This is a genomic window from Myxococcus sp. CA056 (genome assembly GCF_013336715.1).
Lineage (GTDB): Bacteria > Myxococcota > Myxococcia > Myxococcales > Myxococcaceae > Myxococcus > Myxococcus llanfairpwllgwyngyllgogerychwyrndrobwllllantysiliogogogochensis.
This window is the reverse complement of record NZ_JABUMT010000001.1, coordinates 910264-967368: the sequence shown is the minus strand read 5'-3', so window position 1 is coordinate 967368 and position 57105 is coordinate 910264. Positions and strand designations below refer to the sequence as shown.

The window sequence follows — 57105 nt, the reverse complement described above, 5'->3', positions numbered from 1 at the left end:
CCTCGTTCTACGAGCGGGAGTTCTTCCTGCGAGGTGAGTCTCCGGACCGCTCGCTGTACGGCATCCTCGTGCGTGACCGCGCGAGCGGGGACATCATCGGCCTGCTGACGATGGAGCGGAACGTGCGCGGGTTGCAGCTCTCCGCGGCCCTGGGTGTCTTGGAGCCCTCGCGGCGCGGGCTGGGCATCGGCTTCCTGGGCACCGCGGCGCTGGAAATCGTGGGCCGCAACATCGGCGCGGAGGTGGTGCTCTACTACTCCACGCTGAAGACGGCGCGCGCGCAGCGCAACGCGGAGAACCAGGGCTTCAAGCTGGTGGGCCTGGTGCCCGCCTTCGACGTGGATGCCATCGCCCCGGGCAAGGTGAAGCGCGTCTACGAGGCGCTCTATTCGAAGGTCCTCGTGGAGTCGGAGCGCATCCATCTTCCCGAGTGGGAGGCGCTGACGCCCTCCACCCGCGCGCTCTACACGCACCTGTTCGGTCCGCATCCGGCGCAGACCGCCAGCGTCCCCGCTCCGTCGGAGCGCCTGCATGGTTGAGGTGCGGACCTACGAAGGGGACGCGGTGGATGCGTCCCAGTTCGTCAACCGCGTCTGGGGCAAATACTACGGAGCGCAGGGGCCGCTGACGGACTTCCAGCCTCGGATGCTGGACTGGTTTCTCTTCGGCAACAGGCTCGCGACGCGAGAGTACCGTCTGGCCGCGTACTCGGGCGGGAAGCTGGCGGGAGTCCTGTTCGCGGAGCCCATCCGGCTCCGGCTGGGGACTCGTACCGTGGAAGGCACGTACGGGAGTTGGCTCAGTGTGGACCCCGCGTTCCGAGGAACGGGCGTGGGGCAGAAGCTGACGGAGACAATGTCCTCGCGTCAGCGCGAGCGCGGGGCCTTGCTGATGCTGGGCTGTATGGAGGACGGCAGTGTGGCGGAGCGCTTCTGGAGGAAGACTCCTGGCCTGCGGGCCTTCGACACGCTGGGCATGTGGCTTCACGTCTTCGACGCGGCGGCGGTAGCGCGCTGGTCCAAGACGGCGGCCGAGCGCGCGCTCTTCACGCTCGCGCGGCCGTGGCTGCGCGGGAGCGCTCCGTCCGTGGACACAATGGAGGGCATCCGGCCCTATCGTCTGGAGGACCTGCCCGCGTGCATGGCGCTGGTGGAACGGATGATGGAGTCGGTGAGCCTGGGATACGCATACACGCCCGAGCGGCTCGCGCATCAGCTCCAGTACCGGGACGTGCCGCGCACCCTCGTCCTGGAACGCGACGGCGCCGTGCGAGGATTGGTCAACTTCTACACGCTTCAGATGAATGCCCGGGGCCCGCTGACCATCGCCCTGGTGGACCTGCTCGCCTTCCACGAGTCGGTGCCGCGCGCGGAGCAGAAGCGCCTCTTGCGCGTGGCCATGCGGGACATGGTGGAGCAGGGGGCGAGCTGCGTGGTGATGCTCCGGGGGCCGTGTGTGTCCAGTCGGCTGATGCTCGGGGCGGGGTGGCTGCCCTGGGCGGGGGGCACCCGGGTGATTTGCGCGCTGCCATCTCCAGAGGTGGAGTGGCCCACCGCCCCGCGAGTCTTCACACACCTGCGCTGAAGGACTCCGAGCGGGCGGCCCGCTCAGGGTCCGAGTCCCGGGGCGAGGGCGGGCACGCCCCCCTCGGGGCGACAGGTGGGCGACGACAAGGAAGTGGGCGCGGGCGCGCATCGCGCTATGGTCCATGGGTACCGGGACTGTCGCCCCGAGGAGCCATGAACTTCGTCTTCATCTCTCCGCACTTCCCGTCCCACTTCTTCCACTTCGTCACCGCGCTGCGCGAGCGGGGCGTCACGGTGCTGGGCATCGGCGACGCGGCCTATGAGTCCCTGCGCCCCGAGCTGCGCGACTCCCTGCGCGAGTACTACTTCGTCTCCAGCCTGCACGACGAAGACTCCCTCACGCGCGCGGCCGGCTACCTCACGTGGCGCCATGGCCGGCTGGAGCGCATCGATTCGCTCAACGAGTCCTGGCTGGAGGTCGAAGCCCGCCTGCGCGAGGACTTCCATGTCCCGGGCCTCCAGCCGGCGGACATCCACCGCATGCGCTCGAAGTCAGGCATGGCGCAGGTCTTCCATCAGGCGGGCGTGCCCCACCCGGACCTCATCCGCGTGCGCGACGCCGCGCAGGTGAAGGAGTTCGCCAGCCGCGTGGGCTACCCGCTGGTGCTCAAGCCCGACGTGGGCGTGGGCGCGGCCAACACCTTCAAGGTCTCCAGCGACGCGGACGTGGACGCCGCCCTGGCGCACCCGCTGCCCACCACGTACGTGGGGCAGCCCTTCGTGCGCGGCACCATCGTCACGTACGACGGCATCGTCGACCGGCACGGCGTCATCGTCTTCACCCTCAGCCACGAGTATAGCGACGGAGGCATGGAGACGGTGGTGGAGCGGCGGGACATCTCCTTCTGGAGTCACCTGGAGATTCCCCCCGCGCTGGACGTGCTCGGCCGGCAGGTGGTGGCCGCCTTCGGTCTGCGCGAGCGCTGGTTCCACCTGGAGTTCTTCCGGCTGCCGGATGGCCGCTTCGTCGTGCTGGAGGCCAACCTGCGGCCTCCCGGCGGCTTCATCCCCGACATGATGAATTACACGTGCGACATCGACGTGTACCGGCTCTGGGCGCGGGTGATGACGGGGGACCCGGTGGCGGACTTCCGCTACACCCCGCGCTACCACGTGTGTCACAGCGCGCGCCGTCACGGCCGTCGCTACAAACACACGCATGAAGAGGTGGTGAAGCGGCTCGGGTCCGCGTTCATCCTCCACCGCGAGCTGCCGCCCATCTACCACAGCCTGTTGGGCGAGGAGATGTACCTCACGCGCCACACGGACCTGGACGCGATGCGGGACGCGGTGCGCTTCATCCAGGCCACGGCCTAGCGCCGCCGCGTCAGCGCTCCGTCCACGTGAGCAGGTAGGTGGTGTGGCTTTCCTCCACGGACAGCGTCGTCACCTTCGGGGACTCGCCGCCGCCCACGCGAATCATGTGCTCGAACAGCGACTCCGAGTAGCCGGGACAGTCGAGCACGGAGTTCATCCGCATCTCGTACGTGGTGGGGCCTTTCTCCACGAGCTCCACCTCCGTGTAGTTGTCCGTGCCGCGCAGGGTCTGCGGCATCCGCTGCACCAGCCGTTTCGGGCCCAACAGCCGCATGACGCCGTACACGGCGCGCCCGATGAGGGTGCGGCCGTAGCCATCCACGTGCGCGGCGGCCAGGTGGCGGAAGGACTCCTCCAGGGGCATGCCGGGCCAGGTCTCCTCGGCGATGACGCGCAGGCACTGCGCCCACATGAGCACGGGGTAGGCCGGCAGCAGGGGCCGGTCCACGTCGACGCCCACCTGGCGCAGTCTCGTCTTGAGGCGGGGGGAGATGCGGCCCTGGAGGCCGTGTTGGATGAGACCCTCCACGACCTGTACGTAGACCAACCGGTGTTCGAGCGGGACGTGCTTGCCGGACTTCACGCCGTGCGCCTCACGTCAGCAGCCAGCGCATCGCGGTGGGCAGTCTGCGCTGCCAGTCCTTCTCGTGGTGCTCACCCCCGGGCTCCAGCACGAGCGACACCTCATGGTCGGCGTAGCCCAGGCCCTTGAGGTGTTCGTAGAAGGCGCGCGTGGCCTCGCCGTAGTTGAGCGGGAGGCCGTCCGCGTCAATGAACTCCTGGGCGCCCGCGTCCAGGTAGATGCGCGTCCAGCGGCGGGGGTGGGCGCCCCACTCGGAGAAGAGGCGGCCGTCGCTCCACATGACGGTGGGGGACAGCGCGCCGATGCGGCCGAACACCTGCGGGTAGCGGCAGCCCAGGTACAGCGAGATGAGGCCGCCCAGGGAGGAGCCCATGGCTCCGGTCCACTCGGCGCCTTCGCGCGTGCGGTAGTTCAGGTCGACCAGCGGCTTGAGGTGCTCCACCAGGAAGCGGCCGTAGGCTTCGCCGCGCGCCTTCACCTTGCCGCTCGAGTCGTCCCAGGGCGAGTACTCCTGCAGCCGCCCGGTGCCCGAGTCCACCGCGACGATGATCCACGGCTCCAGGTGGCCTTCGCCCACGCCCTGTTCGAGCGCGAGGTTGGCGCACCAGGTGTCGAAGAGGGCGGACTCTGGATGCGCGAAGACGTTCTGCCCGTCGTGCATGTAGAGCACGGGGAAGCGATGCCAGGGCATCGAGTCATAGGCATCCGGCGTGTAGATGCGCACGGTGCGGGAGAAGCCCTCCTGAGGGGAGGGGAAGTCTCGGACGATGTGGACGTGGCCCATGAATGCGAGGCGCAGCATACATGGATGTCCCCCCATTGCTCCGCCCCTGGCCGGCCGGTGGTCATGGACCCCACACCCCACGGGAGGCCGTGGGCTGCTCGCACCTGGAGCAAGGAGGCTGGCCCCGGGGCTGCACGGGACGTCGGGAAACATGAGGCCGTCGGCCTCCCCTGCAATACTGACAAGGCAGCGGGCCGCCCCCTCCGGAGTCCCCCTCGATGGAACTGAACCGACTGCACCTCTCCGCGTTGTTGATGTCGACCGAGGCCGACGTGCGTCGCGCGCGGGCCGCCTTGGATGGGAGTGAAGAGGCGCGCTTGCGTTATGCCGCCGCTCAGGCGCTCGCGGTGGCGGCGAAGTCCGTCACGGAGGAGCTGCTGCTGGCGGCGCCTCCCGATGTCCGGGTGTGACGCCGTTGCGTCTGGCCCGTGGACGGCCGGTCCGAGGCTCGGACGGCGTCGGGGCGAGGCGCTCCTGTAGGGAACGGTGGTCTCAGGCGTGCAGTGCCGGCGCCGCGTGCCTCGGTTCCTCGGGATGTTGTTCCATGGGTTGTTGGGTGGGTGGTTGCTCGGCGCGTCGCCGGTGCTCGCCGCGCCGTACGAGGTGGAGCCCGAAGTCGACGGTGAGCTGGAGCTGCTCGCGCTGCTGGAGGACGGGACGCTCTCGGCGGAGACGTGGTCCGCGCTGGTGGCGCTGCGGCGAGCGGGCGTGGAGCCCGAGCAGGCGACCCGGGCGGCGCTCTATGCGCTGCCCGGGCTGACCTATGCGGAGGTCGATGAGCGATTGAGGGAGCGCGGGGCCTCGATGCCCGAAGTCCTCACGGACGAGGAGCGACGTCGACTCGCGCCCTTCCTGGTGAATCGAGTGCCTGGGGAACTGTCGGGGGACGCGAGGCTGCTGACAGCCTTCGCCCTGTCGGACTCGGTGCTTCCTCCGGTGGCCTTGCAGGTCCGGGCCGGTGGGCTCGCGGGACTTCGCGTGGGCGTGCTCGCGACGTGGGCACGTCGGAGGTTGGGGACACTTCGACGAGACGCGCGCACGCGGAGCCTCGTGGTGGACGCGCCCGGCTCGGCGGTGTTGCTGCCCAAGTTCCACGCGCAATGGACGGGCACGAGTGCTTCCGTGCTGGTGGGCACCTATCGGCTGGGGTTCGGACAGCGCCTCACGCTGGACACGACGGCGCTTCCTTCACCGGAGGGCTTCCTCGCGGACGATGGCGTGCGGCCTCCCGGCGCGCTAGAGCGGGAGTGTCTGTTGTCGAGCGCCGCGTGTGCCGAGGCCGAACGCGAGGCGGACGTCACCCCCGACTTCCGCTGGGACGAGGGCTTTCGTGGCGTGGCGGGCACCGTGCGCGGCGCGGTGGGTCGTGGCCTGGAGCTGTCGCTCACGGGCTTCGGCTCCTACCAGAGCCGTTCACTCCAGCGGTCCGCTGTGTTGGACCGGGCGACATGTGAGTCGTCGCGAATGGGCGCGTCGGGCTGCGAGGCGCCAGAGGTCCTCGTCCCCTTGTCGCGCGCTCGGCTGGAGCCGCTTCGGGCGCGCACGCTGCCTGGTGTCTTCAGCGAGTGGGCCGGTGGTGGCAACGCGACGCTCGCCCTGTCGCCGCGAGCGCAAGTGGGAGTGACGGGCTGGGCCGCGAGGCCCGTGTGGCCGGTGAAGGGCGCCACGCTCGACTTCCAACCGCACGCTCGCTACCCGATGGGTGGCGGCTTCGGCGCGGTGGGGCTCGATGCCTCGTGGGGGCTGGGAGCGGTGGACCTCTTCTTCGAGGGCTCGCGCAGCTTCGACTCCGCGCCGGCCGGTGGTGGGAGCTGGGCGGCCCTTCAGCGCACGGTGCTCTCCGGCACGGGTCAGGAACTGGAACTGGCACTGCGCTACTACGGACGTGGGTTCGCCAATCCCTACAGCGGTGCCACCTCGGGACCGGACCTGCTGGAAGGACAGCGGGTTCGCAACGAGCTGGGTGCACGGCTGCGCTATCTGTATCGCGATGCGGCGACGTGGCGGTTTCGCGCCCAGGTGGATGGTTGGACGCTGCCCGCCGATGGCGCGGTGAAGGGCACGGCGGGATTGACGCAGGTGAGAGCCTCCGCACGCGTGGACTGGCTGGCGTGGACGTGGCTGCGACCGTCCCTGCAATTGGAGGCGCGTGAGGCGGGGCTGGGGCAGGCCCTCGCATGCTCCGACACGGAAGACAGCGCGGAGTTGGAGGATGTGCCCGCCTGTTCCCGAGGGAGCCGGTGGGGCGTCACCGCGCGAGTCCGTTCGGAGTTCTCGGAGTCCGTCAGCGTCGCGGCGCAGTCCGGTTACACACGCGTGGTCGAGCCGGGGACCTCGCAGGCCCGAAACGATGGCCGTGCCCTCGTCGAGCTGAAGCTGCGTCCCCTGGAGTCCTTGCGAGTGGGGGCCCGAATCCAGTGGAAGGATGAGGACCTCTCCGAGCGCACCCGGCTTCGACAGGAGGTCCGCGCGACGGTGGACCTGGGGTGGACGCTCCTGTCCTCGACGACGGTGCGTGGCCGGTATGTCTGGGTGGTGGATTTGAAGGACGTGCGAGCGGCGAGGACGCCGCCGGACGCGCCGAGACACCTGTTCCAACTGGAAGTGGAGACGCGCTTCTGACGCGTGTCCTGGAGACGCAGTGAGCCGAGAAGGGAAGGCATCGATATGAGGGGTTGGGGATGGAGGCTGGGGTGGATGTGCTTGTTGGGCGTGGGCGCGTGTGGCGCGCCGTTGGAAGAAGGGACGGAGGCCGCCTGCTCGGGCGTGTTGCCGGGGGACCTCGTCATCACCGAGTACCTGAATGACCCCGAGGGGACCGATACGGGGCGGGAGTACGTGGAGCTCCACAATCCCCTCAAGGTGTCCGTGAGCCTGGAGTCGATGACGCTGTACGCGGCTCGCTCGGACGGCTCGCAGGAGAAGGGGTTCTTCTTCGGGGGCCCGCTGGCGGTGGCGCCCGGTGACTACCTGGTGCTGGGAGATGTCCGCGAGGGACCCGTGCCCGCGCACGTGGACCAGTCCTATGGCGAAGAGCTGGGCGCGCTGGGTAACACGTCGGGGAGGCTGGGTGTTCGATGTGGCGAGCGGGTGATTGACGAGGTTTCGCTCTCGGCGCCGGCGAAGAGCGGCGTGGCCCGTGGCTATGACGGACGGCTCGTGCCGGACTCCGCCGGCAATGACGACCCGGCGCGCTGGTGTGATGGCGCGGGCTCGGACGTGGCAGGGGTGTCCCAGGGAAGCCCCGGCACCGCGAATCCTCCCTGTGCGCCAGCGGAAGGCGCATCCGAGGAGAACGGGAGCACGGAGACCTGCCTCTCCCTGGGCTCTCAGGTTCCTCGCGAGGTGAAGCGTCCTCGCGCGGGTGAGCTGGTCATCACGGAGCTGATGGTGAATCCACTCGGGGACGACACGGTGGGCGAGTGGGTGGAGGTCCTGGCCACGGCTCCCGTGGACCTCAATGGCTTGACGTTGGGCACCGACACCACGAGCACGAAGGTGCAGGGCGCGAACTGTCTGTCACTTCCCTCTGGAGGGTACGCGGTGCTGGCCCGACGCTCCGAGGCCGTACTCAACGGAGGACTGCCCGCGCCCGTGGCCACGTTCGGTGTGGACCTGCGCAACACGGGAGGTGTCGTGCAGGTGCGTGCCGGGGAGGTGCTCGTCGATGCCGTCGCATATGGCGCGGCGGAAGACGGTGTCGCGATTCAGGTGTCCGCGGGGATGACGAATGCGTCCAGCAATGACTCAGCGGACGTGTGGTGTCGTGCCTCGGAGGCGTATGGCTCGCGCGGCAACCTGGGCACCCCGGGGCGCGCGAACCGGGCCTGCGTGTCGGGCGGGGGCGGGGTGGATTCCGGTGCACCGGATGGTGGCGCTCCCGATGGAGGGCGCGACCCGAGTGGTGGCTTCGACGCGGGCTCCACGGATGGAGGAACCCGTGACGCGGGACAGGACGGGGGTCTCCGAGACGCCGGTGTTCCGGACGCGGGGAGCCCCGCGCGCACGTGTATCGACCGGGTGACGGGCACCCCGCGCCCGGTCCGGTTACCGGAGGTGGGCTCGCTCGTGCTCACGGAGTTCATGGCGGACCCGAGCGCGGTGGCGGACAGCGCGGGGGAGTGGGTGGAGGTCCTCGCGCTGCGCGAGGTGGACCTCAATGGCGTCACGCTGATGAATGAGGGAGGCATGAGTGTGGTGCTCGACGCGACGCTCTGTCTGTCGTTGAAGGCCGGGGCCCGAGGGGTGCTCGCGCGCGGCGCGGACACTGCGCTCAATGGTGGACTTCCCTCGGTGCTCGCCACGTTCTCCTTCAACCTGTCCAATGCCTCGGGCAGCCACTCGCTCCGACTGTCACTGGGGAGCCGGGTGCTGGATGTCATCACCTGGACGAGCGCCGCGACGCCGGGGGTGTCGCTGCAGGTCAGCCCGGCGAACAGCGACCCTCAGCGCAATGACGCGCCGGGGAGCTTCTGTCTCGCGCCCTCGTCGGCGCGCTATGGCCTGGGAGACCGGGGAACGCCGGGCCTGGAGAACCGCGCATGCGTGCCCTGAGCGCCGCGCTCGCCCTGCTGGGGCTGCTCGTGGCCTGTGGGGGTGACGCGGGGACGAGGTGTGGACCCGACACGGGCCGGGTGGTGGAGGTCATCGACGGTGACACCGTCTTGCTCGAAGGCGGTGAGCGCATCCGCTACCTGCTCGCGGACACACCGGAGAGCACGGCGGGAAGACACGACTGCTTCGGGCAGGAGGCCCTGGCCTTCAACCGGAGCCTCGTCGAAGGACGGCGGGTGACGCTCGTCGACGCGGAGGCGTGTGAGGACCGCTTCGGCCGACGGCTCGCCTACGTCACCGTCGATGGACATGACGTGAGCGCGCTGCTGGTGGAGCGGGGCTTCGCGTGCGTGCTCCATGTCCCGCCCGCCGGCGACTCCCGACGGGTCGAGTTCGAGGCGCTGGAGTTCCAGGCGCGAAGGGCCCGCCGGGGCCTGTGGGGCGCCTGCTCGCCGGTGCCGTGCTCGCGATGAGTCACTGGGACACGGAGCGCCCACGTGCCCGCCTCCCGAGCGGGGGGTCACCCAGGCGGCCCGAGAAGACAGGAGCCTGGAAGCTTCGGGCTCCCTATTCCAATCCTGACGGCCATGCCTACGCGCCAATCATCCAGGTCGAGCCACTCCAGCGAGTGGCCGACGAAGGGCGGGCCAGCGGAAGCGCGCACCCGGGGGGGCATGCGCTGTCCGACTGGAACCTGCCCGGCCTGGCTTCACCCCCACCTGGACGACGCCTGGACCCAGACGGGCGGGGCGCTCGCATGAACCCCTGCCCCGCGCCCATCGGTCCGCTGTCGGACCTCCTGTCCTCCCGTCGGGAGGACATCGCGCGGAGGTGGGAGGAACGCGCGGGGGCGTCGCGCGGCGAGGGGCTGCTGCGGCTTCCGACCCAGACGACGGGCTCGCTGGAGTGGGTGGACTCGGTGGTGGACCTCCTGCGGCTCTTCGGTGTCTCGGCCGAGCACGAGGTCCAGCTCCCCACCGACGGACAGGGCGCCGAGCGCTACCGGGCGGGAGCGAACATCGCCGCGGTGGTGCGCGAGTACGGCCTGCTGCGCGACGTGCTCGTCGAGGTGCTGGAGGAGTCGGGGTGGCCGCCGGACTTCAAGGGCCTGCGCGCGCTCAACCGAGCCATCGACGCGAGCATCGCCGACGCGGTGACACGGCACGCCGCGGCACATGAGCAGACGCTGCGGCTCACGGAAGCGAAGCTGCATGACATCCTGGACCACGCACCGCCCGCCATCTATGCGAAGGACGCCACGGGCCGGTATCTCTTCGTCAACCGTGCCTTCGAGCGCGGGAGCGGCCTGATCAGCGAGAAGGTGGTGGGCCACACGGACGACGAGTTGTTCACTCCGGAGGCGGCGGCCGAGTTCTCCTCCAATGACCGGCGGGTCCTCGAGTCGGGTCAGCCCCTGGAGTCCGACGAGCACGTGCGGTTCAAGGACGGCTGGCACATCTACCAGTCGCTCAAGTTCCCCCTGCTCGGTGTCGGGGGGCAGGCGCATGCGGTGTGTGGCATCTCCACGGACGTCACCGAGGTCCGGCGCATCCAGCGCGAGCGGGACGAGGCCCGCGAGCGCCTGCGCCGGGTCATCACCGAGCTGCCCGTCGTGCTGTGGGCCACGGACCCGGTGGGCAACATCACCCTCTTCGAGGGCGCGGGCCTGCGCGCCATGGGCGTGCGGACGGAAGATGTCGTGGGCCGGAACACCTCCGAGGTGTACGCGAGCCGACCGGAGCTGCTGGACGCCGCGCGGCGCGCCCAGGAAGGGGAGACGTTCTCCCTGGAGCTGGAGGTGGGCGGTGCCTGGTTCATGGCCTTCATCTCCCCGGAGCTGGGGCCGGATGGACGGGTGATGAGCGTGTCGGGCGTGTCCCTGGACATCACCGAGCGCCGCCGCGCCGAGGAGGTGCTGCGCCAGTCGGAGACGCGCTACCGGCTGGCCACGCTGGCCACGCGTGACGTCATCTACGACTGGAACCTGTCCACCGGGCACATCCAGTGGAGCGAGCTGGCCAACCGGCAGTTCCGCCTGCCCCCGGAGATGCCGGGGTTGGACATCGAGGGGTGGACGCGGTCCATCCATCCGGAAGACCGGGAGCGCGTTGGCCGGGACATGCAGCGCATCATCGACATGGGCCTGGACCACTGGCGCGACGAGTACCGCTTCCGCCGGGGAGACGGCTCGTGGGCCATCATCGAGGACCGGGGGCAGGTGGTCCGCGACGCGGCGGGACGGGCCCTGCGCATGGTGGGCGCCATGCACGACGTCACCGAGCGGCGGGTCGCGGATGAGGAGGCCCGGCGTCGCGCGGAGTTCGAGCAGCTGCTCATCGGCATCGTCAGCCACGATTTGCGCAACCCCCTCTCCGCCATCACCATGGCGTCCACCACGCTGCTGCGACGCGAAAGCCTGGATGAGCGGCAGCGCAAGGTCATCGACCGCATCCTCTCCAGCGCCGAGCGCGCCACGCGCATGCTTCGCGACGTGCTGGACTTCACCCAGGCGCGGCTGGGCGGCGGCATTCCCATGCAGCCCCGGCCGCAGGACCTGCACGAGCTGACGCGGCAGGTGCTGGATGAGGTGCGGCTGGCCCACCCCGAGCGGGTCCTGGAGCTGGAGTCCCGCGGTGACGGCGCGGGAGCGTGGGACCCGGACCGGTTGGCGCAGGTCATCACCAACCTGGTGAACAACGCCCTCGCCTACAGCCCCAGCCACTGCCCGGTGCTGGTGCGCACGCATGGCACGCGCGACGCGCTGATGCTCAGCGTGCACAACATGGGGACGCCCATCCCCCCGGAGCTGCTGCCGCGCCTGTTCGAGCCCATGAAGCGCGCCGAGCGCCTGGAGTCCCAGGACGGACGCGGTGGCCTGGGGCTGGGCCTCTTCATCGTCAAGCACATCGTGGATGCGCACGGCGGCCGGCTGCGTGTGCGCTCCTCGCAGCAGGGCGGCACCCTCTTCATGGTGCGGCTGCCACGCGCGCCCACTCCCCAGACACCCATGAATCCAGGGCCTTGAGGGCCTGCCCTCCGGTTGTTGCCCGCGAGGTGTCCTGCAGCGACCGGGCAGGCATCGGCCACTTGCTCCGGGAGGCGCACCCGGCTAGCACGGGGGCCTCAGTATTACTTCCCTCGGAGGGGTGAATGAAGAAGGTCTTCATCGGGCTCGGTATCGGTTGTGGCGTCCTCATCCTTGGCGTCATCGCCGCCGTCGTCGTGGGTGGCGTGTGGGTCGCGAAGAAGGCGGGCGGTAGCATCGAGGCCGTCCAGAAGATGCAGGTGCAGCAAAAGGAGATGGCGGAGCTGAACAAGAGCCACCCCTTCGAGGCGCCCGCCGAAGGTGACGTGCTGTCGCTACAGGAGGAGCGCCTGCTGACCTACCTCTCCGTGCGCGAGTCGGCGCTGCCCGTCTTCAAGACCTACGAGGAGAAGTCCAAGGCGTTCCAGGAGGAGCACGACACCAAGAACGCGGACGCGAACCCGTCCTTCAACGCCGCGATGGAGGCCGCCAACCTGGCGATGGGGATGATGGCGGACGTGCGCACCGCGTACATCGCCAGCCTGAAGAAGAACGGGATGTCGCCCAACGAGTTCCAGACCATCACCAGCACCGTCTACGCGTCGATGGTGGCGGAGGGCTCGGAGGCGGTCCAGAAGATGAGCGCCAAGGCCGTGGAGGCCATGCAGAAGCAGCTCAAGATGGTGGACGGCAAGCTGGAGAACGCGAAGCTGTCCGCCGAGGAGCGCGCGGAGCTCGAGGAGTCCCGCACCGGGCTCCAGGAGCAGATTGAAGCCCTGTCGGACGCCGCGAACGGCACCGGCGCCGAGGGCCTGTCCGACGCGGCGAAGCAGGCCGCCGCCGCCAACATGGCGCTGCTCAAGAAGCACGAGGAGCGCGTCAAGGTCATGGCCAACGCGGCCTTCGACGGCTTCGTGCTCGGCGGCGCCACCGACGAGCTGAGCGGCGCGGGCGCCGGCGCCGACGGGGAACTCCAGGACTAGCGTCGCGCTGGGGTCTCCGGCTCCGGCTCCTCCCCTTCGGAGGAGGCCGGAGCGGGGTGCCCCAGGGTGTCGCGACGCCGGGCGCGGACGCTCGCGATGACGGAGGCGCCCACCAGCGTGGCGATGATGGCCACCGAGGGCAGCGGCGGGATGTGGAGCCAGGGTTCCACCACCATCTTCAGGCCCGCGAAGCCCAGCACTCCCGCAAGGCCGTAGTGCAGGTAGCGCAGCTGGCCCAGCGTGCCCGCCAGCACCAGGTACAGCGCCCGCAGCCCCAGAATCGCGAAGGCGTTGGAGCTGTAGAGGATGAAGGTGTCCTGGGTCACCGAGAAGGCGGCCGGCACCGAGTCCACCGCGAAGAGGATGTCCGTCAGCTCCAGGCCCAGGAGCGCCAGCAGGAGCGGCGTGGCCACGCGGTGGCCGTCCTCGCGCCGGACGATGAACTTCTTGTCATGGACCTGCTGCGTCACTGGCAGGTGCTTGGCCAGCCAGCGCACCGCCCGGTTGTCCTTCTGCTTCGCCGGGTCCTCGCGCGCCACGCGCAGCGCGGTGACGAGCAGGATGGCGCCGAAGACGTAGGACACCCAGCTCCAGCGCGCCAGCGCGGCGGCCCCCACGAAGATGAAGAGGGCGCGGAAGACGAGCGCCCCGAAGATGCCGAAGAAGAGCACCTGGTGCTGCGCGCGCAGGGGGACCGACAGGCTCTGGAAGATGACGAGGAAGACGAAGGCGTTGTCCAGGCTGAGGCTCTTCTCGATGAGCCAGGCCGCCACGTACTCCTGGGCCGCGTGCCCCCCGAGCACCGCCCACACCAGTCCGCCGAAGCTCAAGCCCGCCGCAATCCACACCCCGCTCCAAATCCAGGCGGCCCGGCGTGACTCTCCGTGATGCCCCCGGTGCGACAACAGGTCCACCGCGAGCAGCGTCAGCACCGCCGCCCAGAAGACCCCCCAGAGCCATGTGGGAATCGCATGCATGTTCGTCGTCTGAACCTATGCATCCTCCCTGCGGGCGGAGGAGGTTCCCGCACGCGCCGCGTCAGGAATGGGGTGGGCCAGACACCCCTGGGCAAGGGGGATGTGGGCTGACGAACCCATACGGGCAGGCAGGGGGCTTTTCGCTCTCTTTGCGAGCATCCCTTCACGGGATGTGTCAGTTTCCGCGCGGGGCAGCCCGTGAGGGGAGGCCCAAGACGGTCGCGTGGGGGAGGGGCGCGACGAGCCATGGAATCTGGAGGAGTCGTACCGATGAACAAGGTCATCTTCGCCTGCGTGCGCAACGCTGGCCGCTCGCAAATGGCGGCGGCGTTCTTCAACGTGCTGGCGGACCCGGAGAAGGCGCGGGCCATCTCCGCGGGGACACAGCCTGGCGAGCGCGTGCATCCGGAGGTCCTGGAGGCGATGCGTGACGCGGGTCTGGATTTGAAGGACGCGCGGCCCCAGCAGCTCACGGAGGAGCTGGCCCGGGACGCCCACTGGCTCATCACCCTGGGCTGTGGCGAGGCGTGTCCGCATGTGAAGGGGCTCCAGCGCGAGGACTGGCCGCTGGACGACCCGCAGGGCAAGTCGGAGGTGCTGGTGCACCGCATTCGCGACGAGGTGGCCGCGCGCGTCGCGGGCCTGCTGGAGCGCGAGGGCTGGATGCGCGCCGGCTGAGCCGCCGGCCGGCCAGTGGGGCCGGGGAGCCGGCTGGGGTGGGGGGCCGACCGCTCGCCCGCTCTGGCCGCACGGCGCCGGGCCCCGGGCGCATCCTGCGGACGTTCGAGCCGATGTCCGTCCGAGGTGCGCCGTCATGTCTTCGACTCTCTCTCCCATGCCCCTGGTGGCGCCGTCCGCGCCGCCACCCCTGCCGTCCACGCCCTGGCTGCCCCAGGCGCGCGCGCCACGCCGCACGCTGGTGGCCGCCCTGGCGCTGGGGGTGCTGGCGGAGGTGCTGTTGGACCGGCCCCACTGGGGCGTGTCCTTTCCATTGATGGCGCTGTCGCTGGTGGCGGTGCTCGTGGGCCTGGGCGGACGCGAGGGCTGGCAGCGCGCGCGGCCCAACGCGTGGTTGCTGGCGCCGCTGCTCGCCGTGGCGGGCTTCGTGGCGGTGCGTGACAGCCCGTGGCTCGTGGTGCTGAACGTGCTGACGGCGGGGACGCTGCTCTTGCTGCTGATGCACTTCTGGGGCGCGGGCCGGGTGCAGCGGCTGGGGCTGGGAGGCTATCCCGGGGTGGTGCTGGGCACCGCGCTGCGCGGCCTGCTCCATCCGCCCGCGCTGGTGCGCGACTCGGTGGACCTGGGCGCCGCGAAGCGGCAGGCGCCGCGCCTCATGCCCTTCGCGAGGGGCGTGTTGCTCGCCGTGCCGGTGCTGGCGGTGTTCGCCATGCTGCTGTCGTCCGCGGACGCGATGTTCGCCTCGGCCGTGCAGCGGGTGTGGAGCGTGGACGTGGGCGCGCTGCTGGGCGCGTCGCTCATCAGGGGGATGGGCGTGCTCCTCTGCGCGGGCCTGGCCGCGAGCGCGCTGGGGCACGCGCTGCGGCGGCGCACGGGGAGCGAGGCGGGAGAGGCGGAGGTGGCGCCCGCGTCGCCACGGCTGGGGCTCACGGAGGCGCTGACGCTCATCCTCGCGGTGGACGCGTTGTTCCTCGCCTTCGCGGGCTTCCAGGTGGCGTACCTCTTCATCGGCGACGCGTCGTCTCCGGCGCCCGGGTACTCGTATGCGGAGTACGCGCGCCGGGGCTTCTTCGAGCTGATGGTCGTGTCCATGCTGACGCTGGGGCTGGTCATGGCGCTGGCGCGGTGGACCCGCCGCGAGTCACCGCTGGCCAGGACGGTCTTCCAGGCGGGGGCCTCCATCATGGTGGCGTTGACGCTGGTCATCGTCGCCTCGGCGGTGCAGCGCATGACGCTGTACGAGGACGCGTTCGGCTACACGCGCCTGCGCCTGTTCACCCATGTCTTCATGTTCGCGCTGGGCGTGGTGCTCGCGTGGCGCGGCGTGACGCTCTGGTGGCGACCGGAGCGCTTCGCCGTGGGCGCCTTCGTCACGGCGCTGGGCGCGGTGCTGGCCGTGAATGTCATCAACCCCGACGCGCTCATCGTCCGGCTCAACCTCACGCGGGGGGAGCCGGGGGCCTCGGTGGATAGCGAGTATCTGCACTCGCTCTCCGGGGATGCCGTGCCGGAGCTGGTGCGTGGGCTCTCCTCGGGGAAGCTCGAGGGGGTGGCGCATCTGAAACAGCACTACGTGGACGTGTGCGAGGACGTGTCCTGGCCGGAGTGGAGCCTGGCGCGCTGGCGGGCGTGCCGGGCGCTGGAGTCGGCGGAGGAGCGCGTCAGCGCAGGTGGTAGTTGAAGGGCAGCTCCACCGTGACGCGAGGGCCGAGCGCGGCGGGCGGAGGCGGGAAGGGGGCCGCGTCACGCACCGCCGCCTGGGCCGCGTCGCACAGGACGAAGTGGGGGCAGTGGCCCACGACGGACAGCTCGAGCAACTGGCCCCGGGCTCCGACGGTGATGCGCAGCGAGAAGCGGCCTTCGATTCCGGCCATCGCGGCCTGGTGCGGGTAGCGCACGTTCTCGAAGCGGTCGCGGAACATCACCTCGAAGTACTCCTCCTCCCAGGCGTTGCGCTCCTCGCCGGAGGGGGGCGGCTGCGCGACGGGGAGCAGCCCCGCGCTGCTCGCGGCGAGGACGCTGTTCACCACGCCGCCGATGACCCCGCCCGCCACGCCACCGGAGACTCCGCCGGGCGTGGCCGTGGCGAGGGCCTCGTCCGCGGACTTCGCGTCGGCTGTCTCATGCGGAGGTGGCGCCTCGGGAGCCGGGAGCGGCCGAGGCTCCGAGGGCCGGGTGAAGGCCTTCGACGGGTGGGGCTTCGACAGGGGGCGTGCGCGTCGCGCGGAGGCCTGACGCGGCGTGGACGGCGAGCTGGCGGCGGGAGCGGGGGGCGGCGGCGGAGGCGCGGCGAGCAGGCGCAGGACGAGCATGTCCTCGTCTTTCGTGACGAGCCGGGGCGCGAGGGTGGAGCCGTGCCAGAGGGTGTCCAGTCCCACGAGCGCGAGCACGTGGAAGGCCACCGCGAGCGGCACCACCCAGAAGGTGCGTGAGTTGTCCGCGGCCCGGCGTGAGCGCGCGTGGGCGACGGAGGCGAAAAGCGGCGTCTCGGCGTGGCCGTCCTTCGGACGTTCGTCCGGCATGTCCCAACCCCCTTTCCTCCCGCTTGGAACGACAGTCTAGCGGGAGGCCCCATCCACCTGACACGTGGGTAGTGCCGGTCCTCGTCGCGGTGAAGGGGACCTGCCCCAGGGCGCCAGGCGACAGTGCTGAATTCCTGCCCGATTCATGCGCGTTCCATGAGGAACGTGTCCACCAGACCTCACTTCAGGACCCGTGAGGGTGGCCGCAGCTCCGGCACTGCCTCGCATCACCGGAGGCGGCGACGAACTGACGGCAGTCACAGTTCAGGACGAAGCAACTGTGCTGGTTGTCATAGCGCCCGCCAAAGGGGTGCGGGACGAGCGTCTGCACGGAGACCTTGGGGATGCTGAAGGTCGACCCGGAGGTGTTGTTGGAGAAGCCCACGAAGAGAGGCGTGGGGATGGTCGGGGTGCTCCAGCGCCGTCTGGAACTTCACGGTGCTGGCCTTCACCTCGAAGAAGGCCCACCGGGGGCTCGTCGGCGTGCAGGAGAGCCTGGCGGCGAGGTCCACGCCATTGCCCGTATTGTTCTGCACCGCGCCCCGGACGTCGAAGCCGAGGTGCTTGAGGAAGTCGTGGGCGATGCGCTCCCCGGTGTCACCAATCCAGGCGCTGTCCATGTACGTGATGCTGTCGCAGCGCTGGAGGATGACGACAGGCTGCCCGCCGCGTCCGCCGGTTTCGCCCCAGGGGTAGCACGTGGCGGTGATGGGGTTGCCCTGCCGGTACTCCAAGGTGCCGTTGCGGGGCATGGACACCCGGATGAGATGGAGCTCGAAGTCCGCGCCCCGTCCCATCGCCTGCTCGATGGTCTGCGCGCCTTGCTGGGCGGGGATGCCGTACTGGCCGTTGAGCGCGTTCTTGAGGCGGTCCTCGACGAACTCCTGGGCATTGCGCTGGGCTTTCGAGCACTGCGCGTCATTCACCTTCACTTCCATGTAGTGGATGACGGTGCCGCGCCTGGTGACGACCTGGGTCCGCGAAGCAAGGCATGTACGAGGGGCCCGAGAGGACGGGTGTCCCCGCCAGGATGCAGGGCCCGCGTTCGCGGAAGACGCTCGTGCGTCACGCCAAGACGCGTGGGCTTCAGCCCTTGGCCACGGCGGGAGGTGCCCACGCCCCGACGTGGCTCTGTCCCGAGTCGTCCCGCGTGACGGTGTGCAGCGTGCGGACCGGCTTGCCGGTGGCCGCGTCCAGCACGTGGTGGACGATGAGCGGCGTGACGGGCACCTCGGGCAGGGCTTCGTGGAGCTTCGCGAGGACGGCCTCGGGGCTCTGTGCTTCGAGGACGAAGGCGGTGGCGTGGCCGGTGAGCGCGGAGTTGATGAGCACCTGGAGGTCCTGCGGGCCGCGAGGCTCGTCCGCCAGAATCACGTCCGGGTCCTGCCGGAGGAACGCGCGGACCACCTGCGCGAGCGGCGCGGTGTCACCCACCTTCACCATCCCGAGCCGCGCATCCACGGCGCGCGGTTGCTCCAGCGCGACGAGGACGTTGGTGAAGTCAGGCAGTGCTTCCATCGCCGCGTGGAGGGACGTGCTTCGCCCGGTGCCGCGCGCGCCGGAGAACACCACCGGCTGTCCCTGGAACAGCGTATCGAGCCGCAGGAAGCGCTCCGTGAGGAACGCGGCCTCCGAGGGCTTCATGCCCAGCGCGGTGAACGGAGGCTGCGCGGCGCGGAGCTGACGGTCCCGGGCGTAGACGGTGACGCTGGGGGCGACAGGGCCCTCCTGGAACGTCACCCAGAAGAGGACGTCCGGGTCCTCCGCGCTGGGCGGATACGCCACGGTGCCACGCGCGGGGCGCGCCTCGTCCTGGCCTCGTTGGGACAGGGTGTGGAGGGCCTCGCTCAGCGACGCATGCAGCGCGGGAGCGAAGGGCTGACGCACGGGCAGCCGGTCTTGTCCGAGCATGCCCTGATGCCCGGGCGCATCGGCGCGGACGGTGAAGAACGAGGCGCCAGCCGTGAGGTCGTCCCCGTCGGCGTCGGCCCACACGGAGAAGACGAGGGTGCGCGTCCGCGCGGCGATGGAGAACAGGGCCGCCGCGGCCTCCTCGGGTGAAGCGGGGAGGGGCGGCGGACTGGGGACGGGGATGCCCTCGTCGGCGAACTGTTCGAGCAGACCGGCAATCAGCGCGGAGAGGGTCGTGGCGAGTGTGCTCAGGCGTGGGCTCCCGTGGGGTGCCGATGATTGCATGCGTCACGAGTCTTTGTGGTGACGATGACGAGGCTCGGGGCTACGAAGAGGGCATGAGCCAGGACTGGAATGCGACGAACGCGCCCACGACGGACTTCGACCCGGGCGCGGAGCACCGGGTGTTGACCGGAATGGTGGGCGCCTGGGAGGGCCTGACGCGCACATGGTTCGACCCGTCCGGTGCGCCCGAGGAGTCGCGCACCCACGCGAGCATCGAGCCGTTGCTCGGCGGGCGCTTCGTGCGCATCGACTACCACTCCACGGCGATGGGCAAGCCGCACGCGGGCCAGTTCATCCTCGGCTTCGACCGCACGGAGGAGCACTACACCGCGGCCTGGGTGGACAGCTTCCACATGAGCGCGAACATGATGGTCTCCACCGGCGCGCCTCGGGACGACGGACGCGTGTCGATGCTCGGAAGCTACACGGCGAGCATGTGCGACGAGCAGGGCGTCACGCAGAAGCAGCGCTGGGGCTGGCGCACGGTGATTCACCAGCCGGACGCGGACACCGTGGTTCTGGAGTCCTTCAACATCTGGCCCGAGGGCCGCGAGGACCGCGCGGTGGAGACGCGGCTGACGCGCCGCCGTCAGGGATAGTCACCGCGCTTCAGCGCACGCGGCGGAGCGAGGCCTTCGCGCCGGGCTCCACCGCCACCCGCATGTGCTCGGCCTCCTTGCGTGAGGGGAAGGTGTGCTCGAAGCCGCCCTCGACCGAGAGGAGGAGTCCCCTCGCCCGCGCGGCCAGCTCCACGCCTCGCACGGCGATGGAGCGCACTCTCCGCCGGTTCACTGCCACCCCGCCCTGGACGAGTTCGTCAGCCCGCACGGCAGGGTGTTCCAGGGCTCGGGCAGCGTCGCCGCTTCCTTCACCGCGCCCTGGGGCGTGAGCTGGACGCGTGTCCCGCGCGCCCCGGGAAAAATCCTGGGACGTGGACTCCTCGGCGCGGGCGGAGGTGAGGGCGATGGACAATAGCAGGAAGAGGAGCGCCCGCCGGGCGTTGCGCATGGGATAACCCTGGCGGACGGACGGCGTGCGCGACCGGAGGGACGCGCGGGCAGGGCCCAGGGCCCGGTGAGAGGACGTGCATGAAGCTGGATGACCTGGTGCTGGCGTTGACTGTCTCGTTGCTTCGCGTGGAGCGCGAGCAGTGGCTGGACGTCCTGACGCGGTTGGAGACGAACCTGGGGTCGGGGTGGACGCTGCGGCTCTTGGAGGTGCCAGGGACGTATTCGGTGGGCGCGCGCACGCGAGAGGGTCGGGAGCTGTCGCTGGAGGCGTGGCGCGAGGTGCTGGATGGCGAGGAGCTGGTGAGCGTCCGCGCCATGGACCTGGGGGGCCTGGGACCCGGTGAGCTGCCGGACCATGTGGCCGCGGCCTTCGTCAACTCGGAGGCCCTGGTGCTGGACGTGCGCACGAAGCAGGGCAACACCCTCTACCAGCTGGAGATCGTCTTCAGCAGCTCCTCGCTCATCACTCCCCGGCAGTTCGTGGACTTCGCCCGGGCCCAGTCGAACGCGGAGCGCGTGCTGGAGGCACTCTCACTTGTCATCACCGACTCCAATACGATGAACCAGCGTCCCGCCGTGTCGGCGTCACAGGTGGCGGACTACCTGTGCTCGCGCGAGGGGGCGGCGCTGTTCGATTTGATTGGCGGGGACCTGCTCAAGGAGCTCCAGTCCACGGTGCTCCGCCACGGCGGCGCGATGGTGCTCTCCGAGGACTTCCGCCCCTTCTTCCAGACACTGGACCCGGACGACTTCGAGCGGAGCCTCTTGCCGCCGGAGCGACTGGCGGAGTTCGTCCCGTCGGACGAGCGGGTGTACCTGTCGGGCGATGACTTCGGGCGGGACTTCGTGACGCTGGTGGAGGCGCAGCCCTTCGCGGAGGAGGTCTGGGCGCGCGCGGCGGAGAACCTCAACCGGTTCACCGCGCCGGATGCGACGCCATACACCTCCCAGTCTCTGAAGGAGTTGCTGGCCACGGCGGACCCGGCGGCGGTGCATGGGATTCCCTCCGGAAACCTCATGGAGGAACTCCAGATGACCTGCAAGGCGCGCGGCGCGGAGCTCATCATCCCGGAGCCATTGCGCGAGCGTGTGCGGGCGCAGGGGTACACGAAGGAGCAGCAGGCGAAGGACCCTGGGTTGATTCCGGAGCGGGAGCGACTGCGACTGGTGCCCAATGACTCGCGCTACCAGATGTACCTGTTCAACGCGCTGAAGGTGGCGCGCTCGCCGCTCCTGTCACCGCGCGCGACGACGAACACGCGGGCGGAGCTGCTGTCGAGCCTGAAGGACGCGGAGGAGTTCGCCACGCGCAAGGGCTCGCCCTTCGCCGAGGCCTTCGGACTGGCGCGCTTCATCCTGGAGAACACCGGCTTCCAGTTGCGTGACGCCGCGCCGGAGCGGCTGGCCGCGGTGCGCGAGGCGCTGCGGAGCGTGGGGCTGGGAGAGCGGGCGTGCGACGCGTTCGAGCGGCGCTTCTCGCTCGTGACGCTGTTCCAGGTGTTCCCCTCGTCCGAGGAACGGCTGAGGGGCCTGCTGGCGTGCTCGGTGGCGGATGTCTTTGGCGGGATGGGCTCGTGGAACGACGAGTTCTTCGAGTCCGACGAGGACCAGGCCTGGTACGAGCGGGTGACGCAGCGGCTGTTCCGCGCGCTGCGCGAGTTCTTCGTGACGATGGTGAACGCGCGCTGAAGGCGCGTCAGGCGTCGCGGTGGACGGTGCCCGGGGAAAAGGCGGGCAGGCAGATGGCGACGTACTCGGCGCCCTCGGGCTCGGGGGTGCTGTAGCGGACCCACTCGCCCGGCTCGCAGATGACGGCCTGTCCGCCGCGCACGTCGAGGAACCCGCCCTTGTGTTCGACGCGCAGGACGCCGGCGAGGACGAGGGTGATTTCCTTGAACTCGGGCTTCTGGCCCGGCTCCTCCCAGCCGCCCGGGCTGTTCATGTGGGCGACGCTGACGTCGGAGGTCTTGGTGGTGGCCCGGCCGACGAACTCATGGATGAGCTTCGGTTTGTTGCCCACGGCTGTCACGCGCATGGGGGCGGGAATCAGGGTTGGCATCGAGGGCTCGGTGAGACGGCGGGGTGATGTGTCCGGGTGGGGCACGTTACAGCACGCGGCGGCGGACACCCACCCCTTCCGAGTGAACCGAGGCACCCGCCACTGTTCGACGCGACAGGAACAGTCCGTCGCTACCGGATGTCACGCGGGCTACTTCGCGGCGGGCTTCGGCTCGGCCGGGACGGAGAAGCCGCCACCCAGGGCGAGGTGGAGGTTGATGCGCTGAATCAACTGCTCGCTGCGCACGCGCAGCAGGGCGACTCGTGCCGCGTCCGCGAGGAGGGTCTGCTGGAGCAGCGCGAGCAGGTCGACCTTCCCGACGCGGTAGTCGACATTCAGGAGCTCCAACGCGCGCGCGTGCTCGGCGACGGCCCGCTCCAGGATGACGCGACGCTCGCCGAGCACGCGCGCGCTCGTCAGCGCGTTCTCCACCTCGTTCGTGGCGCGCAGGGCCGCGGACGCGTACGCGCCGAGCGCCGCCTCCTGCTCCGCCGTCCGCGCGCGCACCTGCGCCGCCAGGGCCCCGCCGTGGAAGAGGGGCGCGAGCAATCCCGCCGCCACGCCGCCCGTGGGATTGGTGAGCGTCTCCTTCAGCACCACCACGTCGCTGTCGACCAGGCCCACGGCGCCCGTGAGGCGCAGCGAGGGAAGCCGCGCGGCCTTGGCCTCCTGCACGTGGTTGAACGCGGCGGCCACGCGGCGCTCGGCGGCCATCAGGTCGGGCCTCCGCTCGAGCACCGAGGCGGGAATGCCCGCGGGCACCGGGCCGGGCAGCTCGACCAGGGTGCCCCTGGGCTCCAGGGTCCCCGAGGGATAGCGCCCCGCGAGCAGCTCCACCGCGCGCACCGCCTGCACCCGCGTCAGCTCCAGCTGCTTCACGGTGTCGCGGTACGAGTCCAGGTTCGCCTGCGCCAGCACCAGCTCGTGCTCACTGATGACGCCGACCTGCAGCCGCGTGGTGGTGAGCTGGACCAGCTCCTCTCCCATCCTGACCCGCTCGACGGCGATGCATTGCAGGAGGTGGGCTTCGGTGGCCAGCAGCCAGCCCTTGGCCAGGGTCGCCGCGAGGGACTGCCGGGCGAACTCGAATTCGGCCTCTGCCGCGGCCAGCGTCTCCCGGGCCGCGTTGCGGCGATAGCGGAGCTTGCCCCACAGGTCGACCTCCCAGCCGGCGGAGATTTCGATGCCGCGCAGCACACCATCCAGCCCCTGGCCAAACCCGATGGATTCCTTCCCCTCCAGGTCGACTGTGGGAATCAGCCCCGCGCGGGCGACGCCGAGCATCGCCGACGCCTGGTCCACCCGCGCCGAGGCTGAGCGGAGGTCCGGGTTGTGTCCGAGCGCCTCGGCGACCAGCGCCTGGAGCTGTTCGTCCTGGAACGTCGCCAGCCACCCGTCCTGGATGCCGCCCTCCGGTGCGCCCGCCGCCGACCACGCGGTGGCGAGCGAGGTGTGAGGGAGTGCCTGTTTGACGACCTCGGGTCCTCGCGGCGGAGCGCGTGTGGGGCAGCCGCAGACGCCCCCGCCCACGACGAGCACCGCCCAGGCCCGGAGCCATCCCCACCGCCGGCGCTCGAACATGCTCCACCCTTCCTCAGTGCAGCTTGAGAATCAGCCAGTCCAGCTTGGTGCCCACCCGGAGAATCACCTTGCGCAGCACGTGCACCGGGTGGAACGACTGGGTGTAGATGGCGGCGTGGCCGCGCGCTCCCGCCGGGAGGACCTCGTCCGCCTCCGACTTCTCGACCTTGAGCGTGACGGCGTAGCGTCCGGGAGGCAGGGCTTCCCCGCCCGTCTCGGGCAACACCCCCGAGGTGGGGAGCTGCCCCTGTCCGGTCGCCCAGACCACGGATTTGACGTGGCACTTGATGACGCGGTTCGGGAACGCCTGGAGCGTGACCTCCGCCTCGTCGCCCGGCTGGACCTGGTGCAGCTCGTTCTGATGGAAGTAGGCGACCACGTTCTGCTCGTCCTCCACGAAGCTCATGACAGGCGAGATGGGCAGCGCCGCCGCGTAGGAGCCCGCGCGAAGCTGGAGGTTCACCACCGTTCCATCCGCGGGCGCGTACGTCACGGTCTCCCGGAGGCGCCACTCCGCATCCGCCAGCGAGGCGAGCGCCTGCTGCTGTCCGGCTTCGGCCTGGGCGAGCTCCACGAGCGTGCCGTCCACCGTCCGCGCCTCGAGCCTCTGGGTGACCTGCCCCACGGCGGCGTTCGCCGCGGCCAGCTCACCCTCCAGGTTGCGGACCTCTGTCTCCACCTGCTGCAAGTCGAACTGAGTGCCGGAGCCATTGGAGGCGAGGACCTTGTGTTGCCGCACGCGCCGCCGGGCCAGGTCCAGCCGGGCCGCGACGGAGGCCCTTCTGCCCTGGGCCGTCTTGCGCTCCAGTGACAGCTGCTTCTCGATGGCGCGAGCACCCGCGACCTTCGCGTCCAGCTCCCGCACCCTGGCCTTCAGCCCATTCACCTCCAATTGCGTGGACTCAGGGTCGATACGGAAGAGCACGTCCCCCTTCTTCACCGCGCTGTTGGGCTGGACGGGCACCTCGATGACGCGTCCGGAGATCCGCGGGACGACCTGCACGACGTAGTTCATCACCCGCGCGTCCGACGAGGACGGCGCGTACACGTTGGCCAGCAGGATGAGCACCGTGATGCCGATGATGGGCAGGGTGATGATGATGACCTGGGAGACGAAGTTCCACGGCAGCAGCTTGAGCTTGAAGAAGATCAGCCAGACGACGCCCGCGTAGACGAGGAGCAGCAGCAGTTCCATCAGTGCGGCTCCCCTCTCTCTTCGGGGGACGGTCCTTCGGAGGGTGTGCCTGGGGGGGCCGGGAGCGCGGCCTCGGGGCCGTGCGGAGGAGGGACCCGGTCATGCCCGTAGGCCAGCTTGTACAGGGACGGCTTGGAGTAGGCCCAGAGCCATGCCAGCGGCCACAGGAGCCCGCCGAAGAACAGCGACAGCAGGCACAGGGTCTTGATGGCATCCAGCTGCGGGTGATGGCGCTTCTCCGCGATTTTTTCCGGGAGGATGTGGAGCAGCCAGAACCCGGAGATGAGAATCACCGGGCCGATGATGATGACAATCCAGCTGAACACCTCCGCTGCGGTGTCCATCGCGTCGCCGCTGAGAAGCGACGCGTGCGCTGGACGCGGAGCCCACGCCGCCAGCCCCCACCATCGCAGCGCGGTGGTGGCCCCCCTTGGCCATCTCATGATGTCCGCCCCCTTGCTCCGACGACAAGCTATGAGGGGTTTCCCTACCGTCAAGGGGACGTTCGAGCGCGCGGCACTCCCGTCTGGCATCACTGTTCAGCGACCGGAGGGCCCCGCGCTTCCCGCCGGATACTCGCGCAGGGGGACTTCCCCTCGCCGCCAGCCCGCGAGCACCGGCTCGACGATTCGCCACGCCTCCTCCACCTCGTCGTCCCGGAGGGTGAGCATGGGCTGTGCTCTCAACATGTCGAGCAGGAGGTTCGAGTACGCGAGCCGTCCGGTGGCATGCGACCGCAGCTCCAGGTCCTGGGTGACCAGCGTCAGCTCCGGCCCGTTGATGTTCACCGCGAGGCGGACGTAGGGCTCCGACAGGCCGATGCGCAGCACGTTCTGGCCACCAGTCTGGCCTCGGTAGGCGTGGTCCGGCTCGAAGCGGAAGTACACCGCCACCTCGGCGTGTGACTGGGCCAGCGCCTTGCCCGTGCGCAGGACGAAGGGCACGCCCGCCCAGCGCCAGCTCGCCAGTTCGAGCGTGAGCTCCGCGAAGGTCTCCGTCTCGCGCGAGGCCTCGACTCCCCGCTCCCGGGAGTAGGCGGGCACCTTGTGTCCATCGATGCCGCCGTCCACGTACCGGGCGCGGACGCTGCGCTGGCGCACCTGCTCCGCGGTCATGGTCGGAATCGTCCGGAGCACGGCGGCGCGGGCGTCCCGGATGGAGCGCTCGTCGGAGCGCGCGGGCTGCTCCATCGCGACCAGCGCCAGCACCTCCAGGAGGTGGTTCTGAATCATGTCGCGGAGCGCGCCTGCGCGGTCGTAGTACGACGCGCGGCCCTCGACGGTGAGCATCTCGTCCCAGGTGATGGTCACCCGCTCGATGTGCTGCTGGCTCCAGATGGACTCGAGCACACGGTTGCCGAACCGCAGGGCGAAGACGCGCTGGACCAGTTCGTCCGACAGGAAGTGGTCGATGCGGAAGACCAGGGTGTCGGGGAAGCGCAGCCGCAGCAGTTCATTGAGGCGTTGGGCCGAGGTGAGGTCGACGCCGAAGGGCTTCTCGACCGCCACCACGCTGCCTTTCGGGAGGCTCGCCTCGGAGAGGGCCGCGAGCACCGGCTCGAACAGATGTGCTGGCAGGGCGAGGTAGGCGAGGACCGACGGGTGGATGCCGCCAAGCGCGCGCCGGAGGTCCTCGCCGCGCGTGGCATCCGCTCGCCGGTAACGCAGGCGGCGGAGGACCTCCGTGCGAGTCCGCGCGGAGGCGCGCGTCGCATGCGTGTCCAGGGCCTCGCGCATGCGCTCGCGGAATTGCTCCTCGGTCCAGTCCATCCGATCGACCCCGGTGAGGGTCAGCCCCTCGGGAGTCTTCTGCTGCTCGACGAGCTCCGCCACGGCGGGGAGGAGCAGCCGCGCCGTCAGGTCTCCCGAGGCGCCGATGATGACGAACGGGTCGATCATTCCCTCACCCTCCGGTCTACGAGTCCAGCGGGGGTTTGTATCCTTCAGCCAGGAGGTAGGCGCAGTTCACGAGCGTCAGGTGGCTGAACGCCTGGGGGAAGTTGCCGAACAGCCTGCGCTCCTTGGGCAGGTACTCCTCGGCGAGCAGGCCCACGTCGTTGCTGAGCGCCAAGAGCTTCTCGAAGAACCGCTGGGCGTCCTCTTGGCGCCCCATGAGGTGGTAGGTGTCCGCGAGCCAGAAGGAGCAGGCGAGGAACGCGCCCTCCTCACCTTCGAGCCCGTCCACGCTGTCCTCCGTCCGGTAGCGCAGCACCAGCCCGTCCGGCATCAGCTCCTGCTCGATGGCGAGCACCGTTCCCGCGACGCGAGGGTCGTCCGCCGGGAGGAACCCGCTGAGCGGGATGAAGAGCAGGCTCGCGTCCACTCCCTTCGAGCCGTAGTACTGGGTGAAGGTGTTGCGTTTGGCGTCGTAGCCCTTGCTGCACACCTCGTCGAAGATGGTCTGCCGCAGCTTCACCCACGGCGCCTTGTCCTCGCTCAAGCCGTACTCCTCAATCACTCGCACCCAGCGGTCCACGGCGGTCCATGCCGACACCTTGGAGGCGGTGAAGTCGTGCTTCGGACCGCGCATCTCCCAGATGCCATGGTCCGGATTTCTCCAGACCTCGGACACGCGCGTCGCGACGCTCTTGAGTGCCTTCCGGGCGCGCTCCGGCAACGTGCCCTTCAGCTTCGCGTGGAGGTAGAGCACCCCGGCGAACTCGCCGAGGATGTCGAGCTGGAACTGCGAGTAGGCCCCGTTGCCGATGCGCACGGGGCGGGCCCCCTCGTAGCCGTTCAGCCAGTCCAGCGAGACTTCGGTGAGGCGTCGCTCGCCCCGGATGCCGTACATGATTTGCAGCTGGGTCGGGGCGCCTCCAATGGCATTCACCATCCAGTTGCCGAAGGCCTCCGCCTCGTCGGTGAGGTTGCCGCGCATGAGCGCGTGCAGCGTCAGGACCGCGTCGCGAATCCAGCAGAAGCGATAGTCCCAGTTGCGCTCTCCGCCTGGAGTCTCCGGGAGTCCGAAGGTGGGCGCGGCGACGAGCGCACCCGTGGGTCGGAAGCTGCATGCCTTGAGGGTGATGAGGGAGCGGACGACCTCGTCCTGGTACTTCGCGGGCAGGCGGATCTTCGAGGCCCAGTCCTCCCAGAAGGCCTGCGTCTCCCGCAGGGCGGCCTCCGCGTCCAGCACGTCGGGGATGTCGCTGTAGGGGCGGCCCCAGGACAGCACGAAGGAAATCCGCTGGCCGGCGCGAACCGTGAACTCCGATTCGAACGGCGGGGGCGCCTCACCGGCTCCGCCTCGCAGGTAGAGGGCATCCGGGCCGGCGACGGCCGCGGAGGCACCGTCTCGCTTGCTGACCAGGGGCACGGTGTAGCCGTTGCCGAAACGGGGACGCAGATCGGAGCGCATCTTCACGGTGCCTCGGACTCCCTCCACCTGGCGCACCAGGTGCGGGCTGCCCTTCCGGATGGGCATGAAGTCCACGAGTCGCACCGCGCCTTCGTCCGTCACGAGCTCCGTTTCGACGATGAGCGTCTTGCCGCGGTAGCGGCGTTTCACCTCGCGCACGGGTGACGTCGGAGCCACCTTCCACCGCCCGTTGTCGGCGGTTCCCAGGAGCGAGGTGAAGCACGCGTCCGAGTCGAAGTCCGGGAGGCAGAGAAAGTCGATGGAGCCGTCCTTGGCCACGAGCGCGGCGGTGTACAGGTCGCCCAGGAGCGCATGGTCCTCGATGAGCAGGCCTGGTTCCGCCTGGGTCTCGCTGCCCCACCCGGTCCTCGGGGCCTCCCTCGTCTGCACGGTCTCTGTCGAAGCCATTTCATCCCCCCTGGGTATGTCTGTGCGTTGTGCGAGAAAGGTAGGCGCCGACACTTCGGATGCAATTCGAGCCCAGGGCTCGTCGTCGCGAAGCCCCAGCACGCGGGCGGCGGAGCGCTAGGGAGTTCGGGTCAGGCGTGCTGCGTGCAGCCCCGGAGCCTCGAAGAAGGACAGTGGCGACGAACGATGCGCGAGGTCTCAGCGCGAAGTCTCAGCGCGAAGTTCCCGCGTCGAGGACGCCGCCATCCAGCCATCGTGCCGGTGTCGTGTCGGAAGGCGCGCCCCAGGTCGAGCCGACAGGCGCGTCAACCGTCAAAGGTCCCGCGTCTTCGCGTGTGCCCGCGTCCAAGGACTCGAGGTCCATGCCGGAGCCGGGCTCTCCATCGAAGACGCGACGAAGGATGCGACCATCCACATGGACGGCATAGGCGGCGCCCGAGTCCAATGGAAGGACCTTGCCGTCACAGGCCGAGGGGTCCACGTCCATCCGGATGAAGATGATGTCGCCCTCCCGGATGAAGCGAAAGAGGCGAGCATCCTGTCGCTCCCAACAGTGTTTCCCCTGGTTCCCCGAGGGCAGGAAGTCGTTCGCCGCGAGCATCAGGGCCTTGAGCACCACGCCATCCAATTCGAGGGCGCTGCCGGAATCTTCCATCCCGCGCGCTGGCTGGGCGAAGAACTCCGGAAAGCGAAGAGCTGGGTCCACATCGATGGGGCGAGGGGGCATGGCTCGCGGACAACCCGCGACGAGCAGGAGCCATGGAACGAGCAATCGTCTCATCGGGCTTTCTCGAAGCAGGGGCTTCTCGTGGCGCGGAGCGTGAAGTCAGTGGCGTCTTCGTTCCAGGAGACGTGCGCGGTCTGTTCGCAGCTCCAGCGATTTCTTTCTCGAGTCCACTTCATGATGTGACCCGTCACGGGGACGTATTGGTGGAACCCGTCACAGGCGGGCTTCGAGAGGTCGTTCGCGAAGAACGCGACGATGGAGAGCCGAACGACGCCGTCCTTGGTCCGCGCCTCGAAGCCATGGGCGGAGCCTTGCTCCACGATGAAGCGGATGTCACCCCTGGACAGCGAGCTTCCGAACGGATGGTTGTGGAGCGCATAGATGTACTTGATGCTGTTTGGAGGGTAGCGCGAATCCTCGACGGTAGAGGGAAGCAGGCACGTCTTGAGTCGATGGAGTGGGTCTACCGCGGACTGGTTCGTGAGCTTGCTCACCATGTACTGGTCATCCGGCGTGTAATACACCCAGGCGCAGTACTCGCTCGACACGCGCCAGAACGTGCTGGCCTCCTGGTTGTCCGCGCGTCCCGCGCTCGCATGCGGTTTCGTGAGAATCCTTCCGCATGCCGCGAGCAGCGCATCTGAGTAGGACTCGAACGGTCCCAGCATGGGGCCAGGGAGCTTCTCGAGGATGGGTTGTCCTGGAGAGGGGCGGACGATGTCGGGGTCACTCGGACGCGCGGGTGCGCACGCGAGCGCGAGCACAGCCCCGGACTGGAGGGCGACGCGCGCCCTCACGAAGGCAATCCCCACACATCCATCGCGATGTCCGGCGGAGGTCGGTAGTCCTCGAGCCGAGGCATGGGCACGGGCTCGCCCGGTCCACCGGCGATGTCCTCGTACGTCAGCCAGCGTCCATCCGGCGCGGTGACGCGCGAGATGTAGTCCCACTCGCACGAGTCGTTGAAGATGACGAAGCACCACCCGTTGGAGCAGAGAATCGGCGTGTCGCCACCTCCGGAGTCCTCCACGAGCTGGAGCTGCCGCGTCGATATCGTGACCTCACCCCGCTCCAGCGCGTACAGCACCGCGAGCACCTCGTCCTCCGTCAGCTTGTGCTCGCTCGGCTGCTCCTGGAACTCCAGCCGGTTCCCGAACGGGTCCTCACCGTGGAACCGCCGCACCCCCGGCACCGCGAAATCCCACGTCACCGGACGCTTCGCCTCGTACATGCGCGAGGCCAGCGCATCCAGCGTCGCCACGCGGAAGGCCGGGTGCGCCTTCTTCGCCGGAAGAAACGGCTCCTCCACGCCGAGATGAAGCCCCCGCCCGTCCGGCAGCTCGAACCAGAGCCCGCCCCGCTTCGCGAGTTCTGGGGGTTTGGGAATCTCTCGCAGCCCGAGCAGGTCGCCGTAGAAAACACGGCCTCTTGCCTCCTCGCCTCGGGGCATCGCGAGCTGGATGTGATCGAGCCCTTGAATCATGTTCGCCGCTCCCCCTGTCGTGGCGCGTGAGTCTGCCGGGACTCCTGGTGCGGCAGAAGGGCCTCGTGCTGGCCCCAGCCACGTGTCCCCAGGCCCGCGCCTGGTGACACGCGTGGCCGTGATTCCACGGGGTTCCGCCCCTATTGACGATTGGCAGGCGACTTGAAATGGAAGGTGCAGCGGGCGCAGTGTGCCCATCACCGACGCCTTTGTCGGACCCCTTTCCCTTACAAGGACGCGCGATGCTTCCCGTCATCCTCGCCCTGCTCCTGTCGCAGACTCCGCCCGCAGCCAACCCGCGCCAACAGGGCGTGCCCATCGGCAAGGGCAAGGTGCTGCCCACCGTGCGCCTCAGCGCGCCTTCCGGCGGTTGGACGGTGGACCGGATGCTGCTCATCGAGGGCACCGTCAGCGACCCCTCCATCGACCCCATCGTCGTGTCCCTCAACGGCGACCGCTACCTCATGCGCACCTTCAACGGGCGCTTCAGCCGCAAGTTCCCCGCGGCCAGCGGGAAGAACGTCGTCACGGTGATGGCCACGAATCAGGCCGGCACCGCGCGCACCCAGGCCACCAGCTACGCGCAGGTGCCGCCCGTCCCGTTCAAGGTCATCCTCACCAGCGACACCGACGGCGTGTACACGGACCTGCACGTCTACGAGCCCACCGACACCAGCGAGAAGGACGGCCAGCTCGCGGTCTCCTCCATGGCCCACGTGTACTGGGCGGACACCTCCAGCCCGTCCGGCGGCACCTTCTTCCTCAACTCGCAGGGCGGTGACTTCGACCAGCCCGCGTATGGCCCGTACCTCTACATCCACCGCGCGCCGCCCAAGGGCGTGTACCTGGTGGCGACCAACTACTGGCCCAGCGGCGACAAGGCCCACACCCTGGCCACGCTCAACCTCGCGCTCTTCGAGGGCACGCCGAACGAGGTCCGCCGCATGGTGCGCATCCCCCTGGCCACGCCCGGCACCACGCGCGTGCTCGCCTGGGTGAATGTCCTCGGCGACGGCCAGGCGGAGGTCTACGTCCCCTCGCAGGACCCGAAGCCCACGCGCAAGGGCTGGCCCACGAACCTGGACGCGGCCCTCAAGGAACTCCAGACGAATGGCGACGGCGGCGGCGAGGGCGACTACTGACGCGCGCTGTCTGACGCGCCCACGTCCACCGCCATGCTCGCCCTGTCCCTGCTCCTGCTGTTGGAGGCCGCCGCGCCCGCGCCCGAGTCGCGCGACGTGCTGCTGCGCCGGCAGGTGGCCCAGGTCGCGCTCGCGCAACTGAAGCAGCAGGACGCCTTGTGGCACCCGGACCAGCGCGACTGCGCGGGCCTCATCCGCTTCGCCTTCCGCACCGCCTACAAGCGCATCGCCCCGGAGCGCCTCGCCACGCCGCTGTGGACGGACGCGCGGGGCAAGCCCTCCGACTTCGCGGACGCGGAGACGTTGCTGCACCACAGCCTGGTGTTCCTGGGCCGGGACGAGGCCACGCGCGACGCGGTGCGCACCGGTGACGTGCTCGCGTTCCGCCAGGAGCAGGACTCAGGTCCCAACTTCCATCTCATGCTGGTGGTGCGCCCGGAGGACCGGGCTCATGCACCCGCGCGAGTCGTCTACCATCCGGGGGAGAAGGGCGCCGCCGTGCGCACCGGGCTCCTCCACAACCTCGCCGACGAGGCGCCACGAGAGTGGCGTCCGGTGCCCACCAACGGCGCCTTCCTCGGCTTCTTTCGTTTCAAGGAGTGGATGCCATGACATCTCCGTCGAGCCCTTCCCCGGGCACGCCGCCTCCGGCGAGCCCACCGCCTGGTCGCGGCGGTCCTCCCAAGGGCCTGTTGATTGGTGTGGGCGTTGTCGTCGTGGGCGCGGCGGTGGCGGGGGCCTTTGTCCTCGGCCGTCGCTCCAGCTCGTCCTCCGGCGGTGACGAGGGCCCCAGCACTCCGCTCATGAGCGGCGCGAGCACGAACCCTGTCGCGGCCGCGCAGGTGGAGGGATTGCCGGAGCCGACCACCGCGGAGCTGGAGGTGCCCGGTACTGTTGCTCCCCAGGCCGTCTGGTTGGACGTGCACCATCCGCCCAAGGTGCGTGACGCGCTGGCGCGCAACGCGTGGCTGCGCTCGCAGCTGTCGCAGCCGCTGGGGCAGGGCTTCGTGGGCGGCTGGGCCGCGTTCTTCGGCTCCACGGGCGAGGACCTGAAGGGCGACTTCAAGGGCGCGGTGCTGGACCTGCTGGTGGGCCGCGTGGGCAACACGCCGTTCCGCGTGGCGTGGTTCGCTGGTGATGCGCGCGCGAGCACGCCCGCGTTCATCGTTCCCAAGGCGACGAAGTCCGCGACGGCGGCCTTCAACGCGCTGGACGCGGTGGCGAGCCGAGGCACCCTCACGGCGAAGACGTGCCCGGGTGGCACGCCCACCGCCGTCGCCGAGGGGCTGGAGCTGAAGCGCTGGCTGGTGGCGGAGCAGACGCTGTGGGCGGGCAAGACGCCGGACCGTCTGGTCATGGCGCGCCACCCCGTCGCGGTGCTCCAGGGCCTGTGCGCCGAGGTGCCGGAGCTGAGCGCCGAGGACAACGTCGACGTGGAGCTGGGTTTCCAGCCCGAGTCGTTCGGCCGAGACGCGCAGCTGTTCGCGCACGTGCTGGGGCTGTCGCCGGACACGCGCCTCCAGTTCGGCGTGGAGGGTGACCGCCTGGTGGGCCGGGGCATCGCGGGCGAGCTGATGGAGGGCACCGTGCGCCTGGACAAGGCGGCGCTGTCCGACGAGCTGCTGAAGCTGGTGCCGGAGGAGACGCCGGTGCTGCTGGCCATGCAGCTGAAGCTGCCGGAGACGCTGTCGGCGGAGACGCTGAAGGCGTTCTGGAAGTCGGGCGGCGAGGGGGCGACGCGCACGCGGCAGGTGGCGGTGGTGTGGACGCCGCGCGGGGACTCGGCGCTGCCTCAGGAGGTGGCGGTGCTGTGGGGGCGGCCCGAGGATGGGACCGCGCTGGAGGGCTTCTTCTCCGGAGGGTCGAGCAGGCTGCAGCAGGCCACGCTGTGCAACCACGTGGTGCTGGCGTCGAGCGAGGCGGAGCTGAACGCGCTGCGCATGTCGTGCGCGGGCAGCAAGCCGAGCATGCTCGCCGCGCCGGGGCCGGTGCTGGCGGGGCTGCGTGAGCCGGGCTCGTTGGCCTTCGGGGTGAATCTGGGACGGCTGCTCAGCGGCCTCACCATGGACGGTTTCCTGTCCGAGTCCCGAGTGGGGCGCAACGCGCCGATTCCGAAGGCGGCGCCCCCTGAAATCGAAGCGGCGCGGCGCGACCTGGAGTCGCTGCCGTACCTGGGCCTGCGCGGCACCGTGCAGGGCGATTCGCTGGTTCCTGGAGGTTTCGGGTCATGAGGATGGTAGCTCGACTCGCGGTACTGACGGCGGTGGCGCTGTCCGGCGTGGCGATGGCCAAGCCGCTCTACATCACCGTGCCGCGCTCGTATGGCAGCGGCGAGCCGGTGGCGGTGGACGTGGCCTTCGAGGACAAGGGGCCGGTGGAGCTGCGCGTCCTCAAGCCCGACAACGTGGATGCGTTCATCCGCGCCCAGGGCGACCTGCGGCGCGCGTACCAGACGCCGCCGACGATGAACAACCCGGGCCGCGCGCTCAGCCGCGGCGTCAACGCGGTGGGCCTGCCGGGCCGGTGGTTGCTCGACGGGCTCAACCAGAACTTCCGCGAGGACATGCTGACCGTCCTGCCGCCCGCGCCCAACGTGCCCGGCTCCAACGAGCCGTTGGCCAAGGTGGCCGAGGGCGCCAAGAAGCTGGTGGGCGTGCCGCCGGGCTTCACCGTGACTCGCAGCCAGTGGCTCAACCTGGACCTGGGGGGCGCCGAGCGTGACTTCAACGTGCCCGGCTTCAACTCGAGCGGTGGCTACGGCTTCCAGGAGCGCCGCGTGCTGCTGGCGCCGCTGCCGGCCGGCACCTACGTCCTCCAGTTGGTGCAGGGGCTCGTCGAAGGTCAGGTGGTGCTCGTCGTCAGCGATTTGACGGTGCAGCTGAAGCAGACGGATGGCGAGGTGCTGGTGCGCGTGGCCGGCAAGGACCAGAAGCCGGCCGTGGGCGCGCAGGTGCAGGTGTACCTGCCCAAGGGCAAGGGCCCCGCGGGGAAGACGGACGCCAAGGGCGAGGTGCGGCTGGACGTGACGGAGCCGCGCATCATCGCCACCGCGTCGGTGGGCGCCGACACGGCGATTGTCGACACGGACTTCTACTCCACGCTGGCGGTGGCGCCGGACGTGTTCATCTACAGCGACCGGCCCATCTACAAGCCGGGCCACGAGGTGAAGTTCCGTGGCGTGCTGCGCCAGCCGGACACCTTCCTGGCGCGCCTGTTCACGCCGAAGAAGAAGGACGTGACGGTGAAGCTCGTGTCCCAGGAGGGCCGCGCGCTCACCACGCGCGTGTCGGTGGACGAGTTCGGCGCCTTCCACGGCACGCTCAAGGTGCCTGACGATTTGGGCACGGGCGTGCTGCGCGTGGAGGCGGAGCTGGACGGTCAGCCGCACCAGGGCGAGGCGCGCGTGCAGGACTACGTGAAGCCGACCTTCTACCTGGAGGCGGAGCCCGAGTCGGAGACGGTGGTGCCCGGCCAGTCGCTGCGCGTGAAGGTTCGCGCGCGTCGCTACGCGGGCGGCGTGCCCGCTGGCGCGAAGTATGAGGTGTTCCTGTACCGCAGCCTGCTGGACGCGCCCGCGTGGGTGGATGACGCCGGCAAGGGTGGCCAGGGCAGCGACGTGACGTACGGCTCGCAGTCCAGCAACGAGGGCAAGCTGAGCGTGCCGGAGCGGCTGTACTCCTCCGTGGCGGAGCGCGGAGTGACCGAGGACCCGTGGGCCAGCGCCACCGGCTTCGACGCGAGCGGCGAGGCGGCGATTGAGGTCGCGGTGCCGGAGCTGAAGGCGGGGGAGGAGCGGCTGCCGTATCGCTACTCGCTCACCGTGCGCGCGCGGGATGACCAGGAGACGTTCGCCAACTCGACGACGTCGTTCTTCCTGTCGAAGGTGGAGGTGCTGGGCACGGCGCGCTACTCGGACGCGGTGGTGGCCAAGGGCGGCGAGGCGCTGCTGTCGGTGCGCGCGACGACGCTGTCGGGCAAGGCCTACGGCGTCACGCAGGGCGAGGTGGAGTTCGTGCTGCGCAAGGCGGACGGCGCGGAGAAGAGCCTGGGCAAGCGCTCGTTCACCACGGCGGCGGACGGGACGCACCGCGAGAAGGCGCCCACGTCGGATGTGGGCGCGGTGCTGGCGCGCGTGGTGGTGAAGGACAAGCGCGGCGAGACGTGGCAGGGCGAGGAGTCGCTGCTCGTCATCGGCTCGGCGGACGAGGCGGTGGCCCAGGTGCCCAACCTCACGCTGGCGTCGCTGTCGGGCACGCTGGAGCCGGGGGACTCGGCGCGGATGGTGGCGCTGATGCCGGATGGCTGGGGCGCGGGCGGCCGTGACGCGGGCCCGGTGTGGGTGACGCTGGCGGGCGCCAGCATTCATGACACGCAGGTGGTGGAGCTGACGGGCCGCACGCTGGTGCACAGCTTCAGCGTGGAGAAGCGGTTCGGCGGCGCGGTGTATGCGTCCGTGGCGTACCCCACGGCGACGGGCCGCTGGGAGGAGCGCACGGTGGCGTTCCGCGTGATTCCACGCGAGCGCACGCTCACCGTGGAGCTGCAGCCGCGTCGCGCCGAGGCCACGCCGCTGACCGAGCAGACCATCGACGTGCGGGTGGTGGACCACGAGGGCAAGGGTGTCGTCGCGCAGCTGTCGCTGGGCGTGGTGGACAAGGCCGTCTACGCCATCCAGTCCGAGTTCCGTCCCAAGGTGCTCGACTTCTTCTACCCGCCGACGCGCAACAACGTGTCCAACTTCTACTCCTCGGAGTTCCAGGGGTACGGGTACGGCGAGGCGCTGGCGCGGAAGATGGCGGGGCTGCCGGACCATGCCTTCGCGTCCATCAAGCCGCCCAGCCGTCAGGCGAAGGACATGGAGAAGGACACGGCGCACTGGGACCCGACGGTGGTGACGGACCGCGACGGGCGGGCCACGGTGCGCTTCACGCTGCCGTCCAACCAGACGTTGTGGGTGGTGACGGCGGTGGCGGCGGACACGTCCGGTCGCTTCGGCGAGGGGACGTCCGAGTTCGCCACGCGCGGCGGTCTCAACCTCTACGCGTCGCTGCCGCAGTTCCTGCGCGAGGGTGACGAGGCGCTGGCCTCCATCCGCCTGTCGGCGGGTGAGAAGTCGCCGGCCAGCCAGTTGCTGGAGGTGAAGCTCGCGTCGCTGGGTGCGCTGAAGGCGGACCAGTCGCAGCACAAGGTGGAGCTGGCGAAGGGCGGCGAGCAGGTGGTGCCGCTGACGCTGCGTGCTTCCTCGACGGGTGACGCGCAGCTCGCGGTGGACGTGTCGGGAGGCAAGGACCCGCTGAAGGACCGCAAGCTGTTCCAGGTGGAGCCGGCGGCGGTGGAAGACGTCGTCAAGGTGAGCGCCTGGGGCGGTGGCGCGCTGGAGGTGCCGGCGGCGAAGGAGGCGACGCTGACGCGCGTGGAGCTGGTGCTCCAGCCGTCCATCGTCGACGCGGCGCTGTCCAACGTGCGCGAGCTCCTGACGTACCCGTACGGGTGCCTGGAGCAGCTCGTGTCGACGACGGTGCCCAACGTGGCGGTGTACCAGGTGCTCCAGCAGGCGGGTGCGCTGGCGAAGCTGGACACGGACACGCAGGCGCTGCTCGCGGAGGCGCGCAGCCGTTCGGTGCAGGGCACCGCGCGCATCCTCAACCTGTCGGTGAAGGGCGGTGGCTTCACGTGGTTCGGTGGCTACAACACGCCGAGCCTGCCGCTGACGCTCATCGCGCTGGACGGTCTGGCGTACGCGGCGGAGGCGGGCCTGGTGGACCGCGCGGACCCGCGCCTGGTGGAGAGCGCGCGCTGGCTGGAGGCGCAGGAGGGCCTGCCGCCCGAGTACGAGGCCACGCGGGCCTACGTGCTGGCGCGGCTGGAGGGGCCGAAGCAGGCGGCGCGTGTGCGTGCGCTGGTGGAGGCTTCCGAGTCCGGTGAGCTGTACCCGCTGGCGCTGGCGGTGCTCGCGGCGGAGAAGGCGGGCGTCATCAAGGAGCCGGCGCTCCAGGCTCGCATCAATGCGCTGGTGAAGCGCAGCTCGGAGGGCTTCACCACGTTGGCCGCGTACAAGCCGGGCCAGGAGCTGGAGATGTCGGAGGCGTTCTTCCGCTTCCCGCTGCGGCGCGTGGGCATGACGGCGATTGCCGCGCACGCGGCGTCGTTCGGCACGCTGGATGTCACCCGTGCACGCAAGCGCATCCTGGAGATGCTGTCGGAGCCGGACCTGTCGACGTTCGACCGGAGCACCGCGCTCCTGCACTCGCTGTGGCTGCTGGAGCGCGATGCGAAGGCGTTCAAGGGCATGACGCCGCCGGAGGTGAAGGGCACCCAGGGCGGGGTGAAGTTCTCGCCGCGCGGCATGGGGCTCGTCGCGACGCTGGCTCCGGGGACGCGCACGGTGGACGTGGGCGGCTTCGACGGCGTGGCGACGTTGCAGGCCACCGCGCTCACGCCGCTGTCCGCGGTGCGTGCGCAGGCGGAGGGCATGTCGATTTCGCGTGCGTACTACGCGCTGCGCGAGGGCGGGAAGGTGAAGCTCGGCGCGGGGGACACGGTGTCCCAGGGCGAAGAGGTCTACGTGGAGCTGACGATGGACGCGCGCGGGAGCAACAAGGTGCGTTCGGCGTACTACGTGGTGGAGGACGCGGTGCCCGCGGGCTTCGTGGCGCTCCAGGAGGACAAGGCGTTCCGCGGTCCTCCGCACTCGCTGCCGCTGGTGCCGGAGGCGCTCAAGCGCCGGGTGCTGAGCCCGGAGCGGGCGACGTTCTTCTTCGAGGAGCCGGCGTGGTGGAGCGACAGCCCGCGCACGGTGGGCTACGTGCTGCGCGCGCAGTTCCCCGGCACGTTCTCCGCGCCTCCCGCGAGCATCGAGGACATGTACGCCGCGAGCATCCACGGCCGCACGGCCGCGGACTCGCTGAAGGTGGTGCCGTCGAAGAAGGGCACGGGAGACCTGTAGTCGATGGGGTGGGCCTCCGTGGTGGCCGTGTTGCTGACGGCCACCCCCACCTTCGTCACGCGAGGTGACGTGACGCCCGAGTCGGACCTTCGTCGCGAGGCGGAGGCCGGCTGGGCGGCGCTGGAGTCGGTGTATGCGGCGGAGGCGGGCGGGGCGCCGGTGAGGGCCCCGGTCTCCATCGTCCTCCAGCGCGGCGTGGCCCTGTCGCCCGAGCGCAACGCGCAGGGCCGGCCGGGCCTCGTGGAGCTGCGGCAGAACACGCCGGGCGTGCTGGATGAGCGGCTGCGCGTGGCGCTGCGGCACGAGCTGGCGCACCAGCTCCTGTGGTGGGCGTGTCCCCAGTCGAGCGAGGACCGGCTCTTCCACGAAGCCTTCGCGGTGGCGCTGAGCGGCGAGCTGCCGGCGTGGCGCGAGGGGGCCTATCAATCCCTGTCACGCGCGGCGTCGGAGCTGGCGGCGGCGCCCGCGGTGGACTCGTCGAAGGCGCGTCGCGCGCTGGCGCGGCTCCTGAGTGAGACGGTGGGGTTTCCCAAGGCGCTGTCGCGTCGGCTGCGCCAGTGTCACGACGGGGCGCGGTGGGTGGTGCCGCTGTCCATCGACGAGCTGGCGGACGTGCAGGTGCGCGCGGCGGGGCCGGCCACGGTGGTGGTGAGTCGGCACTCGGGGGAGGTGTTGTTGTCGGAGGGCGAGGTGCGCCGCGCGCTGCCGTATGGCTCGGTGCTGAAGCCCTTCGTATACGCGGCGGGCGCGGAGCATCCGGTGCTGGCGCCGCGCGTGGACGTGCAGGAGTGGGCATGTGGCCCGGGGTTGCCGGCGAAGGTGGACGCGCGCACGGCGCTCCTGCGCTCATGCAACGGGTACTTCCTGGACTGGGAGACAGCGGGCTCGGCGCCCAAGGGGTTTGGCGCGTGGGAGCCGGTGCTGTCGGCGCTGGGGCTCACGGGGACACCGGTGGACATGGCGGATGCGGTGGGCCTGCGCTCCACGCTGGCGCTGTCTGCGTGGGGGATGGCGCAGGCGTATCGGCTGCTGGCGGAGGCGCGGCCGGACGTGGTGGCGCTGCTGGCGGACAACGCGGCGCGAGGGACGCTGGCGGAGCTGCCCGCGTCGAAGGCGCTGGTGGGCGTGGCGACGAAGACGGGCACGGTGCGGGACGCGGCGAGCCGTCCGCAGTACGGCTGGATTGCGGCGGTGGACGGGGACCTGGTGGTGGTGGCGGTGCGGCCGGGGAAGATGCCTCGCCAGTTCGCGGAGGAGATTCCCGCGGCCCTGGCGAAGGCGCGCAAGCAGGCGGGCGTGGAGGCGGCGCGGGTGCAGGTGTTGGGGCTGGTGCCGGCGCGCGAGGTGGAGGCGCGGTGCGCGGGCGTGGGCTTCACGGTGGACGCGGGGATGCCGAAGCTCGCTCCGGTGGAGTGGGCGCGGCTGGAGGGACTGACGACGCGCGGGGCGGCGGTGTGCCTGGGCGCGCCGTGGCGGGTGCGCTTTCCGAAGGGGCCGGAGGAGGGGAGGGATTACGCGGGAGTTTTCACGTGGTCGCCACCGCCGGCGTATCGGCCGCCCGTGGGAGTGCCCACGTCACCGAGCGCGTTGAAGGCGCGGCGGGGCTCGGACTTCGTGTTCCGCACGACGCGGTTGCAGTACACGTCGGGCGTGGTGGCGGCGGAGGACGTGACACTGAAGGGCGAGGCGCGGCTGGCGTTGGCGCGCGTGGTGGCGCACAACGAGCGGCACAGTCGTCATCCGGGCCGGGCGGTCTGCGACACGACGCACTGTCAGGCCTTTCGAGGCACGGTGCGGGTGCAGCGAGACGACGCGAAGGCGCTGAGACTTCCGGCGCTCAAGTGGAGCGAGTGGTTGTTGTTCTCGCAGGGAGGACAGGAGCCCTGGACGCAGGAGCGTCCGCGTGTGGACGTGGAGCGGCTCCTGGGCAAGGGCCTGGTGTCGCTGCGTTTCGAGGCGGGCCGCGTTCAATACCTGCTCACGGAGAAGGAGGGCGCGTCGACGTTCGAGAGCGGGCGCTCGCTGGCGTGTGAGCTGTTGCGCTCGGGCTTGAAGCTGCCGTCCTGTCCGCGCACGGCGTCGTTCAATGGGGACACGCTCGTGTTCGAGGGACGCGGGCGAGGACACGGTGAAGGCCTGGACGTCGAGGCGGCGAAGGCGAGCAGACTCCGCAGCGACGCGATTCTCGAAGGGGCCTACGGACGCTCTCGCCCCGAGCCCCGGGACGTGGACTAGGTCGTCGTGAGGGGAAGCACGAGCCGGGCGCGGATTCCTCCCTCGGTGACGCCCTGGAGGGACAGGGTTCCTCCGTGGGCCTCGACGATGCGGCGCACCAGCGTCAGCCCCAGGCCCGTGCCCCCTGTCTCCCGCGCGCGGCTGCGGTCGGTGCGGAAGAAGGGCGTGGTGAGCTTGGGCAGGTCCTCGTCGCTGATGCCGATGCCCCGGTCCTCCACGTCCAGGTGCACCGCCTGCGCGTCCACCTGTGCCCGCAGCGTCACCGGACTGCCGGGCTCCGAGTACTTGCGCGCGTTGTCGAGCAGGTTGTGCAGCGCGCGCCGCACCAGCACCGGGTCGGCCTCCAGCGTGGGCAGGTCCTCGGCCACGTCCAGTTGGAGGCGACACTCGGGGGCGCTCTTCTGGAAGCGCTCGGCGGCGTCCTTCAGGAACTCCGTCAGCCGCAGCGTCGCCCGCTGGAGGCGAGGCCCCGGCTGTCCCGCCTGGTTCGCCTCCAGGTCGAGCCGCGCCATCTGCAACACGCCATCCACCAGTTGCTGAAGCTCGCCGATGTCCCGCCGCAGCTCCGGCAGTCGAGCCGCCAGCTCCTCCGGTTGTCCGTCCTCGACGAGGTCCAGCGTCACGCCCAGGCGCGCCAGGGGCGTGCGCAGCTCGTGGGACACGTTGGCCAGCAGCTCCTTCTGGCCCCGGATGAGTGACTCCGTTCGCTCGGCCATCGTGTCGAAGGTGTGCCCCAGCACCGCCACTTCGTTCCGGCCCTTCAGCCGCACGCGCGCGGACAGGCGCCCCTGACCGAACTCGCCCACCACCTTCGTCAGCCGCTCCAGCGGGGAAGCGAGCGCCCACGCCAGGGGCACCGAGAGTCCCGCCAGCACGACCAGGACCAGGGCCAGCACGCCGCCCAGCACCGTGTACGTCCGACGATTGTTGGCCTCATGCAGCAGATAGCCCACCACGGTGTTGCCTCGCCACGTGGGGGTGGCCCAATGGTTCTGCCCGTCACGTTTGAACCAGCTCTTGCCGGTGCGAAGCTCGCGCCACTCGGCGTCATCGAGCACCCTCAGGGGAGGTCGCGCTGATGAGGCCTTCACGGTGCCCTGAAGGTCATACAGCGTGGCCCGGAGCTTTCCTTGCGCGGCGAGGGACTCCATCAGGGGGGCGAGCTCGGGAGACTCCGCGGCGGCCAGCTCCACCAGTCGCTCGTATGTCTTTTCCGTGTCCTGTCCTACGATCTGTGACTCCACGAGGCTGGCGATGACCGCGAAGGACACGACGGCGCCCCCCAGCATCAACAGACCATACAGATAGATGCGCCAGAACATCCTTCGGGGACGGAGCCGCTCACCGAGCTTCATGACTCCTCACCTCGCTCCAGCACATACCCCACGCCTCGCACCGTCTTGAGCATCCGGGGGTTGCGCGCGTCGTCCCCCAGCTTCTGGCGCAGCCGGGACACATGCACGTCGATGGCGCGGTCCACCGGGCCGTCCGGGTCGTTGCCCTTCGCCAGCTCCAGCAACTGCTCGCGCGACAGCACCCGTCCCGCCCGCTCCGCGAGTCCGAGGAGCAAGGCGAACTCGTGCCGTGTCAGCGGCAACACCTGTCCATTCAGCGATGCCCGGAAGTCACTCCGGTTCAGCGTGAGCGCGCCCACGCGCACCACCTCGCGCGAGGGACCCAGCAAGCCCCGGCTGCGCCGCACCAGCGCCTGGATTCGCGCCAGCAGCTCCCGAGAGGAGTAGGGCTTGGGCAGGTAGTCGTCCGCGCCCAGCTCCAGTCCCATCACCCGGTCCGCCTCCTCGCCGCGCGCGGTGAGCATGAGGATGGGCACCGCCGAGCGCTCCCGCAGCTCGCGGCAGACGGTGAGCCCATCCTTCCGGGGCAGCATGATGTCGATGAGGATGGCATCGAAGGCGCGGCGCGAGGCCTCGACCAGGCCCTGCTCCCCGTCCCGAGCGAGACAGGTGCGCACGCCTTGTCGCTCCAGGTACTCGGCCGTGAGGCGGGCCAGGTGCGCGTCGTCCTCGATGAGGAGCACCTCGATGCCGGGTGACGGTGTGGCGGGTCCCATCATGTCCCCAGTCTAGTGCGGCGTGGCAGTGTAGGACTCGCAGCTCCCCACGAGCGTGGGCACCGCGAGCAGGCTCTTCCAGTCGCGCAGGGGCACACCCATCACGGAAGTGACGCCGTCATCCGGTGCCATGAGCTGCTTCACCCACTCCTGCGGCATCAGCCGGCGCGTCTGCCACACGCCACCGTCCACCAGGAGTTGTCCCAACTCCAGCAGGTCTCGCGGTCGGCTGGCGGACATGGCATCGAGGCTCGGCGTCATCGCGGCCCTCGACGCGAAGGCGAGCAGCAACAGGGCTTGGATGAGGAGTGGGGCGACTGCGCGGAAACGGCGAGTGGGGTGCGGAGACATCGAACCTCCCAGGGCCAGGACCTCGGGGTCCATTGGATGCTGCGCAGTTCAACGCCTCCATGTCGCGGGAGGATGTGCGGAATGTAAACGATTGTAACGGGCCGCTGATTCGGGCGAGTTCATTGGCACCTCTCCGAGAATCAGCGATGGTCCTGGTCAGAGGGGTTGGTCCATTTGCTTTGGGGAAGATGACATGCACGTCGCATCGCGCCGGTTCGCGCTTTCGTTGCTCTTGAGTGCCTCACTGTTCTCCGGTTGCTCCGAGGACTCGCAAACGCCGCATGAAGGGCCCGACACGGAGTCCAAGTGCCCCGCCGTCACCGGCGCGGTCATCGAGCATCAGGGCATCGTCTCCACCTCGGAGACCTGGGCCGCGGGCAGCCCCCATGTCATCACCAGCAACCTCACCATCCGGGGGCAGGTCACGGTGGAGGCCTGCGCGACGGTGCGTCTCGCGAAGGCCACCTCCATCCAGGTCGACAGCGGGGGCGTGCTTCGCGCGGAGGGGAAGCAGGACCAGGTGGTGCGTTTCGAGCCTCACGCTGACTGGCCGTGGGGGGAGTTGCTCATCGGGACGGGAGGTTCGGCGCGACTGGAGTGGACGGTGCTGTCGGGAGGTGGACTCTCGTCGACGATGGACTCCATGGTGCGTGTGAATGCCGGCGCGGAGCTCCCTGGCCCGAGGCCGCTGTTCGTCAGTCACGTCACCATCGAGGATTCACTGGGGCCTGGCATCATTCTCAATGGAACGGCTGGTTTCGCCGAGGGCTCCTCCGATTTGACCATTCGAGGGACGGGCGGCGAGTTTGGTCGGCAGCCCCTGGTCATCAATCCCAATGCGCTGGGGACGCTGCCGTCGGGCACGTACACGGGGAATCTCGAGGACGCCATCCACGTAGGGCCGTCCATCGCGGCGGCCTCGGTGTTCTACCTGGGCTCCAGCGCCACCCTGAAGAACCTGGGCGTGCCCTATCAAGTACAGGGGCTCCAGGTGGGGGGACCGGGGGCTTCGGCGACGCTCACCATCGAAGCGGGCACGGAGCTGCGCTTCGAGCCGGGGACGACGCTGCGCGTCTACGACGAGACGAGCGCGCTCATCGTGGCGGGGACGCCCTCCAGTCCCGTCATCTTCACGTCGAACCTGAGGAATCACCGGCCGGGTGACTGGGCGGGCATCCGCTTCGACGGGATGAACGCGGCCAACCGGCTGGAGTCGGCGGTGGTGAGGTACGCGGGTGGGCCGTGCCAGTGCTCCAGCTTTGGGTGCAACTACCTGCCGCCCGGGTTCGATGTCAGCTCGGCCATCCTCGTGTTCGACGAGCCGACGTCGCCGTTCATCGCGAACTCGCGCATCGAGGACAGCGCGGGGCACGGCATCCTGCGCGGGTGGAATGGCTCGGACCTCAGCCTCGCGACGAGCACCACCTTCGCGCGCATCGCCGAGTGTACGGAGACGGTGCCGAAGGACCGTGACGGACGCTGCCCCTCCGAGACGCCCGTCTGTCCGCGCAGTCCCTGAGTCACCGTGACGCCGTGGGACGCCGAGCACCTGGTCGGCGTCCATCACGGCCTGGGGCGCACGGGCACCGCTGAAACAGCGACGCCGGAGCCTCCTCGTGGGAGACCCCGGCGCCGTGCCGACAGTTCGTGCTGTCGAGAGACTTCCTAGCGGTAGGTCGCCGTCAGCTGGTCCGCGCGCTCCGACTGGCCCGCGCTGAACGTGTTCATGCAGTTGTCGTCGGTGTAGTCCATGAAGTTGGTGATGGGGTCCGCACCGCCACCCGCGCAGGTGTCGCGGCCGGAGGGGCAGCCGTACGCCGGAGAGGCCTCGGCCGAGGTGTCGCTGACCGAGTCACCCGCGCCGGTGCAGCCGCCCTGGAACGTGTGGTACAGGCCCAGCCAGTGGCCGACCTCGTGCGTGCCCGTGTCGCCCTCGTTGTAGGGCACCGCGGTGCCACCCGGCACGCTGCTGTATAGGATGACCACGCCGTCCTGCTGCGGCTGCGCGGTGTAGCTGGAGGGGAACGTCGCCCAACCCAGCAGCCCGCCGCTCAGGTTGGCGGAGTAGATGTTGAGGCTCTCCTTGCCACCCTTGCGCAGGGCCTTCTTCATCGCCCGCTCGTTGGCACTGCCGCTCTTGAGCGCGAACCACTTCGAGTTCGTCGTACGGTCCGTGCCCTGGAGCACGAAGCGGAACGGCGTGTTGGCATAGGCCGCGTTCAGCACGTTCATCTGCGCGGTGATCTGCGAGTCCGGGATGTCGCCGTTCGCGAGGCCCGAGCCCTTGTTGATGACGTGGAAGTACGTGGGCACCGTCACAGAGCCCACCGCGCGCATCGCCGTCTTCTGCTCGGCCAGGAAGGCGTCGATGGCCGCGCGCTCCTCCACCGAGGGCTCCACCGTCGCGCAGCCGCGGTGCAACGACGTCTGCTCCACCGCCGGGTCCGCCGGCGACGGGGCCTCCGCGGCCTCCTCGCCCTTACAGGCGGCAAGGCTCATCAGGGCACCCGCAAGCACGGCCAGACGACCATTCCTCTTCGCGACGCTGCCAATCATTGTCATCTCCAGGGAAGATGGAGATTCAATGAATAGCTGAATGAAACAGCGAGAGTCAACGTCACCTTGAGACAATCCGTGGGCAATCCCCGGGGTGCGCCCGACGCCGCACTCCGGGGCGGATGAGACAGAAATGCTCCACTCGGGAGGGGCGATTGTAAAATGTCTTTCATTGTCTCGGCTCACCCCCGGAGTCGCCTGGGTATGTCTGGGCTTGCTCCAGCCGCCGCCTTGTCGGGATGGGTGGGTTCCCGGGCCCACCTCCGTGACGTGCCGCGTCACCAGATAGGTCCGGAAAAATCCCACCTTTCCTGAGCAACTCTTTCTCTCAGATGGCGAGAATCCATGACTGGATTCCGGAACAGCCCGGATTTCCTCTGCCGCTCTCCTCGGTCCGCCCCGCTTCTGAGAGGTCTCCGCATGTCTCCCCCCGTCAGTAACAACGGCAACAACGCCGCTCAGATCGCCGCCGCTGAGGCCCAACGTCGTCAGGCCGAAGAGGCCCGTCGTCGCGCGGAGGAAGCGCGCAAGGCCGCGGAAAACCAGAAGAAAGCCGCCGCCGAGGCCCAGAAGAAGGCCGCCGAGACGCAAAAGAAGAAGGCCTCCGAGGCCCAGCAGAAGGCGCGGACGGACGCCAGCCAGGCCAAGGTCGCGGCGGACAAGGAGAAGTCCGCGAAGGCCGCGAAGGAGACGGCCCAGACGAAGGCCAATGAGGCCCAGGCCAAGGTCGACACGTTGGGCAAGGGCCCGAACCTGAGCGACCAGGCGCGCAAGGACCTGGACGCGGCGACGAAGGTCGCCAAGGACACGAAGGCCGCGGCCACCAAGGCCAACGACACGTTCCTGCAGGCGCAGAAGGACGCCACCGCCGCCCGGCAGCTTTCCGACACATCGCACAACAAGGCGATTGAAGAGGGCAACAAAGCCATCCAGACGCAGAAGTCCGCCAACACCTCGGCGAAGGCGGTGGGCGAGCCGCCCCCGTACGCGGACGCCAACCAGGTGCGCGACGTCTTCGACGCCGGCAGCCTGGACCCCAAGGCCCAGGAGCGGCTGTTCGGAACGAAGTCGGTGGTCTCTCCGGAGGAGGCGGTTCGCGCGGATGCGAAGGCGGTGGGTGACGCCTCCATTCGCAGCCCGGCCGATGGCGCCAAGGAGCTGCGCCGCCAGGTAGAGGCGAACCCGGACCCCGCCTACCGCGAGGCCCTGATGAAGGAGTCCAGGGGCGCCATCAACCTCATGACCTCCAGCCTGGGGCGTCCCGAGGTGACCCAGGACCAGGCGAACCAGATCGTGAGCGACCTGAGCCACGCCGCGGAGCAGACCAGCCCTCAGGCGTCCCGCGACGTGGCGGACAGCTTCCGCCGCGCCGAGACCGAAGCGGGCTACGGCCACAAGGTGGAGGAGAAGCTCACCCCCGCGCTGAAGGCGGGCGCGAAGGACCCGGCGGTGACGAACGTCGCCAGGGGCCTGGTGGACGGCCTCCGTGCGGACGGCAAGTACGACCTGGCGGATGTCATCACCCGCCAGTCCCCGGAGCTGGAGAAGGTCTCCCCGCAGAACGCTGGCCAGACGAAGGCCCGCGCCGAACTGGACGTCCAGAGCGCGAAGGAGGGCAAGGACACCGTCGCCACGCAGCAGAAGCAACTGGATGAGGCCACGCGGGGCCAGGTCGACGAGCTCTTCACGGCCTCCAAGGACCAGAAGCCGCCCGAGGGCTTCGAGGCGGTGGACACGAAGGACCCCCACCGCGTCGAGTTCGTCCAGAAGGACCCGGCGGGAGAGGTCACCGCGCGCATCTCCGCGACGCGCGACGACAAGAACAACGTCACCCTGGACACCAGCACCGTCGACCCCCAGAGCAAGCAGGTCACTCGCGAGGTCGTGACGAGCAACGGGCCGGAGGGCACCACCACCAGCCAGACGGCGACGTGGACGCCCGCCAAGGGCCAGGACATCCGCAACCCTCCGTCCATCGAGGACCTGAAGAAGAGCCGCGACCCGGCCGTGGCCGTGGAGGAGAGCAAGGTCTCCCGCGACAACGGCGACCTGCTCACCACGACCTACAAGCAGGGGGGTGGTGGCGTCGAGGGTTCGGAGACGCGCTTCAGCCAGCAGGAGGGTGAGGGCGGGCTCGACGACAACTTCAAGGACAAGTTCAACGAAGACCAGCCCATCGACCGGACGGAGACGAAGAGCTACTCGATTCCTCCTCCGGGTACGAAGGGGCCTGATGGCAAGGACCTGGAGCCCTCCTACACGCGCACGCAGACGTTCTCGCAGGGCGAGGGCGTGAACGAGGTGCAGGCCACGGCCACCATGAGCAAGGCGCTCACGGCGGAGGATGGCTTCAACGTGGACAAGGGGCCGCGCAACGCGGGCGACCTGTCGAGCCTGTCCGGCAAGCTCAAGTCGGAGGACGGCGAGAAGGGCGAGGCCTTCGACGGCGACAAGGACAACCCCAAGCAGTGGGTGCTCGAGAAGACCGACGGCCGCAAGTACAGCAGCCAGACCTTCATCGAGGGCCACCCGGACATCTCGGTCGTCACCGAGCGCACCGCCAAGGGCAACACCGTCGAGGAGACGGTGAAGGGCAAGGTCTACGGCACCGAGGGTGACAAGAAGGGCGAGCCCGTCGACATCAGCTCCACGTCCAGCCATGCCTATGACGACAAGGGCATCCTCACCAACGCCAAGAGCGAGACGAAGGGCGCGGACGGCGTCACCACGAAGCAGGACTACCAACGGACCGACACGGTCGGCCCGGACGGTCGGCTCCAGGTGGACGAGCGCAGCAGCAGCACGCGCACGCCGCCCGGGGGACAGCCCACGACGGTGACGTCGGAGCGCCAGCGCCGCGAGTCGGACGCGGGCGTGCTCCAGCTCGTCAATGCGTCCAAGAACGTCACGGGGCCGGATGGCTCCTCGCAGGTGCGTGTCACCCCGGAGAAGACGGAGCTGTCCGTCAACGGCAAGCCCGTTCCGGAAGGGGACCTCGGCAAGCTGGACACGAAGGAGCGGGCCCTGCTGGACGTCACGCGGGGCGAGATGGCGAAGGAGCTCTACAACCTCGCCATGACGCCGGAGCCCGGGACCGCCAAGGAAGAAAGCGAAGGCCCCATCAGCAAGCCCGAGTCCACGGGCGACGTGACGACGGCGCTCTCCATCAACAAGGATGTGCTGGGGTTGATTGAGCAGGACGCGCTCAACACCCTCATGCAGGAAACCACCCCTCCGACGGACCCGGCGGACCCGCCCGCTTCGGGGCAGACGGACCCGGCGGCTCCTCCCCCGGGGGACCCGGCGGACCCGCCCGCCTCGGGGCAGACGGACCCCGCGGCCCCGCCCGCCACGGACGACACGACGACTCCGCCCGCCACGGGCGACGCGGACTCCTCTGGCACTCCGGACGGTGACACGGGCACGAATGACTCGGAGACGGCGCGCCTGGCGAAGTTCGCGCGCGGCGTCCAGGTGGGCGCGGAGAGCCTGGGCATCGTCGGCAACACGCTGGGCGCGCTGTCCTCGGGCGCGGACCTGGTGAACAACATCAGCCAGGGCAACTACGTGGCCGCGGCGCAGAACGTGGCGGATATCGGCGGGGGCGTCGGCGGCATCGTCCAGGGCGTCGCCGGCATTCGTGGTGGCTCCGAGCTGGCGACGGGTATCGCTGGCGCGGGCAACGAAGTGGGAGGGCTGGCGGGTCTGCGCGCGGCGTCCACCACGGCCTCGGGGTTCCGTGAAGCGCTCGCGGTGGGCGGCAAGCTCGGAGCCATCGGCACGGGGCTCGGCGTCGTCTCCGGCGGACTGGATATCGTCGGCGGCATCCAGGCAGGGGATGGGTGGCAGATCGCCAAGGGCGGCGTCAGCATCGCGGGAGCGATTGGCGCCGGCGTGGCGGTGGGCGCCATCGGCGGCCCGGTGGGCGCTGGCGTCGGTCTGCTCATCGGCGTGGGCGTCTACGGCGTGGGGAAGCTGTTCGACAAGATGAGTGAGGGTGACAAGGAGCACCAGATCGCCGGCGTGGAGATCTAGGCCCTACGATATGAGCACGAACACCATTCGACACGGCGACCTCACGATGCCCCTGCCCGACGGTTGGGCGGATGCCAGTCAGGTCGTCGCCATGGGCCCGGTGGAGGAAGGTTTCCGGGCCAGCGTCGTGGTCTCCGCCGAGCCCAGGCAGGGACAGGAGACGGCGAAGGACCTGGCGGCACGCGCGCTGCCGCAGCTGCAGCGGTCCGCCCAGGGCTTCGCGCTCGTGAGTGAGAAGCCCGCGACGTTCGGCGGGCGGCAGGGCCTCACGCGCGAGTACACCTGCCAGGCGGGCGCGCTGAAAATCGCGCAGCTCCAGTTCTATTGCGTGAAGGACAAGCAGGCCTACACCTTCACGTACACGCAGCGCGCGGACCGCATCGCCTACACCCGGGCGGTGGCGGAGCTGTTCTTCGGCTCGGTGCGCATCGGCGCCTGAGTCGAAGGGCGTCTCAACGGAGCGCGGCGTCCGGCACGAAGGTGTGTCGGGCGTCCGCGTCCCGGGCGAGGCCGTCGTGTCCACTCCGGTACGAAGCCAGGCCCCGACTTCGGGCAGCGCACGGAAGCGTGCTGCTCCAGGGAGGGGCGTGCTTGCGAGCGGCGATTGCCGAGGCAGGGGGGCTGACCCAGCTTCCGGCATTCCCTGTCCAGGAGGACGGCATGGCTCGAAGGATTCGTGGTGGTGGTGTGGCGGCCCTGGCGGCGGCGCTGGTGTTCGGCTCGATGACGGGCACCGCGCTCGCGGAAGACGAGGCCAAGAAGGCCCACAAGGAAGACAAGCGCGTTGGTGAGGCGGCGGCCGAGAAGGAGCTGTACGTCGGCAAGCTGGCCCTCTTCGACGCCAAGCAAATCGCGCTGGGCAACATGGCGCTGGAGAAGACGCAGGACCCGCAGGTGCGTCAGTTCGCGCAGAAGCTGGTGACGGACCACAAGCAGCACCTGTCCGACCTCAAGGCGTGGGCCGACAGCAAGTCCATCGAGGTGGCGACGGTCGACCTGGCCGGGCCTCCCGGCACCGGCGGCTCCGGTGTCACCCCCGGCATGCAGGAGGGCTACGACAAGAAGATGGAGGGCGTCGACGAGCGCCTGAACAAGGCCATCACCGAGGCGGAGAAGGAGCTGGACAAGCTCCGCGAGAAGAATGGCAAGGAGTTCGACAAGGGCTTCCTCACGCGCGTCGCCGATGACGGCAAGAAGGGACAGGACCTGGCCAAGGACGGGATGGACAAATACAAGACCGACGCCGCCTTCAGCGCCCTCTTGAGCAAGACGCGCCAGGGCATCGCGAGCAACGAGACGATGGCCAAGGAGCTCGAGAAGACCCTGCGCCGCTGACAGCCGCACGGGCTCTCGAAAACCATGGGCGCGGTGACTCGGGGGGCCCGGTGTCACCGCGCCGGTGTTTCAGCTCGGGCGGCGGATGTGCTCGGACGTGTGTGCGACGCCGGGCGCCGGGAACTCTCCTGGGTTGACGCAGCGGGCGGCGGGTGCCTATCCCGACGCATGGCGAATGCCTGGAAGTGGATGATGGTCTCGGGGTTCATGGTGCTGGGCGCGTGCACGACACCCGCGCCGCATGTGCCGCCCGTGTCGCCCGAAGGAGCCACTCCCGCGGGCCCCTTCCTGCCGGATGCCCGCGCGCTCTTCGCGGGGTGCACGCCCGTCCCCGACAGCGCCAGCTCGCGCATCTATCCGTGTGGTGACGCGACGGTGTGGCTCGTCGAGCGCAAGGACGTGCCCGCCGCGCGAGTGCTCACGCTCGCCAGGGCGCGTCTGGTGGAGCGACTGGGGGAGGGCGTGGTGGTGGCGGAAGGGGCGCTGCCGCTCGCGGAGCGCTCGTGGCCGGCGGCCCGCTTCGCCCTGTGTGACGTGGGGGACGCGGGCCTGGAGGGGCCGGCCTCGTGTCGCGCGGGGGGCTACCTCGTCTCGGTGGCGGGGTCGCTGGGCCGTCAGCGCGAGCTGGGGTGTGTCGCGAAGAACAACGCCCAGCCGGCGCTGACGCGGTGTCTGGAGCTCTTGGAGTATCTCGCGGCGCACGGCAATCCGGAGGGTGAGTCGCTGGATGAGGCGGCGCTGCTGCTTCCGCCCCGCCTGCCGTGGCGCACGCTCGCGGTGCCCGAAGGCTGCCAGCCCTCCCTGTCCACCAGTCGCGCGGGCCGCATCCGCTGTGACGACGCGTCGCTCGTGTGGAGTGTGTACCGGCCCGCGCGAGACGAGGTGACGGCGCGCTGGAGGGACCAGAGCGTGGCGGAGCTGAGGGCGGCGCTGCCTGGCTCGAGCCCCGTGGAGGAGGTGGCGTGTCTCCTGGAGGAGCGGCCCTCGCGGTGCATGCGCTTCACGGCGCCTTCTCCCCGTGGGCCGGTCGTCGTCTGGACGGGCGCCATGCAGTGGGATGACCGGGCGCTGTTCGCCGCGTGCAGCTTCCTGGCATCCGCCGAGCCCGCGTTTCCCGCGGTCTGCAATGGTGCCTTCTCCGTACCCTGACTCCACCGTCTCGCGCGAAGGGGCCGCCTCGTGTACGCCTTGCAGGATGTCTCCAAGCGCTTTGGCACCACGCAGGCGCTGCACTCGCTGAACCTCACGCTGCCCACGGGGCGGACCACGGTGCTGCTGGGGCCGAGCGGCTGCGGGAAGTCCACGCTGGTCCGCCTGCTCAACGGGCTGCTGCACGCGGACACGGGCCAGGTGCTCTACGCGGGCAAGCCCCTGCCCACGGATGCGAAGGCGTTGCTGTCGCTGCGTCATCGGGTGGGCTACGCGCTTCAAGGGGGCGGGCTCTTTCCGCACCTGACGGGGGAGGAGAACGTCACGCTCATGGCCCAGCACCTGCGCTGGTCCGCCGCGCGGACGCGCGAGCGGAGGGACGTGCTGGTGGAGTTGACGCGGTTTCCCGCCGAGGCGCTCGCGCGTTATCCGGCGCAGCTTTCGGGGGGACAGCGTCAGCGGGTGGCGTTGATGCGCGCGCTCATGCTGGACCCGGAGGTGTTGCTGCTCGACGAGCCGCTGGGGGCGCTGGACCCGCTGGTGCGGCACGAGCTGCAAGCGGACCTGCGCGCCATCTTCGCGAGGCTGCGCAAGACGGTGGTCCTGGTGACGCATGACCTCGCGGAGGCGGGGTTCCTGGGCGACGACATCGTGCTCATGCGTGAAGGGCGCGTGGTGCAACAGGGGAGCCTCGTGGACCTGGAGACCCGTCCCACGGACCCGTTCGTCACCCGGTTCATCCAGGCCCAGCGGCTGGCTCCGGGGAACGGGGCCTCGGCATGAGCGCGCGGAGAGCATGCTCCACGGTATGGAGCGCACCGATGGGGCTCGTGCTGCTGCTCATGTTCTCGCTGGTGCTGGCCTCCTGCGAGCGCGCGAGCACGACCCACGGCGAGCCCAACGTGCGCGTAGGCTCCAAGAAGTTCACCGAGTCCGTCATCCTCGGAGAGATGGTGACGCAGCTCGCGCGGAGCACCGGCGCGAGCGTGCGGCACCGGCGCGAACTCGGCGGCACCGCCGTCCTCTGGGAGGCGCTGCGCCGAGGCGAGCTGGACGTGTATCCCGAGTACACCGGCACGCTGCGACAGGAGCTGCTCTCCGGGCGCAATCTGCCCGACGACGCGGCCCTCCGTGTCGCGCTGGCCGAGGAGGGCTTGCGCATGAGCGCGCCGCTCGGCTTCAACAACACCTATGCGCTGGGCATGAAGGAGGCCGAGGCCGAACGCCTGGGCATCCGCACCATCTCCGACCTGCGCGCCCACCCCGAGCTGCGCTTCGGTTTCAGCAACGAGTTCATGGAGCGCGGTGACGGCTGGCCCGCGCTGCGAGACAGCTACCGCCTCCCGCAGCGCGACGTGCGCGGCCTGGACCATGACCTCGCCTATCGCGGCCTCGACGCGGGCTCCGTCCAGGTGACGGACCTGTACTCCACGGACGCTGAAATCGCCGCCTATGGCCTGCGCGTCCTCGTGGACGACGTGCACCACTTCCCCGCGTACGACGCCGTGCTCCTCTACCGCGCGGACTTCGAGTCGCGCGCTCCAGAGGCCCTGGCGGCCATCCTGCGACTCTCCGGCACGCTGTCGGAAGAGAAGATGGTGAAGCTCAATGCCCGCGCGCGACTGGAGCGCGTGCCCGAGGCGCAGGTGGCCTCCGACTTCCTCTCGCGAACACTGGGCGTCTCCACCGTGGTTCACGGCGAGGGCCTCGCCTCCCGCGTCTGGCTCCGAACCCGGGAGCACCTGTTCCTCGTCGGCGTCTCGCTGCTCGCGGCCCTGGCCCTCGCGGTGCCGCTGGGCGTGCTGGCCGCGCGCAGTCCGCGGCTCGGGCAGGGCGTGCTCGGGCTCGCCGGCGTCATCCAGACCATCCCCTCGCTGGCGCTGCTCGTGGTGATGATTCCGCTCCTGGGCATCGGCTCACGGCCGGCCATCGCCGCGCTGTTCCTCTACAGCCTGCTGCCCATCGTCCGGAACACGGCCTCGGGGCTCACGGGCATTCCCCTGGAGGTGCGCGAGTCCGCGGAGGCGCTGGGTCTGCCTCCGCTCGCGCGGCTGTGGCGCATCGACCTGCCCATGGCCTCGCCCTCCATCCTCGCGGGCATCCAGACGGCCGCCGTCATCAACGTGGGCACCGCCACGCTCGGCGCGCTCGTGGGCGCGGGCGGCTATGGCCAGCCCATCCTCACCGGCATCCGCCTGGACGACACGCGCCTCATCCTCGAAGGCGCCATCCCCGCCGCCGTGCTCGCCCTGCTCGTCAGCGGCGCGTTCGAGGCCGTGGGCCGCGTCCTCGTTCCCAAGGGCCTGCGGCTGCGCGCGGAGTCGGAGTCGCGCTGAGCCGCTACACGGGCGACGCGTGCGTCGACACCGTCTCCACCACCGGCTCCGCCCTCGGCGCATCGGCCGCGAGCCCCGCCGCGCACAGGCTCACCACGGCCATCCACACGAAGTCCGCCAGCAGCAGGTGCACCAACTGCAACCACACCGGCGCCAGCAGCACCACGTTTATCAGGCCCGCCATGAGCTGCACCGAGTAGAGGATGCTGATGGCCAGCGCGGCCCGCTTCACCTCGGTCGACGGCCGCAGCCGCGCCATCCACCGTCCGATGAGCACCAGCAACGCGCCCATGGACACCGCGAGCACCGGGTGCAGGATTCGCCGGCGGATGAAGACATGCGCCGTGTCGGACACGTCCTGGCGCAGCCCCTCCATCAGCGTCTCCGAAGGGAACAGCGTGTCGCCCAGCGCCGCCACCGCGCCGCTCACGCCGAGCAGCAACATGCCCGCCACGCTCGTGCCCACCAGCACGCCCACCCACCCCTGGCCCCGGAACGTCAGCGGCGCGCGCCCCCGGGCGAACCAGATGACCAGCGTCTGCGCGCCCACCAACAGGAACGTGTTCACCAGGTGCACGCCCATCCACACCGCGCGGCCCAGGGATGCGTTGTCCGCCACGTACTTGAGCAACACGATGCCGGCGCCCACGAGGGCCTCCGTCAGCATGAAGAACAGCGCCCAGCTCGCCGCCTTGCGCACCGGGTGCCCCTTCGCATGTGCTCGAAGGGCCCACACGCACAGGGCCACCGCGAGCAGCATGACGAGGCCGCTCGTCACCCGGTGGGTGTACTCGATGAGCGTCTGCACCGTGGGCTCGCGGGGCACCACCTCGCCGTTGCAGTGCGGCCAGTGGTCACCGCAGCCCGCGCCGGAGCCCGTCGCCCGGACGAAGGCCCCCCACAGAATCACCCCCAACGTGAAGAGCAGCACTCCGACGCTGAAGGTCTGGAACCGACGTGACGAGGCGGCGTGAGTCATCGCGGTCCCCTTAACCCACTTCGACCCCACCCGCTGCCCGAGCCCCCTCATCCAGTTTCAACCGGGCCATCAGCCGGCCTGCTCGCCCCCCCGCTCGCAGGGCGTCAGGCCATATCCGGATAGGGCCGGACGGATGTCCCACCCGCCCCATTGGATATACCTGCTCCCTTTGCCTACCCGATCGGATGATTTCCATTGAGCAGATCCATTGGCCTAAGGGCTGGCACGTATGGTGCTTAACGAATGGTCAGTGAGCGACGGACCTCTTCGGAGGCTGGCGACACACGATTTGAACAGGTGACCGCTCTCGAGTGGTCCCGGCACCCAGGGTCGAAGCTTCCCCCCTCTTTGGCCCGTGGGTGTGTTCTTTTAGAGGCTACGTTGGAAGCAGCACTGCGCTTCGGGCCGCGGTTCCCCCCCTCCTCGGCCCGGAGCGTGACCTCTTCCAGAGCCTTCGTAGGGTTCCCACAGGGGTGTGGGGAAACAGGGCGGGGCGCATCGCGGGTTGGGGATGATTCCTCAACCCTCAGCCCGCGATGCGCATCTGCTTTGCCCCCAGCACCGTCGGCAGCGGCCCATAGGCCATGGAGCGCTCGATGACGTTGCGCAGCTCGCGCACGTTGCCGGGCCAGGAGTGGGCCATCAGCGCCGCCAGGGCATCCGGTCCCAGCCTCGGCGGTGTCTGCCCCTCGGGCGTGAGCTGCCGGACGAAGTGTCTGGCCAGCGCCACCACGTCCTCGCGGCGCTCGCGCAGCGGCGGCACCCGCACCGGCACCACTTGCAACCGGTAGTAGAGGTCCTCGCGGAAGCGGCCCTCGCGCACCAGCTGGCTCAAGTCACGGTGCGTGGCCGCCACCACGCGCACATCCACCTCGACCGGCCGTGTCTCGCCCAGGGGGAACACCTCCCCGTTCTCCAGCACGCGCAGGAGCTTGGGCTGCACGTCCA

The 57105-nt window shown here is 69.8% G+C and carries 47 protein-coding genes (2 of these 47 cut by a window edge); 25 read left to right on the top strand and 22 right to left on the bottom strand.

Features of this window, described 5'->3' with window-relative positions; genetic code table 11:
* The 3 genes from HUA76_RS03915 to HUA76_RS03905 all read left to right on the top strand — a co-directional run.
* On the top strand, window positions 1–539 hold the 3' portion of the coding sequence (locus tag HUA76_RS03915) for a hypothetical protein (protein ID WP_246137801.1). The gene continues 169 nt to the left of window position 1, outside the view; the window shows 539 of its 708 coding nt (coding positions 170–708); its start codon lies beyond the left edge, outside the window; the stop codon is at window positions 537–539.
* Window positions 532–1584 (top strand): GNAT family N-acetyltransferase, encoded by a 1053-nt coding sequence (locus HUA76_RS03910; RefSeq protein ID WP_174460035.1) that lies wholly within the window; start codon window positions 532–534, stop codon window positions 1582–1584. Before HUA76_RS03915 ends, HUA76_RS03910 begins: the two co-directional genes overlap by 8 nt.
* Before the next feature lie 155 nt (window positions 1585–1739).
* A complete protein-coding gene (locus HUA76_RS03905; RefSeq protein WP_141643072.1) occupies window positions 1740–2903 on the top strand; it encodes an acetyl-CoA carboxylase biotin carboxylase subunit family protein in 1164 nt (387 codons plus the stop codon).
* Window positions 2904–2913: 10 nt separating this feature from the next.
* Here HUA76_RS03905 and HUA76_RS03900 read toward each other — a convergent pair whose 3' ends face one another.
* Together HUA76_RS03900 and HUA76_RS03895 are read right to left on the bottom strand one after the other, a co-directional pair.
* The gene (locus HUA76_RS03900) at window positions 2914–3486 is read right to left on the bottom strand and encodes a TIGR02265 family protein (protein ID WP_174456919.1); all 573 of its coding nucleotides are present in this window, start codon (window positions 3484–3486) and stop codon (window positions 2914–2916) included.
* 10 nt (window positions 3487–3496) lie between these two features.
* A complete protein-coding gene (locus tag HUA76_RS03895; RefSeq protein WP_174457110.1) occupies window positions 3497–4270 on the bottom strand; it encodes an alpha/beta hydrolase in 774 nt (257 codons plus the stop codon).
* Window positions 4271–4488: 218 nt separating this feature from the next.
* Here HUA76_RS03895 and HUA76_RS03890 point away from each other — a divergent pair, with 218 nt between their 5' ends.
* The 6 genes from HUA76_RS03890 to HUA76_RS03865 all read left to right on the top strand — a co-directional run bounded on the left by HUA76_RS03890 (window position 4489) and on the right by HUA76_RS03865 (window position 12832).
* Complete coding sequence (locus HUA76_RS03890; RefSeq protein WP_141643074.1) at window positions 4489–4680, top strand: hypothetical protein; 192 nt, start codon at window positions 4489–4491, stop codon at window positions 4678–4680.
* Between the two features lie 106 nt (window positions 4681–4786).
* Complete coding sequence (locus HUA76_RS03885) at window positions 4787–6892, top strand: hypothetical protein (protein ID WP_371823423.1); 2106 nt, start codon at window positions 4787–4789, stop codon at window positions 6890–6892.
* A gap of 75 nt (window positions 6893–6967) precedes the next feature.
* On the top strand, window positions 6968–8824 hold the full coding sequence (locus HUA76_RS03880) for a lamin tail domain-containing protein (RefSeq protein WP_254613977.1): 1857 nt from the start codon (window positions 6968–6970) through the stop codon (window positions 8822–8824).
* Window positions 8812–9297, top strand: coding sequence for a thermonuclease family protein (locus tag HUA76_RS03875; protein WP_174456917.1), 486 nt, complete (start codon window positions 8812–8814; stop codon window positions 9295–9297). The genes HUA76_RS03880 and HUA76_RS03875 overlap by 13 nt, the downstream gene beginning before the upstream one ends.
* Before the next feature lie 284 nt (window positions 9298–9581).
* Window positions 9582–11849, top strand: a complete 2268-nt coding sequence (locus HUA76_RS03870; protein ID WP_174456916.1) for a PAS domain-containing protein — start codon at window positions 9582–9584, stop codon at window positions 11847–11849.
* Between the two features lie 125 nt (window positions 11850–11974).
* Complete coding sequence (locus HUA76_RS03865) at window positions 11975–12832, top strand: hypothetical protein (protein WP_174460033.1); 858 nt, start codon at window positions 11975–11977, stop codon at window positions 12830–12832.
* Here HUA76_RS03865 and HUA76_RS03860 read toward each other — a convergent pair.
* Window positions 12829–13809 (bottom strand): TerC/Alx family metal homeostasis membrane protein, encoded by a 981-nt coding sequence (locus HUA76_RS03860; protein WP_174460032.1) that lies wholly within the window; start codon window positions 13807–13809, stop codon window positions 12829–12831. The genes HUA76_RS03865 and HUA76_RS03860 overlap by 4 nt on opposite strands.
* A 270-nt stretch (window positions 13810–14079) precedes the next feature.
* Between HUA76_RS03860 and HUA76_RS03855 the strand changes: the two genes are divergently transcribed.
* Both HUA76_RS03855 and HUA76_RS03850 read left to right on the top strand, forming a co-directional pair.
* Window positions 14080–14487, top strand: coding sequence for a low molecular weight phosphatase family protein (locus HUA76_RS03855; protein WP_141643080.1), 408 nt, complete (start codon window positions 14080–14082; stop codon window positions 14485–14487).
* A gap of 136 nt (window positions 14488–14623) precedes the next feature.
* Window positions 14624–16168, top strand: a complete 1545-nt coding sequence (locus HUA76_RS03850; protein ID WP_174460031.1) for a DUF4153 domain-containing protein — start codon at window positions 14624–14626, stop codon at window positions 16166–16168.
* Here HUA76_RS03850 and HUA76_RS03845 read toward each other — a convergent pair.
* The 3 genes from HUA76_RS03845 to HUA76_RS03835 all read right to left on the bottom strand — a co-directional run bounded on the left by HUA76_RS03845 (window position 16149) and on the right by HUA76_RS03835 (window position 19205).
* Window positions 16149–17009: a TonB family protein gene (locus tag HUA76_RS03845; RefSeq protein ID WP_174460030.1), complete on the bottom strand. Its 861-nt coding sequence runs from the start codon at window positions 17007–17009 to the stop codon at window positions 16149–16151. The genes HUA76_RS03850 and HUA76_RS03845 overlap by 20 nt on opposite strands.
* Window positions 17010–17299: 290 nt before the next feature.
* Window positions 17300–17947, bottom strand: a complete 648-nt coding sequence (locus HUA76_RS03840) for a hypothetical protein (protein ID WP_174460029.1) — start codon at window positions 17945–17947, stop codon at window positions 17300–17302.
* Window positions 17948–18095: 148 nt separating this feature from the next.
* On the bottom strand, window positions 18096–19205 hold the full coding sequence (locus HUA76_RS03835; protein ID WP_174460028.1) for an ATPase, T2SS/T4P/T4SS family: 1110 nt from the start codon (window positions 19203–19205) through the stop codon (window positions 18096–18098).
* On the opposite strand from HUA76_RS03835, the gene HUA76_RS03830 reads away from it, so the two are divergent.
* Complete coding sequence (locus tag HUA76_RS03830; protein WP_174460027.1) at window positions 19196–19804, top strand: DUF1579 domain-containing protein; 609 nt, start codon at window positions 19196–19198, stop codon at window positions 19802–19804. The two genes, HUA76_RS03835 and HUA76_RS03830, sit on opposite strands and share 10 nt — an antisense overlap.
* A 10-nt stretch (window positions 19805–19814) precedes the next feature.
* On the opposite strand, the gene HUA76_RS03825 is transcribed toward HUA76_RS03830, so the two are convergent.
* Complete coding sequence (locus tag HUA76_RS03825) at window positions 19815–19997, bottom strand: hypothetical protein (RefSeq protein ID WP_174460026.1); 183 nt, start codon at window positions 19995–19997, stop codon at window positions 19815–19817.
* 296 nt (window positions 19998–20293) lie between these two features.
* Between HUA76_RS03825 and HUA76_RS03820 the strand changes: the two genes are divergently transcribed.
* Window positions 20294–21904, top strand: a complete 1611-nt coding sequence (locus HUA76_RS03820; protein WP_174460025.1) for a hypothetical protein — start codon at window positions 20294–20296, stop codon at window positions 21902–21904.
* 7 nt (window positions 21905–21911) lie between these two features.
* Here HUA76_RS03820 and HUA76_RS03815 read toward each other — a convergent pair whose 3' ends face one another.
* The 9 genes from HUA76_RS03815 to HUA76_RS44880 form a co-directional block, all read right to left on the bottom strand.
* Complete coding sequence (locus tag HUA76_RS03815) at window positions 21912–22274, bottom strand: cupin (protein WP_141643088.1); 363 nt, start codon at window positions 22272–22274, stop codon at window positions 21912–21914.
* Window positions 22275–22424: 150 nt separating this feature from the next.
* Window positions 22425–23855, bottom strand: coding sequence for an efflux transporter outer membrane subunit (locus tag HUA76_RS03810; RefSeq protein WP_174460024.1), 1431 nt, complete (start codon window positions 23853–23855; stop codon window positions 22425–22427).
* A 13-nt stretch (window positions 23856–23868) separates the two neighbouring features.
* On the bottom strand, window positions 23869–25050 hold the full coding sequence (locus HUA76_RS03805) for an HlyD family secretion protein (RefSeq protein WP_174456906.1): 1182 nt from the start codon (window positions 25048–25050) through the stop codon (window positions 23869–23871).
* Window positions 25050–25493, bottom strand: coding sequence for a DUF3302 domain-containing protein (locus tag HUA76_RS03800; protein ID WP_174456905.1), 444 nt, complete (start codon window positions 25491–25493; stop codon window positions 25050–25052). Before HUA76_RS03800 ends, HUA76_RS03805 begins: the two co-directional genes overlap by 1 nt.
* 96 nt (window positions 25494–25589) lie before the next feature.
* On the bottom strand, window positions 25590–26948 hold the full coding sequence (locus tag HUA76_RS03795) for a glucose-6-phosphate dehydrogenase (protein WP_174456904.1): 1359 nt from the start codon (window positions 26946–26948) through the stop codon (window positions 25590–25592).
* 16 nt (window positions 26949–26964) lie between these two features.
* The gene (locus tag HUA76_RS03790) at window positions 26965–28812 is read right to left on the bottom strand and encodes a glycoside hydrolase family 15 protein (protein WP_174456903.1); all 1848 of its coding nucleotides are present in this window, start codon (window positions 28810–28812) and stop codon (window positions 26965–26967) included.
* Window positions 28813–29023: 211 nt separating this feature from the next.
* A complete protein-coding gene (locus tag HUA76_RS03785; RefSeq protein ID WP_174460023.1) occupies window positions 29024–29467 on the bottom strand; it encodes a hypothetical protein in 444 nt (147 codons plus the stop codon).
* A 122-nt stretch (window positions 29468–29589) separates the two neighbouring features.
* Window positions 29590–30207: a hypothetical protein gene (locus HUA76_RS03780; protein ID WP_217439215.1), complete on the bottom strand. Its 618-nt coding sequence runs from the start codon at window positions 30205–30207 to the stop codon at window positions 29590–29592.
* Between the two features lie 125 nt (window positions 30208–30332).
* A complete protein-coding gene (locus HUA76_RS44880) occupies window positions 30333–31022 on the bottom strand; it encodes a hypothetical protein (protein WP_217439214.1) in 690 nt (229 codons plus the stop codon).
* A gap of 242 nt (window positions 31023–31264) precedes the next feature.
* Between HUA76_RS44880 and HUA76_RS03770 the strand changes: the two genes are divergently transcribed.
* From HUA76_RS03770 to HUA76_RS03750, 5 genes are read left to right on the top strand one after another with little or no spacing between them, the layout of a single operon-like run.
* Window positions 31265–32164, top strand: coding sequence for a DUF2135 domain-containing protein (locus HUA76_RS03770; protein WP_141643095.1), 900 nt, complete (start codon window positions 31265–31267; stop codon window positions 32162–32164).
* 33 nt (window positions 32165–32197) lie between these two features.
* A complete protein-coding gene (locus HUA76_RS03765; protein WP_141643096.1) occupies window positions 32198–32776 on the top strand; it encodes a DUF1175 family protein in 579 nt (192 codons plus the stop codon).
* Window positions 32773–34395, top strand: coding sequence for a hypothetical protein (locus HUA76_RS03760; protein WP_217439213.1), 1623 nt, complete (start codon window positions 32773–32775; stop codon window positions 34393–34395). The genes HUA76_RS03765 and HUA76_RS03760 overlap by 4 nt, the downstream gene beginning before the upstream one ends.
* On the top strand, window positions 34392–39110 hold the full coding sequence (locus HUA76_RS03755; RefSeq protein WP_174460021.1) for an alpha-2-macroglobulin: 4719 nt from the start codon (window positions 34392–34394) through the stop codon (window positions 39108–39110). The genes HUA76_RS03760 and HUA76_RS03755 overlap by 4 nt, the downstream gene beginning before the upstream one ends.
* 3 nt (window positions 39111–39113) lie before the next feature.
* Window positions 39114–41345, top strand: a complete 2232-nt coding sequence (locus HUA76_RS03750; RefSeq protein WP_174456899.1) for a hypothetical protein — start codon at window positions 39114–39116, stop codon at window positions 41343–41345.
* Here the strand turns inward: HUA76_RS03750 and HUA76_RS03745 are convergent.
* The 3 genes from HUA76_RS03745 to HUA76_RS03735 are packed head-to-tail and all read right to left on the bottom strand — an operon-like array spanning window position 41342 to window position 43767.
* The gene (locus HUA76_RS03745; protein ID WP_174460020.1) at window positions 41342–42700 is read right to left on the bottom strand and encodes a HAMP domain-containing sensor histidine kinase; all 1359 of its coding nucleotides are present in this window, start codon (window positions 42698–42700) and stop codon (window positions 41342–41344) included. The two genes, HUA76_RS03750 and HUA76_RS03745, sit on opposite strands and share 4 nt — an antisense overlap.
* Complete coding sequence (locus tag HUA76_RS03740) at window positions 42697–43416, bottom strand: response regulator transcription factor (RefSeq protein ID WP_174457107.1); 720 nt, start codon at window positions 43414–43416, stop codon at window positions 42697–42699. The genes HUA76_RS03745 and HUA76_RS03740 overlap by 4 nt, the downstream gene beginning before the upstream one ends.
* 12 nt (window positions 43417–43428) lie before the next feature.
* Window positions 43429–43767, bottom strand: a complete 339-nt coding sequence (locus HUA76_RS03735) for a hypothetical protein (RefSeq protein ID WP_174460019.1) — start codon at window positions 43765–43767, stop codon at window positions 43429–43431.
* A 193-nt stretch (window positions 43768–43960) separates the two neighbouring features.
* On the opposite strand from HUA76_RS03735, the gene HUA76_RS03730 reads away from it, so the two are divergent.
* A complete protein-coding gene (locus tag HUA76_RS03730) occupies window positions 43961–45286 on the top strand; it encodes a hypothetical protein (RefSeq protein WP_174460018.1) in 1326 nt (441 codons plus the stop codon).
* 146 nt (window positions 45287–45432) lie between these two features.
* Here the strand turns inward: HUA76_RS03730 and HUA76_RS03725 are convergent, their stop codons facing one another.
* Entirely contained in the window at window positions 45433–46323 is an 891-nt protein-coding gene (locus HUA76_RS03725) for a zinc metalloprotease (protein ID WP_174456895.1), read from the bottom strand.
* A gap of 420 nt (window positions 46324–46743) precedes the next feature.
* Here HUA76_RS03725 and HUA76_RS03720 point away from each other — a divergent pair, with 420 nt between their 5' ends.
* From HUA76_RS03720 to HUA76_RS03695, 6 genes are all read left to right on the top strand, one after another.
* Window positions 46744–50358, top strand: a complete 3615-nt coding sequence (locus HUA76_RS03720) for a DUF456 domain-containing protein (RefSeq protein WP_174460017.1) — start codon at window positions 46744–46746, stop codon at window positions 50356–50358.
* 10 nt (window positions 50359–50368) lie between these two features.
* Window positions 50369–50797, top strand: a complete 429-nt coding sequence (locus HUA76_RS03715) for a DcrB-related protein (protein ID WP_141643105.1) — start codon at window positions 50369–50371, stop codon at window positions 50795–50797.
* A gap of 221 nt (window positions 50798–51018) precedes the next feature.
* Complete coding sequence (locus HUA76_RS03710) at window positions 51019–51693, top strand: DUF4142 domain-containing protein (RefSeq protein ID WP_254613976.1); 675 nt, start codon at window positions 51019–51021, stop codon at window positions 51691–51693.
* A 168-nt stretch (window positions 51694–51861) separates the two neighbouring features.
* Window positions 51862–52842 carry a hypothetical protein gene (locus HUA76_RS03705; RefSeq protein WP_174460016.1) on the top strand — a complete coding sequence of 327 codons (981 nt, stop codon included), beginning with the start codon at window positions 51862–51864 and terminating at the stop codon, window positions 52840–52842.
* Between the two features lie 30 nt (window positions 52843–52872).
* Window positions 52873–53625, top strand: coding sequence for an ATP-binding cassette domain-containing protein (locus tag HUA76_RS03700; protein ID WP_174456892.1), 753 nt, complete (start codon window positions 52873–52875; stop codon window positions 53623–53625).
* A 59-nt stretch (window positions 53626–53684) separates the two neighbouring features.
* Window positions 53685–55178: a glycine betaine ABC transporter substrate-binding protein gene (locus tag HUA76_RS03695; protein WP_371823440.1), complete on the top strand. Its 1494-nt coding sequence runs from the start codon at window positions 53685–53687 to the stop codon at window positions 55176–55178.
* Between the two features lie 4 nt (window positions 55179–55182).
* Here HUA76_RS03695 and HUA76_RS03690 read toward each other — a convergent pair whose 3' ends face one another.
* Both HUA76_RS03690 and HUA76_RS03685 read right to left on the bottom strand, forming a co-directional pair.
* Window positions 55183–56157 carry a heme A synthase gene (locus HUA76_RS03690; protein WP_174460014.1) on the bottom strand — a complete coding sequence of 325 codons (975 nt, stop codon included), beginning with the start codon at window positions 56155–56157 and terminating at the stop codon, window positions 55183–55185.
* Window positions 56158–56683: 526 nt separating this feature from the next.
* Window positions 56684–57105, bottom strand: partial view of a sigma-54 dependent transcriptional regulator gene (locus tag HUA76_RS03685; RefSeq protein ID WP_141648500.1) — the 3' end only. 2533 nt of this gene lie beyond the right edge of the window; only the last 422 of its 2955 coding nucleotides appear in the window; its start codon lies off the right edge, out of view; the stop codon is at window positions 56684–56686.

Bases quoted from the DNA above. Each gene is read 5' to 3' on its own strand.
- HUA76_RS03910 (WP_174460035.1), top strand. From the start codon at position 532: ATGGTTGAGGTGCGGACCTACGAAGGGGACGCGGTGGATGCGTCCCAG.
- HUA76_RS03905 (WP_141643072.1), top strand. From the start codon at position 1,740: ATGAACTTCGTCTTCATCTCTCCGCACTTCCCGTCCCACTTCTTCCAC.
- HUA76_RS03895 (WP_174457110.1), bottom strand. From the start codon at position 4,270: ATGGGCCACGTCCACATCGTCCGAGACTTCCCCTCCCCTCAGGAGGGC.
- HUA76_RS03890 (WP_141643074.1), top strand. From the start codon at position 4,489: ATGGAACTGAACCGACTGCACCTCTCCGCGTTGTTGATGTCGACCGAG.
- HUA76_RS03880 (WP_254613977.1), top strand. From the start codon at position 6,968: ATGTGCTTGTTGGGCGTGGGCGCGTGTGGCGCGCCGTTGGAAGAAGGG.
- HUA76_RS03875 (WP_174456917.1), top strand. From the start codon at position 8,812: ATGCGTGCCCTGAGCGCCGCGCTCGCCCTGCTGGGGCTGCTCGTGGCC.
- HUA76_RS03870 (WP_174456916.1), top strand. From the start codon at position 9,582: ATGAACCCCTGCCCCGCGCCCATCGGTCCGCTGTCGGACCTCCTGTCC.
- HUA76_RS03865 (WP_174460033.1), top strand. From the start codon at position 11,975: ATGAAGAAGGTCTTCATCGGGCTCGGTATCGGTTGTGGCGTCCTCATC.
- HUA76_RS03860 (WP_174460032.1), bottom strand. From the start codon at position 13,809: ATGCATGCGATTCCCACATGGCTCTGGGGGGTCTTCTGGGCGGCGGTG.
- HUA76_RS03855 (WP_141643080.1), top strand. From the start codon at position 14,080: ATGAACAAGGTCATCTTCGCCTGCGTGCGCAACGCTGGCCGCTCGCAA.
- HUA76_RS03850 (WP_174460031.1), top strand. From the start codon at position 14,624: ATGTCTTCGACTCTCTCTCCCATGCCCCTGGTGGCGCCGTCCGCGCCG.
- HUA76_RS03845 (WP_174460030.1), bottom strand. From the start codon at position 17,009: ATGCCGGACGAACGTCCGAAGGACGGCCACGCCGAGACGCCGCTTTTC.
- HUA76_RS03840 (WP_174460029.1), bottom strand. From the start codon at position 17,947: ATGGAAGTGAAGGTGAATGACGCGCAGTGCTCGAAAGCCCAGCGCAAT.
- HUA76_RS03830 (WP_174460027.1), top strand. From the start codon at position 19,196: ATGATTGCATGCGTCACGAGTCTTTGTGGTGACGATGACGAGGCTCGG.
- HUA76_RS03835 (WP_174460028.1), bottom strand. From the start codon at position 19,205: ATGCAATCATCGGCACCCCACGGGAGCCCACGCCTGAGCACACTCGCC.
- HUA76_RS03820 (WP_174460025.1), top strand. From the start codon at position 20,294: ATGAAGCTGGATGACCTGGTGCTGGCGTTGACTGTCTCGTTGCTTCGC.
- HUA76_RS03815 (WP_141643088.1), bottom strand. From the start codon at position 22,274: ATGCCAACCCTGATTCCCGCCCCCATGCGCGTGACAGCCGTGGGCAAC.
- HUA76_RS03810 (WP_174460024.1), bottom strand. From the start codon at position 23,855: ATGTTCGAGCGCCGGCGGTGGGGATGGCTCCGGGCCTGGGCGGTGCTC.
- HUA76_RS03805 (WP_174456906.1), bottom strand. From the start codon at position 25,050: ATGGAACTGCTGCTGCTCCTCGTCTACGCGGGCGTCGTCTGGCTGATC.
- HUA76_RS03800 (WP_174456905.1), bottom strand. From the start codon at position 25,493: ATGAGATGGCCAAGGGGGGCCACCACCGCGCTGCGATGGTGGGGGCTG.
- HUA76_RS03795 (WP_174456904.1), bottom strand. From the start codon at position 26,948: ATGATCGACCCGTTCGTCATCATCGGCGCCTCGGGAGACCTGACGGCG.
- HUA76_RS03790 (WP_174456903.1), bottom strand. From the start codon at position 28,812: ATGGCTTCGACAGAGACCGTGCAGACGAGGGAGGCCCCGAGGACCGGG.
- HUA76_RS03785 (WP_174460023.1), bottom strand. From the start codon at position 29,467: ATGGAAGATTCCGGCAGCGCCCTCGAATTGGATGGCGTGGTGCTCAAG.
- HUA76_RS03780 (WP_217439215.1), bottom strand. From the start codon at position 30,207: ATGCTGGGACCGTTCGAGTCCTACTCAGATGCGCTGCTCGCGGCATGC.
- HUA76_RS44880 (WP_217439214.1), bottom strand. From the start codon at position 31,022: ATGATTCAAGGGCTCGATCACATCCAGCTCGCGATGCCCCGAGGCGAG.
- HUA76_RS03770 (WP_141643095.1), top strand. From the start codon at position 31,265: ATGCTTCCCGTCATCCTCGCCCTGCTCCTGTCGCAGACTCCGCCCGCA.
- HUA76_RS03765 (WP_141643096.1), top strand. From the start codon at position 32,198: ATGCTCGCCCTGTCCCTGCTCCTGCTGTTGGAGGCCGCCGCGCCCGCG.
- HUA76_RS03760 (WP_217439213.1), top strand. From the start codon at position 32,773: ATGACATCTCCGTCGAGCCCTTCCCCGGGCACGCCGCCTCCGGCGAGC.
- HUA76_RS03755 (WP_174460021.1), top strand. From the start codon at position 34,392: ATGAGGATGGTAGCTCGACTCGCGGTACTGACGGCGGTGGCGCTGTCC.
- HUA76_RS03750 (WP_174456899.1), top strand. From the start codon at position 39,114: ATGGGGTGGGCCTCCGTGGTGGCCGTGTTGCTGACGGCCACCCCCACC.
- HUA76_RS03745 (WP_174460020.1), bottom strand. From the start codon at position 42,700: ATGAAGCTCGGTGAGCGGCTCCGTCCCCGAAGGATGTTCTGGCGCATC.
- HUA76_RS03740 (WP_174457107.1), bottom strand. From the start codon at position 43,416: ATGGGACCCGCCACACCGTCACCCGGCATCGAGGTGCTCCTCATCGAG.
- HUA76_RS03735 (WP_174460019.1), bottom strand. From the start codon at position 43,767: ATGTCTCCGCACCCCACTCGCCGTTTCCGCGCAGTCGCCCCACTCCTC.
- HUA76_RS03730 (WP_174460018.1), top strand. From the start codon at position 43,961: ATGCACGTCGCATCGCGCCGGTTCGCGCTTTCGTTGCTCTTGAGTGCC.
- HUA76_RS03725 (WP_174456895.1), bottom strand. From the start codon at position 46,323: ATGATTGGCAGCGTCGCGAAGAGGAATGGTCGTCTGGCCGTGCTTGCG.
- HUA76_RS03720 (WP_174460017.1), top strand. From the start codon at position 46,744: ATGTCTCCCCCCGTCAGTAACAACGGCAACAACGCCGCTCAGATCGCC.
- HUA76_RS03715 (WP_141643105.1), top strand. From the start codon at position 50,369: ATGAGCACGAACACCATTCGACACGGCGACCTCACGATGCCCCTGCCC.
- HUA76_RS03710 (WP_254613976.1), top strand. From the start codon at position 51,019: ATGGCTCGAAGGATTCGTGGTGGTGGTGTGGCGGCCCTGGCGGCGGCG.
- HUA76_RS03705 (WP_174460016.1), top strand. From the start codon at position 51,862: ATGGCGAATGCCTGGAAGTGGATGATGGTCTCGGGGTTCATGGTGCTG.
- HUA76_RS03695 (WP_371823440.1), top strand. From the start codon at position 53,685: ATGTTCTCGCTGGTGCTGGCCTCCTGCGAGCGCGCGAGCACGACCCAC.
- HUA76_RS03690 (WP_174460014.1), bottom strand. From the start codon at position 56,157: ATGACTCACGCCGCCTCGTCACGTCGGTTCCAGACCTTCAGCGTCGGA.